Below are 57671 nucleotides of genomic sequence, written 5' to 3'. Positions count from 1 at the left end.
GTTCCAACTCCAGCAGGCGTGCCGCGGCGGCTTCAGGTGGCTGGCCGCTGCGCTCGCACAGCGCATCCAGCGTAACCGGATCGTAGCCGAGGGCGGCCAGCAGGGGGTCGGCGGAATCGGCAAATTCAGACTGGTCCGAAGCCGGCGGCGAAGCCACAGCCTGCGCTGGCGGCTGGCAGAGCACCGGGGCGGTCGGCCCCAGGTTGATTTCCTCGAGCACGTCCTCCGTGCGCTCCACCAGCTTGGCGCCCTGGCGGATCAGCAGGTGGCAACCCTGCGACAGCGGCGCGTGGATCGATCCCGGCACCGCGAACACCTCGCGCCCGAGCTCCGCGGCCAGCCGTGCGGTGATCAGCGAGCCCGAGCGCGCCGCGGCCTCCACCACCAGCACCCCGTGCGCCAGCGCCGCGATGATGCGGTTGCGGCGCGGAAAGTTGGTCGGCAGGCCCTGCATGCCGAGCGGGAATTCGGTAACCACGGCGCCGCGCTGGGCGATCTCATGGGCGAGGGTCAGGTTGTCCGCGGGATAGACGCGGTCGGCGCCTGTCCCTGTGACCGCGATGGTGCCGCCACAGCCAGGCAGGCCGCCGGCATGGGCAGCGGCGTCTATCCCCAGCGCCAGGCCGGAGATTACCGTCAGGCCCGCCTCGGACAGCTCGCGGCCGAACGCCTGCGCATCGCGCTTGCCCTGCTCGGTGGCATTGCGCGCGCCTACGATGGCGACCGCGGGGCGGGCAAGCAGCGCGGGATCGCCTTTGATATATAGCAGCGGCGGCGGATCGTGCAGGTCGAACAGGCGGCGCGGGTAGGCATCGTCGGCCAGCGTCAGCAGGTGGTTGCCGGGCGTGCCGAGCCACGCCAGCGTGCGCTCCACCAGCGCCGGCAGCCCGGCCCCCGGCGTGGCCAGCACCGCGCGCGCCAGCTTGGCCGGGACCACGGCCGACAGCGCCGTCACACTCTGCGCCAACACCTGGCGGGGCAGGCCGAACGCCGCCAGCAGCATGCGCACCGCGACCGGGCCGACGCCGGGGGCACAGGCCAGCTGCAGCCAGGCCTTCAGGTCGTCGGCATCGCGGATCGCGGCTGTCGCGCCGGCGCCCGCATGGCAAGGGAATGCGGCGCCGACAGGCGCCGCCGGAGATGTCACCAAGAACGGCTCAGCGCGGCGAGGTGGCGCGGTCGCCGACCGCGATCACGTTGGAAGCGTCGGTCACCAGCGCATACGAGACGCCGGGAAACACACGGAAGACAAAGGCCAGCCCATAGCGCTCGTCCGGCAGCCGGATGGCGCGGTTGCTGTCGGTCTTGTCGGTCACGGTTTCTCCGGTGCGCGACAGGGCCAGCACGTGGCCCGGTTCCACCCCGGCCTGGCTGCCGAGGTTGAGCACCACGACCTGCCGGGCGCCACCGAACTCGACCCCGCCGTAGACCTTGGCGACGCGGCCGTCGAGCTGCGCATCGGGCGCGTGCGGCACGTAGCGCAAGGCTTCGCGCGCGGGCTGCGGCATCAGCAGCGTGCCGACGCCCATCTCTTGCCTGGCCTGCGTGACCTGCAGGGTCGAGACCGCGTCCGGGCCCTGCGCGCCGCGCGCCAGGCGCACATTGCCTTCATATTCGGCCTCGTAGCCGAGCACGGCCTGGGTCACCGGATCGCGCACCGGGGTGAGCGGGCGGTAGGCCTGCCAATCGCTGCCCTGCGGCGCATCCGCGGGGATGCCCCGCGCATAGCCGGTGTCGTCGCGGCCCAGGATCACGCGCGATTCCGACACCGCCACGATGCGGGCCGAGGTGTCCAGCGTGCCCTGGTCTACCACCAGCGGCCGGATCAGGAAGGGTTCGATATCGGCGGCCGGGATGCTCAGGATGGCGGCGCCGTCGGCGGCGCCGCTGCGCATCTGCGGCGACAGGCGGACGGTGTCGCCGCCGCCCGGCGTTGTCGACAGCCAGGCACGCCCGTCGCGCTGGATCAGATACAGGATCTGGCCCGGATAGATCAGGTGCGGATTGCGGATCTGCTGCCGGTTCATGCCCCACAGCTCGGGCCAGCGCCATGGCTGGCGCAGGAAGCGGCCGGAGATGCCCCACAGCGTGTCGCCGGCGCGCACCGTATATTGCGATGGCGCGTTGGCGGCAAGATCGGCCACCGGAATGCCGTGCCGGGCGGTGCGCTGGGCTTCGGCCTGCTGGGCCGGCGTGACCGTCAGGTCAGCCGCCAGCGCCGGCAGCGCCGCCGCGGCGGTGAAGGCCGCGGCACTCAATAGTGGACAGGCAAGAAATCTGGGGATGAACGCGTGCAGCCTGCGGCCCGACGCCGCCTGGTGTTCTTTGGTAAGATCGCGCATTTTCCTGACCGGCCGGTGGTTCGGCCGGATTGACCCGGGAGAGCGTGCCTGTTGCGGCGCGCCTTGAATTTTTGTACTTGCGCCCCGATTCTGCATGTAAACATCCGCCGCCGCAACGCGGCCCGGTTGCCGGCAGCAGCCGGCGTTGCGCCCCAGCATCATGGCAAAACTCGACATCCTGACCTACCCCGATCCCCGCCTGCACACCGTCGCCAAACCCGTGGCCGCGGTGGACGACCGCATCCGCCAGCTGGTCAAGGACATGGCGGAAACCATGTACGAAGCGCCCGGCATCGGCCTGGCCGCGACCCAGGTCAACGTGCACGAGCAGGTGGTGGTGATCGACGTCTCGGAAACGCGCGACCAGCTCCAGGTCTTCATCAACCCGGAGATCGTCTGGGCCAGCGACAACCGCAAGGTGTGGGAAGAGGGCTGCCTGTCGGTGCCCGAGGTCTACGACCGGGTCGAGCGCCCCGACCGCGTGCGCGTGCGCGCGCTCAACGAGAAGGGCGAGAGCTTCGAGCTCGACGCCGACGACCTGCTGGCGGTCTGCATCCAGCACGAGATCGATCACCTGCGCGGCAAGGTCTTCGTCGAGTACCTGTCGCCGCTGAAGCTCAACCGCATCAAGAGCAAGCTGCAGAAGCGCGAACGCACCCGCATGTAAGCCGCCGATGCGGCAATAAAGATGTAACAGCGCGCCGGAATCCGGCCACCCGCATACGGCACCGGCGCGGGGTCTGTTATCTTTATGACTTCCGAAGAACCACGATACCGGCCGCTATAGCGGCCGGTGCCATTTCAGGCCACGGAAACCTGCCATGTCCCAAGCCAGCCCCTTGCGTGTCGCCTTTGCCGGCACGCCCGAGTTTGCGCGCGTCGCGCTGGAAGCCATCCATGCCGCCGGCTTTCCGGTGGTCGCCGTGCTGACCCAGCCCGATCGGCCCGCCGGCCGCGGCATGCAGATGCAGGCCAGCCCGGTGAAGCAGTTCGCCGTCGCCAATGGCCTGGCGCCGGTGCTGCAGCCGCGTTCGCTGCGCCGCCAGGGCAAGTATCCGGAAGAGGCCGCCGCTGCCATCGAAACGCTCGCCGGCATCGCCCCCGATGTGATGGTGGTGGCTGCCTATGGCCTGATCCTGCCGGCCGAGGTGCTGACGCTGCCGCGGCTGGGCTGCCTGAATATCCATGGCTCGCTGCTGCCGCGCTGGCGCGGCGCGGCGCCGATCCACCGTGCCATCGAGGCGGGCGACGCCGAGACCGGCATCACGCTGATGCAGATGGACGAGGGCCTGGATACCGGCGACATGCTCACGCGCGAGGCGGTGCCTATTGGCGCGGACGACACCACCGGCACGCTGCACGACACGCTGGCCGCGCTCGGCGCGCGCATGATCGTCGACGCGCTGCGGCAACTGGATGCCGGCCGGCCGCTGCCTGCCACGCCGCAACCCGAGCAAGGCGTCACCTACGCCGAGAAGATCGCCAAGGACGAAGCGCCGCTGGATCTGCGCCGCCCGGCCGCCGAACTGGCCAACCAGGTGCGCGCCTTCAACCCGTTCCCGGGCGCCACCGTGCAGGTGGGTGACACCGTGATCAAGTGCTGGCAGGCGTTGCCGCTGGCGGCGGCCAGCAGCCTGCCGCATCCGCCCGGCACGGTGCTGGCGGCCGATGCCGCCGGCATCCTGATCGCATGCGGCGAGGGCAGCGCGCTGCAGGTCACCGAGCTGCAGAAGCCGGGCGGCCGGCGCCAGCCGGCGCAGCAGTTCCTGCAAGCCTTGCCGCTGCCGCCGGGCACGCGCTGCGTGGTGCCCGGCAACGGCGCCGCGGCGGCTTGAGCAGGCTGTCCTTTGCCGCACATGACGCTTGATGTGCCGCGCACGGCGCCCTCCTGCCCGCGGGTGCGCAACATTGCAAAGGCCGTTGGACGGCCGTTGAATTTTCTGCGATCGGCCCCTATCTAACGGGCATCGCGTCAGCTTTTCCGGGACGCGTCACGATTACACGGAGATCACCGCAATGTTCAACTGGGTCAAGACCTTCATGCTGATGGCGGCCATCACGGCGCTGTTCATCGTCATCGGCGGCATGATCGGCGGGCGCAGCGGCATGATGTTCGCGCTGCTGATCGCGCTGGGCATGAACTTCTTCTCCTACTGGTTCTCGGACAAGATGGTCCTGCGCATGTACAACGCGCAGGAAGTCGATGCCGGCAGCGCGCCGCAGTTCTACGGCATGGTGCAGGACCTGGCGCAGCGCGCCGGCCTGCCGATGCCGCGCGTCTACCTGATCAACGAAGACGCGCCCAACGCGTTTGCCACCGGCCGCAATCCGGAGCACGCCGCGGTGGCTGCCACCACCGGCATCCTGCGTGTGCTGTCCGAGCGCGAGCTGCGCGGCGTGATGGCGCACGAACTGGCGCACGTGCGCCACCGCGACATCCTGACCTCGACCATCGCCGCCACCATGGCCGGCGCGATCTCGGCGCTGGCCAATATGGCGATGTTCTTCGGCGGGCGCGACGAGAACGGCAACCGCACCAACCCGATCGCCAGCATCGCCGTGGCGATCCTGGCGCCGCTGGCGGCCTCGCTGATCCAGATGGCGATCTCGCGCGCGCGCGAATTCGAAGCCGACCGCGGCGGCGCAGAGATCAGCGGCGACCCGCAGGCGCTGGCCAGCGCGCTGGACAAGATCCACCGCTACGCGCAGGGCATCCCGTTCCAGGCGGCCGAGGAACATCCGGCCACGGCGCAGATGATGATCATGAACCCGCTGTCCGGCGGCGGTATCGCCAACCTGTTCTCGACCCATCCGGCCACCGAGGAACGCATCGCGCGCCTGATGCAGATGGCCCAGACCGGCACCTACCCCGCCTGAGCCTCGGAAATCCGGGGCGCGGCCCCGTCACAAGGTAAACTGCCCGCTGTTCCGCGTGGACCGGCGGGCTTTTTTTGGCCCGCGCCCCGCACCTTTCCGATTCACCGCCTGACCCGCTGCCTGATCCGCCGCCTGACCGATATGCGCCTGCCTCCCGATTCGCTTGCCTTCCAGATGCTTGGTGCTGCCGCCGCGGTGCGCGCCGTCAGTGAAGGCACGGCCTTGCCCCAGGCGATCGAGGACGCCGCCGCGCAGCTGAAGCTGGACCGCGTGCGCGACGCCGCCACGCGCGGCGCACTGCAGGACATCGCCTACCGCACCATGCGCCAGTTCGGCACCGCGCGCGCGCTGGTGACCAAACTGGTGACGCGGCCGCCCGGCGCGCAGGTCGATTCGCTGCTGGCGGTGGCGCTGGCACTGTTGCTGGAACACGGGCCGGGCCCGCGCGAGCGGCACGACGGCGCCGACCCGGCGCGCCATGATGCCGACGCCGGCCGTCCGGGCTACAGCACCTTCACGGTGGTAGACCAGGCCGTGAGCGCGGCCGCTTCCGAACCCAAGACTGCGCATGCGCGCGGACTGGTCAACGCGGTGCTGCGCCGTTTCCTGCGCGAGCGCAAGGCCTTGCTCGCCGAGGTCAACCGCGACGAGCAGGCGCGCTGGAACCTGCCGCCGTGGTGGCTGCGCATGCTGCGCGAGGCCTACCCCGACCAGTGGATGGCGCTGGCGGCCAGCGCCAACGTGCGCCCGCCGATGACGGTGCGCGTCAACACCGCGCGCGTGTCGGTGCAGCAGTACCGCACCGACCTCGCCAACGCCGGCCTGGCCGGGCACATCGTCGGTCCGCAGGCGGTGCGCCTGGTGCGCGCGGTGCCGGTGAACCAGCTGCCCGGCTTTGCCGAAGGCGCGGTCTCGGTGCAGGACGCCGGCGCGCAACTGGCCGCGCCGTTGCTTGAGGTGGCCGACGGCATGCGCGTACTCGATGCCTGCGCGGCGCCTGGCGGCAAGACCGGACATTTGCTGGAGCTGGCAGATATCGAAGTGACGGCGGTCGAAAGCGACCCGCAACGCGCCACCCGCATCGGCGAGAACCTGGCGCGGCTGGGCAAGTCCGCAAAGATCGTGGTCGGCGATGCCAGCCGGCCCGCCGACTGGTGGGACGGGCAGCCCTTCGACCGCATCCTCGCCGACGTGCCGTGCTCGGCCTCGGGCATCGTGCGGCGCCATCCCGATATCCGCTGGCTGCGCCGCGAAACCGATATCGCCAAGCTCATCACCGAGCAGCGCCGCATCGTCTCGCAGCTGTGGCCGCTGCTGAAGCCGGGCGGCATCCTGGTCTATGTCACCTGTTCTATTTTCCCAACGGAGGGCGAGGAGCAGGCGCGCTGGTTTGGTGAGCAACTGGCAGATGCGATACGATTGCAGGCGCCGGGACAGCTGCTGCCCGGCACCCATGCAACGCTTGCCGCGGTCGCGGACGGTGACAAGGGCACCCTTGACAGCACCGGTCGCACCGACGGTACCAGCCTGCCATCCGATCACGATGGCTTCTTCTACGCCCGCTTCCAGAAACGCGCCTGATCTGATCCGATGCCGAGCACGCCGCGCCTGTCAGGCTTTCGCGTTGAAGTGGACCTCCGCTGCAGACCGCTGGCGCGCTGGGCACTCGCGCTGGTGCTGGCGCTGGCCGCCGCGCTGTGGCTGCCGCGCGCCGCCCAGGCACAGGTCATCGAGGCCACCGAGGCCCGCGTCGAATATCAGGACGGCGGCTTCGAGCTTGCCGCCAGTTTCGACTTCGACCTGCCGCCCGCGCTCGAGGACGCGCTGCACAAGGGCATCTCGCTGTATTTCGCGGTCGACTTCCAGCTGTCGCGCTCGCGCTGGTACTGGTTCGACGACAAGCCGGTCAACACCACCCGCAGCGTGCGCCTGTCGTACCAGCCGCTGACGCGCCAGTACCGCATCTCCACCGGCGGCCTGCAGCTGCCGTTCACGCGCCTGAAAAGCGCGCTGCAGTTTATCCAGCGCGTGCGCGGGTGGCGCGTGTTCGAGCGCAACGCGGTCAAGCCGGGCGAGACCTACAACGCCGAAGTGCGCATGCGGCTGGACCTGTCGCAATTGCCCAAGCCGTTCCAGATCAACGCCGTCAACACGCGCGACTGGAACCTGGCCTCCGACTGGCGGCGCTTCACCTACACTGTGCCGACCGACCTGAGCCCGCCGCCCGCGCCACCGCCGCAGCCGCCGGCACCGCCACCGGCAATGCCTGCATCTCCCGCATCGCCCGCGCTTCCAGCCTCGCCGACCCTGCCCGCGCCCGCACCGTCCCCGGCCTCGCTGCCTGCCGCGGCCAACGAGCGCGGCCTGATGGAAGGGCGCGGTCTGTATGTACAGGCCGCGTCGTACGCGCTGTCGACGGCGATGCTGGCGCAGCCTGCACCGAGCCAGCCATGAGCAATCCGTTGTGGGACAGCCGGTTCCGGCGCGTGCTGTACCGCGTCGTGGCCGGCATCATCGTGTTCCTGGCGCTGGTGCTGGTGGGCCTGCTGGCCGGCGCGTCAGCCAATACCGAATTCTTCGATCGCTATTTCACGCTGCTGTTCAAGGTGAACCTGGTGATCGGCGCGCTGCTGGTGCTGACCGTCGGCGCGCTCGCGGTCACGCTGTGGCTGCGCTATCGCCGCGGCAAGTTCGGCACGCGGCTGATGACCAAGCTCGCAGTGTTCTTCGGCGTGGTGGGCGTGCTGCCCGGCGTGCTGATCTACCTGGTGTCGCTGCAGTTTGTCTCGCGCAGCATCGAGTCCTGGTTCGACGTGCGCGTGGAAACCGCGCTCGAGGCCGGACTGAACCTGGGACGATCCACCATCGACAGCTCGCTGGCCGACCTGCAGGTCAAGGCGCGGCTGATGTCCGAGCAGCTGGCCGGCGCCTCCGGCGTGGCCACTTCGCTGCAGCTGAACCGGCTGCGCGAGCAGTACGGCGTGCAGGAAGCCGCCATCTTCACCGGTAGCGGCCGCGTGCTGGCATCCGCTTCCAGCAACTATGCCTCGCTGGTGCCGGACCTGCCTTCCGGCGTGCTGGCGGAACAGGCGCGGCTGGCCGGTGGCTATGCCGCGGTGGAGGGCGGCACCGATCCGTCGAGCGATATCGGCCAGGCTGCCGAGCGTGTCGACAGCAGCCACCTGTATCGCCTGCGCGTGATCATCCCGCTGGGCGCGGCGCCAGGGCCGGCACAGGATACGGTCAGCGCCGCCAGCGCGCCGCGTGCGCTGTCCCGCTCGCCGCGCTGGGCCGGCTCGGGCCTGTCGGTGGAGCGCAGCCCGGAAGACTCGCCGTCGAGCGGCTTCGGCCTGGTCGGCGAGACCGTGCGCGAAGAGCGCTACCTGCAGGTGCTGCACCCGGTGCCGGCAGTGCTCGCGCGCAATGCCGACGAGGTCCAGCGCGCGTACCAGGAATACCAGGAGAAGGCGCTGGGCCGCACCGGCCTGCGCAAGATGTATATCGGCACGCTGACGCTGACGCTGTTCCTGGCAGTGTTTATCGCGGTGATGCTGGCGCTGCTGCTCGGCGGCCAGCTGGCGCGACCGCTGCTGATGCTGCTGCAGGGAACCAAGGAAGTCGCAGAGGGCGATCTGTCGCCCAAGCGCGAGCTGAAGAGCCGCGACGAGCTGGGCATGCTGACGCAGCAGTTCAACCAGATGACGCGCCAGCTGGCCGAGGCGCGGCTGGCGGTAGAAGAAAACCGCGCCGCGCTGGAGCAGTCGAAGGCCTACCTCGAAAGCGTGCTGCAGAACCTTACCGCAGGGGTGCTGGTGTTCGACCGCCGCTTCGTGCTGATCACCGCCAACCCTGGCGCCGAACGCATCTTCCGCCAGCCCTTCGCCGCAGTGATGGGGCTGCCGATGGAACAGATCCCGGGCATGGGCACGTTCGGCGAGATCGTGCGGCAAGCGTTCTCGGACCAGAACACCAGCGAGGTGCTGGGCGGTGCCGAGCACTGGCAGAAGCAGATCGAGCTGCCGCAGGGCGAGGAGCAGCCGCTGACGCTGCTGGTGCGCGGCGCGCGCCTGCCCGGCGGCGAGCGTGACGAGCCGGGCTATGTGATCGTCTTCGACGATATTTCCGATGTGATTTCCGCTCAACGCTCGGTGGCGTGGGGCGAGGTGGCACGGCGCCTGGCGCATGAGATCAAGAACCCGCTCACGCCGATCCAGCTCTCGGCCGAGCGCCTGCAGATGAAGCTCTCGCCCAAGCTCGAGGGCAGCGATGCCGACGTGCTCAAGCGCGGCGCCGCCACCATCGTCAACCAGGTGGCCGCGATGAAGCGCATGGTCGATGATTTCCGCGACTACGCGCGCACGCCGCCGGCGGTGCTGCAATCGCTGCAGCTCAACAGCCTGGTGGCCGAGGTGCTTCACCTGTACGGCATCGACGATCCGGCGGTGCATGAGCACCCGGTGATCCATCCGACGCTGGGCAGTGCGCTGCCCGATATCAAGGGCGATCCCACGCAGCTGCGCCAGGTCATCCACAACCTGCTGCAGAACGCGCAGGACGCTGCCGCGGAGAACGTCGCGGCCGGTAGGGCGGCGCCCCATATCACTCTGCACACCGAGACTGTAGAATACAAAGATTCTGCCGGCGAGAACCGGCAGGCCGTCAAGCTCACCATTGCGGACAATGGTCCCGGTTTTGCACCACGCATCCTGAGCCGTGCGTTCGAGCCTTATGTGACCACCAAAGCCAAAGGCACGGGTCTCGGGCTCGCGATGGTAAAGAAGATCATTGACGAACACGGCGCGCGCATCGAACTGCGCAATCGCATGGAAGGTGCCGAGATCGTCGGTGCGCAGATCTCGATCCTGTTCGTTAAACTGGCATAGTCAACATTGGCGTCCGGTCCCGGAACGCTGCGGTGGGGTTAAGAGGGGAAGTATGGCAACCATCCTCGTAGTCGATGACGAAATGGGAATCCGGGAGCTGCTCTCGGAGATCCTCAGCGACGAAGGCCATGTGGTCGAACTCGCGGAAAACGCGCAACAGGCGCGCGATTACCGTGCGGCGGGCACGCCCGATCTCGTGCTGCTCGATATCTGGATGCCCGATACCGATGGCGTCACGCTGCTCAAGGAATGGTCCGCGCAGGGACAGCTGACCATGCCCGTGATCATGATGTCGGGCCACGCCACCATCGATACCGCGGTCGAGGCCACCAAGATCGGCGCGCTCAATTTCCTGGAAAAGCCGATCGCGCTGCAGAAACTGCTGTCCGCGGTGGAGCAGGGCCTGGCCCGCGGCATCGAACGCCCGCGCAGCACCGCCACGGCGGCCGCCGCGCCCGCCAGCGCGCCGACGACGGAACCCGGCACGACCGCCGCCACGCCCGAGGCCATCACAGAAGCCGCACCCAACGGCAGCCCGGCGCGCGTGCCCGAAGCCGAGATGCAGTTCTCGTTCGACATGCCGCTGCGCGAAGCGCGCGACCTGTTCGAGCGCGCCTATTTCGAATACCACCTGCTGCGCGAACACGGCAGCATGACCCGCGTGGCCGAGAAGACCGGGCTGGAGCGTACCCACCTGTACCGCAAGCTCAAGCAGCTCGGCGTCGAGCTCGGCCGCAACAAGCCGGAGCCGGCCGAGCACTGAGGCAGTGCCCTACATGACGCTTGACTGGTCCAAAAAGACCCGTTATAGTTTCGCTTCTTTGGCCCGGTAGCTCAGTCGGTAGAGCAGAGGATTGAAAATCCTTGTGTCGGCGGTTCGATTCCGTCCCAGGCCACCAGAACAGGAAAAGCCCGGCTCTTGCAGCCGGGCTTTTTGCATTGGGGCGGCTCACTCTCGTGAGCCGTGCCAGGCCTTCCGCGCCGCCCAGCGACACATCTGCACCCTACCCCACGTCGCATTTCTCCGAACCGCTCGACACGGCTGACCGAGGTCAAGGTTGCCTTGCGCATGCCGGCACATCGTGACGTTCTCGTCAGCAAGAAACCTTTGCGTGCTTCAGCCGACAGGGAATTTTCGTATTGGCAAATATTCCTTGTCCCGCCTATTTAACGTCTATACAATAAATTGATGCCGCTCGTGTTTGATCCGGCCAAGGATCTCGCCAACCAGCTCAAGCACGGGGTACCGCTCGCTATGGCCGAAGCGTTCGAGATGGATGGTGCGCTGATGCGCGAGGACCTGCGGTTTGCATACGGTGAAGGGCGGTTGATCGCGACCGGGCTGATCGGCAACCGTGTGTTTGTGATGGTGTACACCATGCGAGGCGAGACGATGCGCGTCATCAGCCTGCGCAAAGCCAATCGCCGCGAGGTATTGAAGTATGTCAACGAAACGCAGGATCCATATCCCGACTGACGCCGAAGACAAGGCCCTGACACGTGCAGCGCAGTCCGATCGCGACAACCCGCCGCTGACCGATGCCGAGCTGGCGCGCATGCGGCCGGCGCATGAAGTGCTGCCCCGACTGGTCGGAGAAAAGGCAGCGCAAGCGCTGTTGCGGCCCCGCGGACGTCCGGCGCTGCCGGAAGGCCAACGCAAGGTGACGCTGAACATGCGTTGTGACCGCGATGTGGTCGAGGCCTTCAAGGCTACTGGCGATGGCTGGCAGACGCGCATCAACGATGTGCTGCGTGCCTATGCCAAGTCGCACCGCATGCTGCCCAGCCGCTGATGCGGCCGTCGATTTGCCCCCCGCGCAACACCCAATCCAGAAGTAAAAATCTTCTACTTGGCAGCCGATCCATGTCTCTCTAGGATGCCCTGACGCACTGCCAGCAGGCGGGGCGGGCCAGGCCGGCCAAGCCGCATTGCAACGCGCACCCATAACGCGGATACCCCGGCCCCGGGGCCGATACTTTCTTACCGGGGGATGGATGGACACACTGATCGGGACGGACAAGCACTGGCCGCCGCAGACCGCAGCCGGCGAGCGTGGCTTGTGGAAGAGCACCATGGCGGCGGCCAGCCAGGCGCTGGGGGCAGCAGGGCGGATGCAGCAGGCGGTGTCGCAGACGCTGAAGCTGCAGAACAAGATCCGCGCGCTGCGCGATGAGCTGCACCAGATGGAAGCCGAGCGCGATGTCTACCGCGAGCTGCACGCGCGCACGGTGGAAGAGCTGCACCAGGCCATCGACCGCAGCCCCGCCGAGATCAAGCGGCTGCGCGCCGAGTCCGAGTCCATGCAGGTCCGCCATCGCGCCTACAAACTGCTGGTGCAGCACTACATGCGCATCGGCACGCCGATCGATCCCGCCGTCTTTGCCGAACAGCGCAGCCGCGTGCAGCAGCACATCCTGTTCCAGCGCCGCAAGGGCATCCCGGTGGCGAATATCGTGGTCGAGGATATTGCGTTCCTGTTGCGCTGAATGGCGCTGACTTTGCCCTGAACGGCGCGATTCGAAACCCGGCGTCAGCACACAACATCGTCGGCGCACATTGACGCGCCGGGGCCGCGGCGGAACACTGTCGCGACCGCGCGCGCAGCCGCTGCGCCGCGGCGTTGCCCTGCTCAGGGCAACGACCTGCCACCGTTCGAGGCGTCGTCTCAGGCGACGTTGTCCATCTTGTTGCTGCGCGCTGTCCCCACCGTTTCCGCCACCGGTCGTGATACCAGTCCACGGGCGTGCCTTGCTCCCGCCCATGCTTCGCGCCGCTGCGCCGGCGCAGCGCAGCGATGAGTACGCTGGCGCGCCGCCTGGTGGCGGAAGGACTTGGCACCGCGCTGCTGGTGGCGATCGTGGTCGGCTCGGGCATTCGTGCCGAGCGCCTGGCGGCCGGCGATACCGCGCTTGCACTGCTGGCGAACTCGCTCGCTACCGGCGCCGGGCTGGTGGCACTGCTGGTGTCGCTGGGGCCGGTCTCGGGCGGGCATTTCAACCCGGTGGTGAGCCTGTCGGCGCTGGTGCAGGGCGTGCTGGCGCCGCGCGATGCGCTGCGCTATGTGCTGGTGCAGCTGGCGGGCGGCGTCTGCGGCGTGCTCGCGGCGCACGCCATGTTCGGCGAGCCGGCACTGGCGTGGTCGGCGCAGAGCCGCGCCGGCGCGTCGATGTGGTGGAGCGAGTTCGTGGCGACCTTTGGCCTGGTCGGCGTGGGCATCGGCACGCTGCGCAGCCGCCCGCAGCTGGTGCCGTTCGTGGTGGCCGGCTATATCACCGCGGGCTACTGGTTCACGTCGTCGACCTCGTTCGCCAATCCCGCGCTGACGCTGGCCTGCGCGCTGACCGATACCTTCACCGGGATCCGGCCGCAGGACGTGCCGGGCTTTGTGCTGGCGCAGATCGGCGGCGGGCTGGCGGCCACGCTGCTGTTCCACTGGCTGTGCCGCGAACCCGCCGCAGGGACATCGGTCCCGGTCAGTAGCCTGGGTGGCACGACTACCAGCGCAACTACCAGCGCCGATTGAGCTGCACGCCGAAGATCGAGCCGCTCGGCTGCGACGCCCACGCGTCTGCCGGCGCGGTGTAGCCGATGCCATCCACATCGCTGGCGCGGCTGTAGGTGTAGAAGGCGCGCAGGTTGGCATTGCCGGCCGACTTGCCCAGCGTCAGCGTCGGCGCCACCGTCAGCGCGGTGCGCTGGCCGCTGACGCCGAAGCCCGACGAGATCTGGTCGTGCGACACCTCGAAGTTCAGCCGGAACTGGCTGCTGGCCACGTACGCGGGACGCAGGCGCGTGGTGGTCCATTGCAGCGTGCCGACCGGCGAACGGTCGAACTGCAGGCTCTGCTCGACCGCACCGCTCAGCCCCCATCGGCTCTTCCATTCGATCGAGTCGGCCACGCGCGTGCGCGACAGCGACGGTCCCATGCCGGTATAACCAGTCATGGCGTTGCGCGAACCCGAGCCGAACTGCACCCCCAGCCGGTTGGTGCCGAACAGCACGCCTTTCTGCTCGTGCAGCGCGGACGCCCACCATGCCCCGCCCGAGTCCTCCACCAGCGGCTGGGCTTCCACCCGTGTGAAGCCGAGCTGGACCGAACCCTGTTCATTGGTGGGGATCGGCGCGGTGCGCAGCGAGTGGTAGCTGGGCAGGTTCTGGCCGTTCTGGTCGGCGCGCGCGGTGTACTGGTAGCTCAGGCCGATATCGCCGATCAGCCTGGCGTTGTCCACGCCGAAGCGCATCGCGGTCGAATTGGGCGGCAATAGCCCGGACGACATCAGGAACGGCGCGTTGTCGCGCCGGCCGGCCCACATAGTGGCGCCGTCCAGCACCGCCAGCCCGCTCACCGCCGTATAGAACTGCGGCACCAGCGCATAGGGATCGATCGCCGCCGGGCGGCCGTTGACGGTGGTAGCATCCGTGCCGCGCGCCTGCGCGATCAGCATCACCTGGGCGCCGCCGTCGAGATCCAGCACCGACTCGCGGATCCGGACCTCGCCCGTGCTGCGGCAGGCCAGCCCGCTGCCGATGCCGGTGGACAGCGCGCCGCCGGGGCAAGCGCGCATGGTGGAGGGTCGATCCTCGACCGCGGCGCGGCCGCTGTAGCTCAGGCGCCACACGGACTCGCCCGCCGGGTCATCGGCGGGCAGCTGGGAATGCAGCACCGGTGGCGCGTCCGACGGGGTGCCGGCGTCCGCGGCGCCTTGAGCCGGGGCAGGGGGCGCCTCGGCCCGGAACTCGCCAAGCCTGGGCGGGAACAGCACCAGCGGCGGTGGCGGCGGGGCCGGGGGTTCGGGCGGGCCGACGAAGTCGGGATCGACCGGCGGCGGGGTCGCGGCGACGCTGGTGTCCGCCGAAGCGGGTGCGGTGACGCTCGCCGCCGGCGCGGCTTCGCCGGCGATCAGCGCGGCGAGCGGGTCTTCGGTGGTGGCCGGCGCGGGAGATGCCGCCGTTGCGGCGGTCGCCGCTGACGCCGGTGTGCCCGTCGCCGCTGACGCAGTGACCGTTGCCGGCACCGCCGGCCGCGGCGCGATGCGCGGCGGCTGCAAGGCTGCCGTCGATTCGTCAGCGCCCGTCGCCGGAACGCCGGTCTGCGCGCATGCCGCCAGGCCCCAGGCGGCCAGCACGGCAAAGCCGAGGCGACGCAGCGGCACGCGGTGGCCGACGCAAGCGTCAGGCGGCTTCAGGAGGAGTCGACGAGAACAAGCAGGCAATTGGTACGGCAACGGGGCGAATCAGCGGGCAACCACGATATCCGGCAGGCAGGGCTCCGGAGGCGGGACTGTTTTTTATCAGCCGAGACCATTGGACCGCAAGCCGGGTTACAAAATCCATCACACCGTGCGGCGTCTCACAATACGAAAAACAGAGGAAATGTCGCAATCGACTAGCGAAAACCCGCACTTGCGCGGGGCCCCGTGCCGAAAGGGCCACCGCTATAATCGGCTGGCTTGTCTTTCGGGTAAGACAGCCCTCGGCCGTGGGCGCGGTTCCAGCGTCCGGCATGCAGGGCACGCCGCCGTGCCCGTTCGCCACAGGCACTGCGCTGCGCAGGCCGCCGTACCCCGGCGGCCGGTGCGTCACGGTCCGGCGCGCGGCCTCATGCAAGCCGGCGCCCGCATCCGAATCAATATCTATAAGAGGAGAAGTGGAGATGGAACGTCGTTCCTTTCTGTTGAAAGCGTCGGCCGTGGCTGCCACCGGGGCACTGGCCGCGTGCGGCAAGGGTGAAGAGAAGGCAGCGCCTGTCGCCGCCAGCGGCCCGGCCGCGCCGGCCGTAGTGGGCAGCAACCCCGCCGTGGAATGGCGCCTGGCCTCGAGCTTTCCCAAGTCGCTCGACACCATCTACGGCGGTGCCGAGCTGCTGTCGGCCCGTGTCAAGGAACTGACCGACGGCAAGTTCAACATCAAGGTCTTTGCCGCCGGGGAAATCGTGCCGGGCCTGCAAGTGCTGGACGCGGTGCAGAACAACACCGTGCAGATCGGCCACACCGCCGGCTACTACTACTTCGGCAAGAACCCGACGCTGTGCTTTGACACCACCATCCCGTTCGGCCTGACCGCACGCCAGCAGAACGCCTGGATGATGCAGGGCAACGGCATGAAGCTGATGCGCGAGTTCTTCAAGGAATACAACGTCGTCAACTTCCTGGGCGGCAACACCAACGCGCAGATGGGCGGCTGGTTCCGCAAGGAAATCAAGACCGTGGCCGACCTGCAGGGCCTGAAGTACCGCATCGCCGGCTTTGCCGGGGTGGTGCTGTCGCGCCTGGGCGTGGTGCCGCAGCAGATTGCCGGCGGCGACATCTACCCCGCGCTGGAAAAGGGCACCATCGACGCGGCCGAGTGGGTGGGCCCGTACGATGACGAGAAGCTGGGCTTCTACAAGGTGGCCCCGTACTACTATTACCCGGGCTGGTGGGAAGGCAGCGCGCAGCTGTCGTTCTACGCCTCGGCCAGCGAGTTCGAGAAGCTGCCGGCGCTGTACAAGCGCGCGCTGGAAACCGCCACCATCGAGGCGCACACCAACATGATGGCCAAGTACGACACGGTCAACCCGCAGGCGCTGGCTCGCCTGCTGGAAAACGGCGTCAAGCTGCGCCCGTTCTCCAAGGAGATCATGGAGGCCTGCTTCAAGGCGACCCAGGAGTCCTACGCCGACGAAACCGCGAAGAACCCGTCGTTCAAGAAGATCTACGACGACTGGCGCGTGTTCCGCAACAACCAGGCAGCCTGGTTCAACGTGGCCGAGCAGGGCTACGCCCAGTTCAGCTTCGCGCGCAAGCTGTAAGCCGCGTGACGCCCGGGCAACCGGGTCCGCCGCAAACCCCATGGTCCTTCGGGAGCATGGGGTTTTTTGTTGGCGGCGGCCGCGCGCAGGGCGCCCCGGCGGGGATGGCGCGGCCCCGGTAGAATCGCCGGCATCGATCGGAAAACCTTATGCAACTCGGCATTCTCTACGCCCTGCTGGCGTACCTCATCTGGGGCCTGCTCCCGCTCTATATCAAGTCGCTTCCCGGCATCGCCCCGATGGAGATCCTGCTGCACCGGATGGTGTGGTCGCTGGTCTTCCTGGGGCTGATCCTGGCCTGGCGCCGCCAGTGGGCATGGCTGGGCCAGGTGGCCAGGGACCGGCGGCTGTTGCTGTCGTTTGCCGCCAGCGCGGCGCTGCTGTGCGCCAACTGGTTCCTCTATATCTGGGCGGTGTCGGCCAACCGCGTGGTCGACGCAAGCCTGGGGTATTTCATCAATCCGCTGTTCAGCGTGCTGCTCGGCGTGGTGTTCCTGCATGAGCGCCTGCGCCGCGTGCAATGGCTGGCGATCGCGGTGGCGGCGGCCGGCGTGGCCTGGCTGACGGTGGCGGCGGGGCAGCTGCCCTGGATCGCGCTGGGCCTGGCCGCCAGCTTTGGCGGCTACGGGCTGTTGCGCAAGACCGGTGCGCTGGGCGCGCTGGAAGGGCTGTCGCTGGAAACGCTGCTGCTGTTCCCGCTCGCCGCGGCGGCGCTGGGCTGGCTGTTCGCCACCGGCCAGGACAGCTTTACCCACGCAGCACCGGGTACGCAGTGGCTGCTGTTGCTGGCCGGGCCGGTGACGGCGGTGCCGCTGCTGTTCTTTGCCGCGGGCGCACGGCGCATTCCGCTGTCGCTGCTCGGCTTGCTGCAGTACACCGGTCCGACCCTGCAACTGCTGCTGGGCGTGTGGCTGTGGCACGAGCCGTTCCCGGCGCAGAAGCAGGTGGGCTACGCGCTGATCTGGCTGTCGCTGGCCCTGTATGCGGCCGAAGGGCTGTGGATGAATGCGCGGCAGAAGCCCGCCGGCATCCAATCGATCAATGAGACTACGTGAAAATCGACATCCGTCATTCATCACACTGATAATTCGCAGATAGCCGCTCCGCATCCCGGCCCCCATGTCCGCCCCGCCTGACGCCAGTGCCGCGGTCCAGCGCAAGATCATCCATTGCGACTGCGACTGCTTCTACGCCTCGGTCGAAATGCGCGACGACCCGTCGCTGCGCGGCCGGCCGATGGCCGTGGGCGGTGCTGCCGACCGGCGCGGGGTGATCGCCACCTGCAACTACGAGGCGCGCGCCTACGGCGTGCGCTCGGCGATGGCGTCGGCGCAGGCGCTCAAGCGCTGTCCGGACCTGCTGATCGTGCGCCCCGCGATGGACAAGTACCGCGAGGTCTCGCGCCGCATCTTTGCGATCTACCGGGAATACACCGCGCTGGTCGAGCCGCTGTCACTGGACGAGGCTTACCTCGATGTCAGCCTGTGCACGCACCTTGCCGGCAGCGCCACCCGCATCGCCGAAGAGATCCGCCGGCGCGTGCGGGAGGAGGTCGGGGTCACCGTGTCGGCCGGCGTCGGCCCCAGCAAGTTCGTCGCCAAGATCGCCAGCGACTGGAACAAGCCCGACGGGCTGTTCGTGGTCAGGCCGGCCGCGGTGGATGCCTTTGTCGCAGCGCTGCCGGTGGAGCGCATCCATGGCGTGGGCAAGGTCACTGCGGCCAAGCTGCGCCGGCTGGGCGCCGAGACTTGCGGCGACCTGCGGCCGTGGTCGCCGGATCGCCTGCATCGCGAGTTCGGCGTGTTCGGGGCGCGGCTGTACAAGCTGTGCCGCGGCGTCGACGAGCGCGCGGTCACGCCCGAGCGCGAGCGCAAGTCGATCAGCGTGGAAGAGACCTATGCCGACGACCTGCCCAACCTGCAGGCCTGCCTGGCCGAGCTGGAGCCGCTGATCGCCATGCTGGAGGCACGCATTGCGCGCGCCCAGGCGCACGACACCATCGACAAGCTCACGGTAAAGCTGCGCTTCTCCGACTTCCGGCAGACCACGGTGGAATGCCGCGGCCATGCCCCGGACCGCGGCGTCTATGCGCGGCTGCTGGCCGAGGGCCATGCGCGCCGGGGCCTGCCGGTGCGGCTGCTCGGGGTCGGGGTGGGCACGAGCGACCGGGATACCGCGCAGCTGGAGTTGTTCGACTGATCGCGGGATTTATTTACGCGATTTATCAGCACAGAAGAACCGAGCGCCTATTAATAATTCGCATCGATAAACCTGCTTACTGCAGGTCGTTTCGCATCACCAGCAGCCAAGGCATATGCGAGTTGGTGACCCCGTCGAGCCGGCCCGAATCGCCCAGCTCGATCTCTTCCATCGATACCGATTGCTGGACGTTGCCGCCGATGGCGCGCACCACGCGCGCGGCCGAATCCACGGCGATCACGATGTCGCAATGCATCGGCGTGGTGCCGAAACCGATCTCGGCGATGTCCTCGATATAGCGGTCACGGCCGCGGCCGGCGCAGATGATGTCGCCGGGGCGTGGCATCGCCGGCACGGGCTCGATGCGGAACGCCGGTCGCGGCAGGATGCCGTCGCGGGCGTCGACCACGTACATCGAGTGCGACTGGCCCGTCAGGAACTGGCGCTCGTCCAGTCCGGCCTTGCGCAGCACCCATGACACAAAGACCGCCGACCAGGCCCAGGCGCCCTGCGTGACCTGCCTGCAGCTGGGCGTTTCGCCGACGATGCCCCAGTAGCGGCGCGCCAGCGTGCAGCCCAGCGGCGTGGCCTCCATGCCGGTGCCGTCCGGGAAAGACAGGCAGCTGGCTGCCGGCGGCGGGTTGCCGTTGGTCTTGGACTCGGTATCGGTGGTGGCCACGGCAGGCGCCGCGGTGTCGGTCGGGGACGCCAGCGGTAGCTCGGGGGGTAGCTCAGAGGGCAATTCCGGCGCCGGCACCGGACTGTAGGTCACGCAAGAGGTGTCGTCGCGGCCCAGCCGCACCACCTGTCCGCCCCAGCGGGCCCATTCCTGGATGGCGATCTCGACGATGCGCTCGCGCGGCGTGGCGCCCGGGCTCGTCACCGGCCGCTCGCTGTCCGGCAGCGCACGCGCTTGCGGCCGGGCCGGTTCGATGACGGTGGTGCAGGCGCTCAGCAGCGCCAGCAGCGCGGCCGCGCACGCGGTGCGCAGCGGCGCACACGCCTGTGGAGAACGCTGTGGAATCGGCTGTGGAAAGCGCTGTGCATAACGCTGTGGAGATCTGCGGCGCTGCGGACGGGCAAACATGTTGGCCCCACATGGCACGGCGCCCGGCCTGGCGAGTACTGGCCAGGGCTGGACGCCTGTTGGAAGACTTGGCGCGCCATCGCCCAGGCGCGGTGCGGGCGATGCGGCGGATACTGCAGGATATTCAGATCACGACTGTGGATAACGTCCCCCGCCTGGCGCGCGCCTGCGCCCTCGGGCACCGGGGCGGCGGCATGGCGGGGTCAGGCAATGCCGGGCTCTGCAGTGCAGCCCGTCAGGATCACTGGTTGACAGCGTCCTTGAACTTCTGGCCAGCCTTGAACTTCACGGTCTTGGCGGCTTCGACCTTGATTTCTTCACCGGTACGCGGGTTGCGCGCCATGCGCTCGCCACGCTCGCCCTTGCTGAACGTGCCAAAGCCGATGAGGCTCAGCGTGTCACCCTTGGCCACTGCGTCCATGATGGCCGACAGGGTCACGTTCAGTGCCTGTTCCGCCTTGGCCTTGGTCAGACCGTCCACCCCGGCTGCGATAGCGTCGATCAGTTCGGTTTTCGTCATGCTTCACTCCGTATCGAGTTGATAAAACACAGGCGTCCACGGCCGGGCGGCCAGGCTGGCACCGCTCCGGCAAAGACGCCGCGGGCCACATGATACCGTGTCGGACAAGGCGCACCGGGAACAGATTGTTACCTGGCAGTTTCCGCGAGGCCGCGCCAGCACGGGGCTGGAGGCAAATCGCGCTTGCTGGAAGGGGACCCGCCGTCGGCGGAATGCGGCGCAAATGGCAAATGCGCGGCAAATGCCGTACGTCAGGCGAGGTGGCTGCCGCGATCGGTGTAGCACGGCATACCTGCTGCCAGCCGCCTCAGAAGGCCGCTGACAGCCCCGAGATCGGTTCCGAGGGTCTGGGCACCCTGGGGCTTCTGAACGGGCTGGAGGCGCTGTACGGGCTGCAACGCACCAAACTGCACTATCGTGCATCCCCGAGCCGAGCTACCACCAGCCTTGCCCTGCGTTATTCGGGGCATGCATGGGGCCCTCAGCCACCGCCGTGAACCGTGATCCGCCGACATCCACGTATACCGCAGCGATAACGGCCTCGCTGCCCGGTATACGTCGCGGGGTATACGTCACCGGTATACGCACCGCCCGAACGGGCAAACAAAAAGTCTCTCGCAAACCCGCCGTTTACGCCTGTCGCCTTTCGGATGATGCCGCGGGCCTGGGATCGTTCTTTCGGTTTACCTTTTTCTTTCATGTATACAGATAGTAGTAGTAGGTAAACACCCGCAGCCGCTGTGGAAAACCCCGTAAACATCTTTGCCTTCAAGGGTTTACGTAAACGAGAAGTGGTCGCATCGAATGTTGGCCGAAGTGGAAGACTCCGCCCAATGGATGAGATGCGAGCCGAACCCCTCCGACTTATGCCCGAGGCATCCCCATGCCAGCCCCAGGCAGCCCACACCCAATCCGCGTGCTTGTCCACAGATCGGGGCGGGGTTATCCACATGCGGGGTGGTAAACGGGCGCGGAGGATACCGGGTGCGGCGACACGGCGGGGAGGGGATGTATACGTCGTTCGTGCCGGCTGCAGCCACGAACGGCAGCGTTGCCACGTATACGTGTCGCGGTCGCCCCGGTATCATCCCCGATCGCGCCGGGCGGCCGGCACCGGCCACCACCCAGGCACAACAGGCGAAAGCACGGAAAGGCAAATGGCGGACAAGGCAAAGCGCAAGGCAGCGGGCGAGGGCAGCAAGAAAACGGCGAGCGACCGGATCGAGGTGCGCCAGTCAGGCGTGCACGGCAAGGGCGTCTATGCCATCGCCCCGATTGCCGAGGGCGAGCGCGTGATCGAATACAAGGGCGAGCACATCTCGTGGAAGAAGGCGCTGGAGCGCCATCCGCACGATCCCAGCGATCCCAACCACACCTTCTACTTCAGCCTGGACGACGGCAGCGTCATCGACGCCAAGTACGGCGGCAACCGCGCGCGCTGGATCAACCATGCCTGCGAGCCCAACTGCGAGGCGCGCGAAAAGAAGGGCCGCGTCTTTATCCACGCCCTGCGCGACATTGCCCAGGGCGAGGAGCTGTTCTATGACTACGGCCTGGTGATCGACGCGCGCTATACCGCCAAGCTGAAGAAGGAATTCGAGTGCCGCTGCGGCAGCCCGCAATGCCGCGGCACCATGCTGGCGCCGAAGGAAAAGAAAAAGAAGGCCAAATAAGGCCGCCGCCCACGCAGCAGCGGGTTCAGGCCACCGACCCTGCCGGTTCGCAGGGGATCCGGATCACGAAGCGCATCACCGCACGCCGCTCGGGCGTGGGGTCCGTGACGGAAGGTTGAGTCGCCGCGCCTGGCGCTGGCGGCACGTCCTCGATGCGGATGGTGCCGTGGTGCAGGGTCACGATCTCATGCACGATGGCCAGCCCCAGGCCGGCTCCGCCCGCCTGGTCGGCGCGGCCGCCGCCGGGCTCGGGGGCGCGGTCGCCGCGGAAGAAGCGCTTGAACACTTCCTCGCGCCGCTGCGGCGGGATGCCGGGGCCGTTGTCTTCCACCATCACCACCGCCATGCCGCGGTGGCCCATGGCCTCGCCGCCGGCGCGCACCGTGATGCGCCCGCCCGACGGCACGTATTTCACCGCATTGTCGATCAGGTTGGAGAGCGCCTCGCGCATCAGCAGCCGGTTGCCGCGCACCACTGCCGGCGCGCCGCCGGTGAAGGTGGGGCCGGGCAGGACCTCGAAGCCCAGGTCGATGCGGCGGGCCAGCGCCTGCGGCACCCACTCGGCGCCGATCTCGAAGGCCAGCTCGGCCAGGTCGAAGTGTTCCACCGGCCCCAGCCGTTCCAGCGACAGCCCGGGCTCGGCCCGCGCCAGCGACAGCAACTGGTTGGACAGCCGCACCGCGCGGTCGGCCGCGGTCTGCACCTCGCGCAGCGCATGGCGGGCCACTTCGAGCGAATCGGCGCTCTGCGCGCGGTCGGCATGCAGCTTGACCGCGGTGAGCGGCGTGCGCAGCTGGTGGGCGGCATCGGCAATGAACTTGCGCTGCGCGTCGAGCGCGTCGCGCAGCCGCGCCAGCAGCGCGTTCAGGCCGCGGATCAGCGGCGCCACCTCGGCCGGCACCTGGGTTTCGTCCAGCGCCGCCAGCGAGCGCGCGGTCTGGCGGTTGAGCTTGTCGGCCAGGATCTGCAGCGGCACCAGCTCTTCCTTGAGCACGTGCGACAGGATCAGGCTGCCGACCAGCAGCAGCAGGATCAGCGGCACCGACACCGACAGCAGGATCTCGTTGGCGGCGGTCTCGCGCCGGTCCAGCAGCTCCGCCACTTCCACCACGATGGGCCCGCGCGCGGGCTTGCCGGCCTCGCTGGTGCCAAGCTCATCGACCGCGGCGCTGGGCAGCATCACCGGCAGCCGCACCGCGCGCACCTGGCGTCCGCTGAACCAGGCGTAGAACAGCCGCGCATCGTGCAGCGTGGTCTGGCCGGTGCCGTAGCCCAGCCAGGTATCCATGCCGCCGATCAACCCGTCGGGGCCGTGGATGCGCCAGTAGATGCGGTCGGTGCCCTCGGCCTCGACCAGCGTCTGGGCGATCATCGGGATGTCCTGCTCCAGCCGCGGGCCGGCGATGCGGATCTGCTGTGCGATGTTGTTGGCCACGCCGTACAGCGCGCGGTCGAACACCTGCGTGGTGTAGTGCGCCGCCAGCCAGTAAGACAGCGAGCCGCTGGTCAGCACCAGCGCGAACAGCGGCGTGGCCAGCGCGCGCAGCAGGTGCACGCGCAGGCTGATGTTGGAGCCGGGGCGGGCGGCCTGGCGCGTCGATGCGGGCGCGGCGCCGCCGGGGTCAGCCGCGGCCGAAGCGGGAGGCACGTTGCGCGTTGCAATGCGCGAGGCGGTGCGCCATGAGACGCGGGACGAGGTGCGGGAGGACGTGCGGGAACGGGGCCACATTGCCGGTTGGGCCTGGGACAGCGCCGGGGATCAGGACCGTGCGCCGGGCGGCGCAAGCGGCAGGAGCGCTTTCATTGTCCGGCGCGGATCTGCAGCAGGTAGCCGAAGCCGCGCACAGTGACAATCTCCACGTCGCTGTCCTCGAGCTTCTTGCGCACGCGGTGCACGTAGACCTCGATCGCGGTGTCGCCGACAGTATCGCCGCCTTCGCCGGCGGGGTGTGCGAAGGTGGCCAGGTGGTCCTGCAACTGGGCCTTGCTGACCACGCGGCCCTGGCGCTGCAGCAGCAGCTCCAGCACCGCGAACTCGCGCGGAGACAGCTCCAGCGGGCGGGCGTCGATAAACATGCGGCGATCGTTGCCGGACAGCCGCAGCCGGCCCAGGCGCACGTCGCGCTCGGGCGCGGCCTCGCCATGCTGGCTGCGGCGCAGCAGCACACGCACGCGCGCTTCCAGCTCGGGCAGGGCGAAGGGTTTGATCAGGTAGTCGTCGGCGCCCGCGTTCAGTCCGGATAGCTTGTCTTCGAGCTCGTCGCGCGCGGTCAGGATGATCACGGGGGTGGTGCGGTTGCGGGCACGGTAGCGCGCCAGCAGCGTCATGCCGTCGATGCCGGGCAGGCCCAGGTCGAGGATGACCAGGTCGTGCTGCTCGCGCAGCAGATGTTCGGTGGCATAGACGCCGTCGTGGACGACGCGTACCTGGTGGCCGGCGCGGGACAAGCCGGCTTCGACGCCGCTGGCAATCTGGCGGTCGTCCTCGATCAGCAGGATACGCATGGCGGCAGCTCGGGAAGGACGTTGGGCATGGCAGGCAGAGGAAAGGCCCCACGGCGCACACGGCGGTGCGGGCCTGCCGCAGATTGTACTCGGCGCCGCCCCGCGCTTCCTTACGGTTAGCCTACAGCCGCCGCCGCGGCCCGCCGGGTCAGTTGGTCACCGCGTCGGCGGCGCGCTCGATGAAGTGGGCCAGGTCGATGTCGCGCTGGGTCAGGCCGTTGGCGTCGTGCGTCGACAACGTGATGTCGACCCGGTTGTAGACATTGAACCACTCCGGGTGGTGGTCGGCCTTCTCGGCCTGGATCGCCACGCGCGTCATGAAGCCGAAGGCGGCGTTGAAGTCGTGGAAGGTAAAGCGCTTGAAGATCGCATCGCGCTCGGCGACGGTGGTCCAGCCGGGCAGTTCGGCGAGCAGCGTGGCACGGGCTTGCGGGGACAGAGGGGTCATGGTGGGCTCGATCTGGTTCCTGGAAAAAACGAAGGTCGCGCAGTGCGGAGGACCGCACCATGCGGACAGCCGGCCCGCCCGCGCCGGGGCGGCGGGCATGCCGGCATTGTTTCACAAAGCGGGGAATGGAGCAGGGCGGAGCAGCGATGTGGCAGGCCGCCCGGGGTTTGCGCGCGGGGGCCGGATCAGATGTCTTCGGTATCGGACCAGCCTTCGCGGGTGCCGGCATTGAGCACCTGGTCGCCCTCGGCAATGTCGCCCGCGCCCAGCGTCGGCTGCGCGCGCAGCGCTTCATACAGCGGCGCGAAATCCGGGCGGGTGGCGTCGAACAATTGCTCGAAGCTGTCGATCACGAAGTAGGTCTTCTGGAAGGTGTCGATGCGGTAGCGCGTGCGCATGATGCGGCGCACGTCGAAGCCGATCCGGTTGGGGCTGGCCGAGTCCAGGCTGTAGATCGACTCGCCCTGGCTCGACACGATGCCGGCGCCATAGATGCGCAGCCCTTGCGGCGTGCGGATCAGGCCGAATTCGACGGTGTACCAGTACAGTCGCGACAGCATCTCCAGCGCGCCCAGCCCCGCCGCTTTCAGGCCGCCCTTGCCGTAGGCTTCCATATAGTCGGCAAAGACCGGGTTGATCAGCAGCGGCACATGCCCGAACACATCGTGGAAGCAGTCCGGCTCCTGCAGGTAGTCGAGCTGCTCGGGCTTGCGCATCCACCAGCTGGCCGGGAAGCGGCGGTTGGCCAGGTGTTCGAAGAAGACCTCGTCGGGCACCAGCCCGGGCACGGCGACGACCTGCCAGCCGGTGGCGCGCATCAGGGTTTCGTTGAGCTCGTCGAAATCCGGCACGCGGTCCTTTTCCATGCCGAGCGTGGCCAGGCCCTGCAGGAATTCGTCGCTGACGCGGCCGCGCAGCATCTCGGCCTGGCGCTCGTACAGCTTGCGCCAGATGGCATGGTCGATGCTGGTGTAGCGGTGCACCGGCTGGGCGATGGTGAAGTCCGGGCGCAGTTCCTGGCCGGACAGCAGGCCGGCGTCGAACTGTTCCTTGAGTTTGTCGGTCAGGGTGCCCTGGAAGGCGCCGGGGGCTTCGGTGGCCGTGGCGATGGACATATTGCGGTGTCTCCTGGAATGCGCGCTGGCTGCGTCGGCGCCAGCATGGATGCGGATTTACTGCGTAGTTTAGGCGCGGGAAGCTGCAATCTGTCCGCATAGTCCGCTTGATTTGGACGGATCATGCATATAATGCGCATTGGTTGATTCAGAAATGCGGGATTTGTGTATGGCTGCCCAGAGTGTTTCCCTTGACGCGTATGACCTGGCCCTGCTGAGCGCCCTGCAGGCTGACGGACGCACCACGCACCAGCAGCTGGCCGAGCGCGTGCACCTGTCGCCCAGCCAGGTCGGGCGCCGGCTGGCGCGGCTGGAAGCCGACGGGGTCATCACCGGCTACCGCGTCAGCCTGTCGTCGCAGGCGCTGGGGCTGGGGGTGGTGGTCTTTGTCAGCGTCAAGCTGGCGCATCACGGCGATACCATCATCGAGCGCTTCCGCGAAGAGATCCTGCTGCTGGAAGAAGTACAGGAGTGCTATTCCGTCGCCGGCGAGGCCGACTACCTGATCCGGGTGGTGGTGCCCGACCTGCCCACGCTGGCCGAATTCACCATGAAGCGGCTGATGCGCGTGCCGGGCGTGGAGAGTGTGCGTTCCAACATCGTGCTGACCGCGATCAAATGCGAGGGACCGCTGCCGCTGTCGCACCTGCGCTGAAAACTTTTCCGAAGCAGGTCGCGCGTTTGCGTGCCGGTCTTGCGCTCCTGTGGCGTGCGTGTCACCCTCGCCGGGTGCCGCAAACGTGGCGGGAACGGAGGATGGCAGGATGAAGGGGATCGTCGCCCGAGCCGATCGGGGTCTTGGCAGTTCGCGACAGCAATCTCGCCTGGCGCGGGTTTGCGCGGCCGTGTCGGTGGCGGCAGCGCTGGCTTCTGTCGCCGGTGGCGCGCTGGCCGCGCAGGTGAGCCGTTTCTCGCCGGAAGGCACGGTGGGTCAGGTGCGCCAGGTGGCGATCCGCTTCGACGAAGCCATGGTGCCGATGGGCGATGTCCAGGCCACGGCGCCCGCGGCGGTTTCCTGCACCGGCGCCAGCACCAGCGGCCAGGCCCGCTGGATCGACGCCAAAAACTGGGTTTACGACTTCGCCAGCGACCTGCCGCCCGGGGTGCGCTGCACTGTGCGCATGCGTGCCGGCTTGCGCAGCGAGGCGGGCAATGCCTATGCCGGCAAGGCCGAATACCGCTTCGAGACCGGTGGCCCGACCGTGGTCTCGAGCCGGCCTTCGGGTGGCGAGATCGAGGAAGACCAGGTCTTCGCGCTGCGCTTCAACGGCGCCGCCACCGCGGCCTCCGTGCGCGAGCACGCCTGGTGCCAGGCGCAGGGGCTGGGCGAGCGCATCCCGGTGCGGCTGCTGGCCGGCAAGGAGCGCGAGGCCGTGCTCGAGGCGATCCGCTGGGACCGCCTCGCCAAACCGATGCCCGATGCGGTGCACCTGCTTGCCTGCCAGCAGCGGCTGCCGGCCGCGGCGCGCGTGCAGCTGGTGCTGGGCGCGGGCATTGCCACGCCGTCCGGCGTCGCCACGCGCGAGGAACGCCGCTTCGACTACACTGTGCGCGAACCGTTTACCGCCAGTTTCAGCTGCGAGCGCGAACACGCGCAGTCGCCCTGCACGCCGCTGCGGCCGATGTCGGTGACCTTCTCGGCGCCGGTGCCGCGCAAGCTGGCCGAAAGCGTGGTGCTGAAGACCCCGTCGGGCCCGCGCGCGCCGCAGTTCGACCCCGACCTGGCGCCCGATGCCAGCGTCAGCGCGCTCACCTTTGCCGCGCCGTTTGCCGAGAAGGCGCAGTTCACCATCGAAGTGCCGCGCAAGCTGCAGGACGACAGCGGCCGCGCGCTGGCCAATGCCGACCTGTTCCCGCTCAAGGTGGCCACGGCCGCGATGCCGCCGCTGGCCAAGTTTGCCGCGGCGCCGTTCGGCGTGGTCGAGCGCTTCGGCGAGCTGCCGCGCGGCAAGTCCGCGCAGGACTACCCGCCCCTGCTGCCGGTGACGCTGCGCAATGTCGAAGCCGACCTTGTCGTGCGCGGCGTGCAGGCCCGGGCCGGCACCGTGATGAAGCTGCGCGTCGACGACGATGCCGCCGTGATGCAGTGGCTGGGCCTGGTGCGCCGCCTGCACGAGGCCAGTTATACGCGCGGCGAGCTCGACGCCGTGCTGGCGGGCCGCTCGCCGTACCGCGTCAACAATCCGCGCAACGCGGTGTCGATCGAAACCCGCTCGGTGTCGCTGCTCGAGCGCACCCCGGGCGTGCAGAAGCTGGCGGTGCCCAAGCCTTCGGGCGATGCGCCGCGGCCGTTCGAGGTGGTCGGCATCCCGTTGCCGGAGCCGGGCTTCCATGTGGTCGAGATCGCCTCGCCGATGCTGGGCGAGGCGCTGCTCGGCAAGCGCGCGCCGATGTACGTGCGCACTGCGGCGCTGGTCACCAACCTGGGCGTGCATTTCAAGCTCGGCCGCAGCACCGGCAACGAAGACGACGGCAGCCGCAGCGGGGTGGCCTGGGTCACCGCGCTGGACGACGGCAAGCCGGTGCGCGACGCCGCGGTGGCCGTGCGCGACTGCAGCGGGCGCCTGCTGGGCGAAGGCCGTACCGATGCCAGCGGCGTGGCACGCTTTGCCAAACTGGCCGCGGCACCGGAGAGTGCCTGCGACCAGAACGGGCTGTCGGGCTATTTCGTTTCCGCCCGCATCGCCGCCACGCACCCGCAGGCGCGCGGCAAGGCCGACATGGCCTTCGTGATGTCGGACTGGAACCGCGGCATCGAGAGCTGGCGCTTCAATGTGCCGACCGACACCAGCGCCACGCCCACCGTGCGCGCCCACACCATCTTCGACCGCACCCTGTTGCGCGCCGGCGAAACCGTGTCGATGAAGCACCTGATCCGCGCCGAGACCGCGCAGGGCTTTGCCTTGCCGCCGGCGACCCGTCCGCTGCCCACGCGCGTGACCATCCGCCATGAAGGCAGCGGCCAGAGCTACGAGCTGCCGCTGCAATGGCGCCAGACCGCAACCGGCGGGCGCAGCGCGGAAAGCACCTTCCAGGTGCCCGCGGCGGCCAAGCTCGGCGTCTACACCGTCGAGCTGGAGACGCAGAAGGGCGATGGCGCGCAAGACGACGGCGGCGCGCGCAGCTATTCCAGCGGCAGCTTCCGGGTCGAGGCGTTCCGCCTGCCGGTGCTGGCCGGTACGCTGCAGGTGGCTGGCAAGGCCGGGCCGGTGGTGGCGCCGGCCGAGGTGCCGGTCGGCGTCGAAATCCACTACCTGTCCGGCGGCGGCGCTGCCGGGCTGCCGGTGCGCGTGTCCGCGCTGATGCGCGACAAATACGTGAGCTTCCCCGGCTATGACGAATTCTCGTTCAACCCGCCGCGCGCGCAGCGCGAAAGCGGCGGCGACGAGGAGATGGACGAGGACCAGCAGGGCGATGCCAGCGCCGATGGCCAGCAGCTGGTCGCCGACAAGCTGCCGCTGACACTGGACAAGAACGGCAACGGCAGCGTGACGCTGCGCAAGCTGCCCAAGACCGACGCGCCGCGCGACCTGGTGCTCGAGGCCGGTTTTGCCGATCCCAACGGCGAGATCCAGACGCTGCGCCAGACTGTGCCGGTCTGGCCGGCGGCGGTAGTGGCCGGCATCCGCACCGAGGACTGGGTCTCGGTCAGGCAGAAGCTGGCGGTGCATGGCGTGGTGCTCGACGTCAACGGCAAGCCGGTGGCGGACGCGCCGGTCAAGGTCAATGCGCGCGCGCGCCTCACCACCTCGGCGCGCAAGCGCGTGGTGGGCGGGTTCTACCGCTACGACAACCGCACCGAGACGCGCGACCTCGGCACCGTGTGCGAAACCCGCACCGATGCGCAGGGCCGCGCGCGCTGCGAGGTGGCGCTGGAGCAGGCCGGCCAGATCGAACTGGTGGCGAGCGCGCGCGACAAGGACGGCCGCACCGCGCAGGCCGCCACGACGGTGTGGGTCACGCGCCAGGGCGAGCTGTGGTTCGGCGGCGAGAACCATGACCGCATCGACCTGCTGCCGGAGAAGAAGTCCTACGCGCCGGGCGACACCGCGGTGTTCCAGGTGCGCATGCCTTTCCGCCACGCCACCGCGCTGGTGGCGGTGGAGCGGGAAGGCATCTACCAGACCCAGGTGGTGGAGCTGCACGGCAGCGATCCGACCGTGCGCGTGCAGGTGAAGCCGGAGTGGGGGCCCAATGTCTATGTGTCAGTGCTGGCCCTGCGCGGGCGCCTGCACGAGGTGCCGTGGTATTCGTTCTTTACGTGGGGCTGGCGCCAGCCGGGCGAATGGTGGCGCGCGTTCCGCAGCGAAGGGCGCGAGTATGCGGCGCCAACCGCGCTGGTCGACCTGTCCAAGCCGGCCTTCCGGCTCGGGCTGGCGGAGATCCGCGTCGGTAACGCCGGCCACAGGCTCGACGTTGCCGTGACCCCGGACAAGACCAGCTACCCGGTGCGCGGCAAGGCGCGCGTGGCGATCCAGGTCAGGCTGCCCGACGGCAAGCCGGCCGCCAACGGCGAAGTGGCGCTGGCCGCGGTAGACCAGGCGCTGCTGGAGCTGATGCCCAACACCAGCTGGGACCTGCTCGACGCGATGCTGCAGCGGCGCGGCTACGGCGTCGAAACCTCGACCGCGCAGATGGAAATCATCGGGCGCCGCCACTACGGGCGCAAGGCGGTGCCGGCGGGCGGCGGCGGCGGCAAGAGCCCGACGCGCGAACTGTTCGACACGCTGCTGCTGTGGAACCCGCGCGTGCAGCTCGACGCCGAGGGCCGGGCCAGCGTCGAGGTGCCGCTCAACGATTCGCTGACCAGCTTCCGCATCGTCGCGGTGGCGGACCTGGGCGTGGGCCGCTTCGGTACCGGCAGCGCCACCATCGCCGCCACGCAGGACCTGCAGGTGATTTCCGGCCTGCCGCTGCTGGTGCGCGAGGACGACCGCTACCGCGCCATGTTCACGCTGCGCAATACCACCAAACGTGCGATGACGGTGCAGGCCAGCGCGCGTGGCACGCTGCTCGGCAATGAGGCCGGCCTGCCGGCGCAGACCGTGCAGATTCCTGCGGGCGAGGCGCGCGAGATCGGCTGGGACGTGACTGCGCCTGCGCTGCTGGCCTACGCGCGCACCGGCACGGTGATGTGGGAAGTGCAGGCGAGTGAGCAGGGCACGGGTAGCGCTTCCGACCGCATCAAGGTGTCGCAGCAGATCGTGCCGGCGGTGCCGGTCACAGTGCAGCAGGCCACGCTGGCGCAGGTGGCGCCGTCGCTGTCGATCCCGGTCAAGGCGCCGCCGGGCGCGCTGGCCGATCCGGCCGGCAAGGTGCGCGGCGGGGTGCAGGTCAACTTCCAGTCGTCGCTGGCGGGGGGCATGCCGGGCGTGCGCGAGTGGTTCCGCAACTATCCGTTCACGTGCCTGGAGCAGCGCGCCTCGAAAGCCATCGGCCTTAACGACAGCGCCGCCTGGGACGCGCTGATGGCGCAGCTGCCGTCCTACCTCGATGCCAACGGCCTGGCCTCGTACTTCCCGCTGAACAGCGACAGCGACCAAGGCAGCGAAGTGCTGACCGCCTACCTGCTGGCGGTGACCGACGAGGCCGCGCGGGCCGGGCAGGCGCTGCGCATTCCCGAGGCGCAACGCGCACAGATGGAGCGCGGCCTGGCCGACTTTGTCGAAGGCCGCATCCGCCGTGACAGCTGGTCGCCGGTGGGCGGCACGCAGTATCTGGAGGTGCGCAAGCTGGCCGCGCTCGAGGCGCTGTCGCGCACCGGCCACGCGCAGGCGCGCATGCTCGGATCGATCCAGATCCTGCCGGCGCAATGGCCGACCTCCGCGCTGCTGGACTGGACCCTGCTGCTGACGCGCGTGCAGGACATCCCGCAGCGCGAGCAGCGCCTGGCCGAGGCGCAGCAGCTGCTGCGCTCGCGCCTGACCGTGCAGGGCACGCGCCTGGCGTTCTCCACCGAGCGCAACGACAACTGGTGGTGGATGATGGCCGGCGGCGACGTCAATGCCGCGCGCCTGCTGACGCTGGCATCGGAACTGCCGGGCTGGAAGGAAGATGCGCCGCAACTGGCCACCGGGCTGCTGGGGCGCCAGGTGCATGGCGCCTGGGGCACCACCACCGCCAATGCCTGGGGCATGCTGGCGGTGACGCGCTTTGCGCAAGCGTTCGAGACGACGCCGGTGGCCGGCACCACGCGCGCCAGCATCAGTCATGCCGCCGACGCCGCGCGCAGTTTCCGCAGTTTCGATTGGGCGCGCGCGCAGCGCAGCGACGGCGTGGCGCAGGGCAGCGTCGACCTGCCGTGGCCGATCGGTGCCGAGGGCGGCACGCTGCAGCTGGAACAGGCCGGCGCGGGCCAGCCCTGGGCCACGGTGCGTGCCATGGCGGCGGTGCCGGTGACCGCGCCGCTGGCGGCGGGCTACCGCATCCAGCGCACCATGACGCCGCAGGAGCAGGCGGTGCCGGGCAAGTGGTCGCGCGGCGACGTCTATCGCGTCAAGCTGGAGATCGACGCGCAGGCCGACATGACCTGGGTGGTGGTCAGCGATCCGGTACCCGCGGGCGCCACCATCCTCGGCAGCGGCCTGGGCCGCGACTCGGCCATCGCCACGCGCGGCGAGCGGCGCCAGGGCGCGGCGTGGCCAGCCTATGTCGAGCGCACGCCGCAGGCCTACCGCGAGTACTTCGGCTACCTGCCCAAGGGCAAGGTCTCGGTCGAATACACGGTGCGGCTGAACAACGCCGGTGACTTCGCGCTGCCGCCCACGCGGGTCGAAGCGATGTACGCGCCCGACGTGTTCGGCGTGGCGCCCAATGCGCGGCTGGCGGTCGGGGCGCGCCCATGAGCTGGCTTTCCGCGATGATGCCGGCGCGCGTGCGCGAGTGGTGGCTCGCGGGTGCGATGGCCGGCCTCATCTACGGCGCGCTGCTGGTGCAGGCGGCGCTGGACCTTCCCGACGGCGCGCCGCTGACCGGGCATATCGCGATGCAGCCGGCATGGAAGACGGCGATGGCGGTGCTGCTGGCGCGCGCCGCGTGGTTCCATCGCGTGCCCGGCGAGCGCCGCTGGCTGGTGACGGCGCTGCTGTGCTCGGCGGTGGGAGATTTCCTGCTGGCGCTGCCGACGCTGTCGTTTTCATTCGTCGGCGGGCTCGGCGCCTTCCTGCTGGCGCACCTGGCCTACCTGCGCCTGCTGGTGCCGCTGGCGGGCGACACCCGCCCGCACCGGCTGATCGCCTGCGGCGCCATGCTCGGCGTGGCGGGCACCATGCTGGGCCGCTTCTGGCCCAACCTCGGCACGCTGGCCGTGCCGGTGACGCTGTACGTGGGCGTGCTCGCCGCCATGGTGTGCAGCGCGCTGGTGGCGCGCCTGCCCACGCCGCTGGCGGCGCTGGGCGCGCTGTGCTTTGCCGCGTCGGACCTGATGATCGGCATCGCGCGTTTCCTGGTGCCGTTCGAATCGTTCCAGCTGGGCATCTGGTGGACCTACGCCGCGGCGCAGGTGCTGCTGGTGGCCGGGCTGGTATCGGGACGCACGCAGCCATGATTCTGCGCCTGGCCCTGGTTGCGATGGCGGCAGCGCTGGCCTGGTCAGCGCCGGCTGCGGCCTTGCCCACCTTCGCGCAGGTGCGCGCCGACTGGCGCAGCGCCGACGTGGTGGTGCTGGACCGCGACGGCGAGCCGGTCGGCCGCGTGCGCGACGACTTCCGCGCGCGCCGCGGCGACTGGGTGGCGCTGGCCGAGACCTCGCCCGCGCTGCGCACGGCCATCGTGCTGTCGGAGGACCGGCGCTTCTATGCGCATAGCGGTGTCGACTGGCAGGGCGTGGCCGCGGCGGCCTGGGCCAACCTGTGGAACACGCGCACGCGCGGGGCTTCCACGCTGACGATGCAGCTGGCCGGTCTGCTTGATGAAGACCTGCGCCGCCCGGGCTCGCCGGGGCAGGGGCGCAGCCTGACGCAGAAGCTGGGGCAGGCCGCCGGTGCCGCGGTGCTGGAGCGGAGCTGGAGCAAGGACCAGATCCTGGAGGCCTACCTGAACCTGGTGCCGTTTCGCGGCGAACTGGTGGGCCTGTCGGCGATGTCGCAGGTGCTGTTCGGCAAATTCCCCGAGGGCCTCGATGCGCGCGAAGCGGCGCTGGCGGTGGCGCTGGTGCGCGCGCCCAATGCGCGCGCCGCACAGGTGGCCAGCCGCGCCTGCGGCATCCTGCGCGAGATGCGGCTGCCGCGCGAGTGCGACGGCCTCGAAGGCTTTACGCAACTGGTGCTGCTGCGCACCGGCCCGGTGGCGCAGCGCGCCGCGGCGGCCGCGCCGTCGGCGGGGTTCAGACAGCTGGCGCCGCACCTGTCGCGATACCTGGTCAGCGAGACGCGCGCGCAGCTGCCGGCCGGCGCCGCCATGCCGGCGCGCATCGCGTCGACGCTCGACGCCCGCCTGCAACGCGCTGCCGTGGCCAGCCTGGACCGCCACCTGCGCGAACTGGCCGGCCGCAATGTCGAGGACGGCGCGGTGGTGGTGATCGACAACGCCAGCGGCGACGTGCTGGCCTACGTGGGCTCTTCCGGCGCGCTGTCCGGTGCCGCGCAGGTCGACCACGCGGCGGCGCTGCGGCAGGCGGGATCGACACTCAAGCCGTTCCTGTACGAGCAGGCGCTCGAAGAGAAGCGGTTGACCGCGGCCTCGCTGCTCGATGACCGCCCGGTGAACCTGCCAGTCGGCGGCGGGCTCTATGTGCCGCAGAACTACGACCACCGCTATGCCGGCTGGGTCAGCCTGCGCGCGTCGCTGGCCGCATCGCTGAACGTGCCGGCGGTGCGCACGCTGGTGATGGTGACCCCGCACCGCTTCCACAAGCGCCTGGTGGCGCTGGGGCTGCCGCTGACCGAGGCGGGCGACTACTACGGCTACAGCCTGGCGCTGGGCAGCGCGGATGTGTCGCTGCTGGCGCTGACCAATGCCTACCGCGCGCTCGCCAATGGCGGCAGCTACACGCCGCCCCGGTTGCGGCAAGGGGCGCCGGCCGTGCCGGCAAAGGCCGTGATGCTGCCCGGCGCCAGCTACGTGATCGCCGACATCTTGTCCGACCGCCACGCCCGCGCCCGCACCTTCGGCCTCGACAGCCCGCTTACCACGCGCTTCTGGACCGCGGTGAAGACCGGCACCAGCAAGGATATGCGCGACAACTGGTGCATCGGCTGGTCGCAGCACTACACCGTGGGCGTGTGGGTCGGCAACGCCAGCGGCGCCAGCATGCGCGACGTGTCCGGCGTGTCGGGCGCGGCCCCGGTGTGGCACGACGTGATGGAAGTCCTGCACCGCGCGCGTCCCAGCCAGGCGCCGGCCATGCCCGCCGGCGTGGAGCGCGTGGCGCTGCGCTTCGACGACGGGCTTGAGCCCGCGCGGGATGAAGTGTTCCTGGCGGGCACCGCGGTCCGGCACGTCAGCGTGGCGGCGCCCGCCACGCGCCCAGGGGCGCCCATGATCGCCACGCCGGCCGATGGCACCGTGTTTGCGCTCGATCCCGACATGCCGCCGGCCGCGCAGCGGGTGTGGTTCCACGCGCAGGGCGTGGCCGGCCAGTCGGCGCGCGCGGTCAGCTGGCGCATGGACGGCAAGCCGCTCGGGCGTGGCGGCGAGGTGGCGTGGCTGCCGTGGCCGGGCCGGCACCAGGTGGAGCTGCTCGATGCCGCCGGCAAAGTGGTGGACCGCATCGGCATCGAAGTGCGCGGCGCTTCGGTGCGCGCGCCCGTACCTCCGGCCCGGCGCTGAGGACCGTATCGAAGAGTTCGGACCGCGCCACGGCCAGCGCCGCTGGCCGTGGGCAATAATGGCGCTTCGTCATATCCCGCAGGAGCCCGCGCATGTCCCTCGTTGCCCTCGATGCCGCCGCCACCGCGGCGCGCCTGCCGTATCCCGAACTGGCGCAAGCCATCGCCGACATGCTGGCCGAGCTGCGCGACGGCACCGCCATGGCGCCGCCGCGCATCGCGCTGCCGGTCGGCGATGCGCAGCTGGGCGCGGGCACGCTGCTAGTGATGCCCGCGCGCAACCGCGAACTGGTGATGACCAAGAACATCACCGTGCATCCCGGCAACCCGCCGCGCGGCCTGCCCAGCATCCTCGGCGAAGTGGTGGTGGCCGACGCGCATACCGGTGCGCGCATCGCCATGCTCGACGGTCCCACCGTGACGGGGCGACGCACCGCGGCGGTGTCGCTGCTGGCGGCGCAGCGCTTTGCCGCGCGCCCTGACGGTGAGCTGCTGATCGTCGGCGCAGGGGTGCAGGCGCTGACGCACCTGGAGGCCTTCGTCGCCGGGCTGGGCGTGCGCCGGCTGTGGCTGCATTCGCGCACGCCCGACAAGGCCGAGGCGCTGGCTGCGCATGCGCGCACGCTGGGGGTGGAAGCGCAGGTGGCCGAGTCGGTCGCGGCGGTATTGCCGCGCGTGTCGATGGTGGTCACGGTGACGTCGAGCCGCAGCCCGGTGCTGCCGGACCTGGACAGCGGCCTCTGGCGCGACCATCACTTCATTGCCGCGGTCGGCGCGTTCCGGCCCGACATGTGCGAGCTGCCGCCGGCGCTGTGCCATGCCGCCGCCGACCACGGCCGCCTGCTGGCCGATACCCTGTTCGGCATCGAGGAGGAGGCCGGCGACCTGCTGCAGGCCGGCATCGACTGGGCCCAGGTGCAGCCGTTCGAGAGCGCGATCCTGCAGGCCGACGCGATCCGCGCGCGCACCGGCAGCCCGCTGGTGTTCAAGAGCGTGGGCTATGCGCTGTGGGACCTGGCCGCGTGCGTGCTTGCCAGCCGCGCATGATCAGCGCCTCTCGGTCGCGACCGCTGTTGCGCGCCCGGCCTATAAAACCGTTTCCACGTGAGGGTTTTTTACGGTGCCCGGCATAAACCGTTGCGTGGATGCCGCGGACGGCGCCGTGGGGAGCCGCGTCCGCCCCTTTTTTTCATGGTTAACCCTCCCTTTAGGGGGCGGCCTCTACGAATCCGTGTCATTGATGAAACAACCCCGCACGGGCTCGCCGGATAATGCACGCGGCAGTTACCGAAAGAGGAGTAAGAGGATTATGAAATCGACCTATAAGAAGATGCTGGCCGCGGGCGCCGTGATGGCGCTGACCGGAGCCGCACACGCGCAGTCCGCGGGCAGCAATATCGTCAGCATGGGCTGGTTCCGCGTGATGCCGAACAGCTCCGCCGATCCGCTGACCGTCGACAGCATTGGCGGCCGCCCGGTTGGCATGACCCGGCCGAATACCGGCGCGGAAATCGAGTCCGCCGACACGCTCGGCCTGGCCTTCACCCACTTCTTTACCGACAACATTTCCGGCGAGATCGTTGCGGGCATTCCGCCCAAGCATGACGTCAAGGGCACCGGCAACTACGCCCAGTACGGCAAGCTCGGCTCGGTCAAGCAGTGGAGTCCGGCGCTGGTGGTCAAGTACCACTTCTTCGATGCCAAGACCAAGTTTCGTCCCTATGTCGGCATCGGCGTGAACTACACCTGGTTCACCGACGAGACCATCACCAACCAGAACTTCGTCAATCGCGAGTTCGCGCCGGGCGCGCGCATGACTGCCAGCGCCAAGCCGTCGTGGAACCCGGTGTTCAATATCGGTGCCAGCTACGCCATCAACGACAACTGGTTCGTCGGGCTGTCGGTGTCCTACGTGCCGATTTCAACCCGGGCATCGTTCACCACCCAGGCGGGTCCGGTGACGATCCAGTCGCACACCAAGATCAAGATCGATCCGGTGGTGACGTACCTGAACGTGGGCTACCGCTTCTGAGCGCGGCACACGGAAGGCTGAACAAAAGGGCGCCCGGGGGCGCCCTTTTTGCTTGGGAGGCGATGGCTCAGGCCACCGACCTGACCGGATAGCCGGCTTCCTCGATGGCCTCGCGCAACGCCTGCGTGTCGGCGCCGCTGTCGACGCGCACGGACTGGGCCGGCACATCCGCGCTGACGCGCGCGGCGGGGTCGACGGCGAGCACGGCACGCGTGATGGCGCCGACGCAGTGGTTGCACGTCATGCCTTCTACCTGGAACTGGATCATGCTGGAACGCTCCTGAACGGGATGGAAACGCGGCATCGGGCCGCGACAGTTTCAGTGTGAACCTTGCCACGATGGGAAGCGCAAGGAGAAATTTCTGGTGTCGACGTGATCTTGGTGGCATCTGTCGCGGGCCTTGACCTTCCAATGATGGTAAGGTCCATGATGCTGACATCGACACTGTGGATGACTCAGAACCATGCCAGATTCCAGCGCTGTGCTCGCTTCCCAACCGGTCCGCACCGATCGTAACCCGCTCGCCGATGCGATGCCCGAGTGGCGGCTGCCGGTCGAAGGCATGACCTGCGCCTCCTGCGTGGGACGCGTCGAAAAAGCCCTGGCCAAGGTGCCGGGCGTGCGCGACGTGGCCGTCAACCTGGCCACCGAGGCCGCCACGCTGCGCGCGGCGTCCGCCGCGGTGCTGCCCGCCGCCGCGCGCGCCGTGGCCGACGCCGGCTACAGCGTGCCCCACGACACCCTCGAACTGGATATCGCCGACATGACCTGCGCCTCCTGCGTGGCGCGGGTCGAAAAGGCGCTGCGCGCCGTGCCCGGCGTGGTCGAAGCCACCGTCAACCTGGCCACCGAGCGCGCCAGCGTGACGCTGCTGCGCGGCGCCACCGATGCCGCGGCGCTGGCGGGCGCGGTCGTGCGCGCCGGCTATGGCGCGACGCCGGCGGCGGATGCAGCGGCTGCGGCAGGCGCCGCGGCCCAGCCTGGCCAGCCGGGGCAGGCCACGCGCCCGGCCTTCTGGGACGGCCCGTGGCCGGTGGCGATCTCGGCGGCGCTGTCGCTGCCGCTGGTGGCGCCGATGGTGCTGGAATGGTTCGGCGTGCACTGGATGCTGCCGGCGTGGGTGCAGTGGCTGCTGGCCACGCCGGTGCAATTCGTGTTCGGCTGGCGCTTCTACAAGGCCGGCTGGAAGGCGGTGCGCGCCGGCGCGGGCAATATGGACCTGCTGGTGGCGCTCGGCACCACGGCCGCCTACGGGCTGTCGCTGTGGCTGATGTGGGGCACGCCGGCCGATGCCATGCCGCACCTGTATTTCGAGAGCGCGGCGGTGGTGATCACGCTGGTGCGCCTGGGCAAATGGCTGGAGACGCGCGCCAAGCGCCAGACCGCCGATGCCATCCGCGCGCTGGCGGCGTTGCGTCCCGATACCGCGCGGGTGCGGCGCGGCGGCGTCGAGCAGAGCGTGCCGCTGTCCGCCGTGACCGTCGGCGATGAAATCGTGGTGCGCCCCGGCGAGCGCATTCCGGTGGACGCGGAGGTGGTCGAAGGCACCAGCCATGCCGATGAATCGATGCTGACCGGCGAAAGCCTGCCCGTGCCCAAGCAGCCCGGCGACCGCATCACCGGCGGCGCCATCAATTTCGAAGGCCTGCTGGTGGCGCGCACCGTGGCGGTGGGCGCCGAGACCGTGCTCGCACGCATCATCCGCATGGTCGAGCACGCGCAGGCGGCCAAGGCGCCGATCCAGCGCCTGGTCGACCGCGTCAGCGCGGTGTTCGTGCCGGTGGTGCTGGTCATCGCGCTGGCGACGGTGCTGGGCTGGGGCCTCTTTGCCGGCGACTGGGAGGCGGCGCTGCTCAATGCCGTGGCGGTGCTGGTGATCGCCTGCCCGTGCGCGCTGGGGCTGGCCACGCCCACCGCGATCATGGCCGGCACCGGCGCCGGCGCGCGCGCCGGCATCCTGATCAAGGACGCCGAGGCGCTGGAAGTGGCGCATCGGGTCGGGGTGGTGGCGTTCGACAAGACCGGCACGCTGACCGTGGGCAAGCCCGAAGTGGTGGCGCTGCACGCGGCCGATCCTGCCGACGCCGATGGCAGCGCGTTGCTGGCGCAGCTGGCCGCGCTGCAGGCCGGCAGCGAGCATCCGCTGGCGAGGGCCGTGCTGGCCGCGGCGCAGGCGCGCGGCATCGCCGTGCCGCAGGCCAGCGGCGTGCAGGCCCTGCCGGGCCGCGGCATTGCCGGCGTGGTCGACGACAAGGCGCTGCAACTGGGCAGCGAGCGCCTGCGCGAGTCGCTGGGCGCGCCGGCCGGCGCGTTGGTCGCGGTGGCGCAGCAACTGCAGGCGGAAGGCCGCACCGTGTCATGGCTGGTGCAGACCACGCCGCCGCGCGTGGCCGGGCTGGTCGCGTTCGGCGATGCCATCAAGCCGGGCGCGTCGGCGGCGATCGCCAGGCTGCGCGCCGCCGGCGTGCGCACCGTGATGCTGACCGGCGACAACGCCGGCGCCGCGGCGCGCGTGGCGCAGGCGCTGGGGCTGGATGACGTGCAGGCCGAAGTGCTGCCCGAAGACAAGGCCGCGCGCGTGCAGGCGCTGGGCCGCGACGGCGCGGTGGTGGCGATGGTGGGCGACGGCATCAACGATGCGCCGGCGCTGGCCGCGGCCGACGTGGGCATTGCCATGTCGACCGGCACCGACGTCGCCATGCACGCCGCCGGCATCACGCTGATGCGCGGCGACCCGGCGCTGGTGGCCGATGCGCTGACGGTCTCGCACCGCACCGTGCGCAAGATCCGCCAGAACCTGTTCTGGGCATTTTTCTATAACGTGGTGGGGATTCCGCTGGCCGCGGCCGGCATGCTCAATCCCGTGGTGGCGGGCGCGGCGATGGCGTTCTCCAGCGTCAGCGTGGTCGGCAATGCGCTGCTGCTGCGCCGCTGGCGCGCCCAGGCCGGCACCGCGTCGGCCGCTTCCACCGCGGCGCAAGGAGGCGAGTGATGAATATCGGCGAAGCAGCACAGGCCTCGGGCGTATCGGCCAAGATGATCCGCCACTATGAATCGATCGGGCTGGTGGCGACGCCGCCGCGCACCGAAGGCGGCTACCGCCGCTATGACGAACGCGCGGTGCATACCTTGCGCTTCGTGCGGCGTGCCCGTAATCTGGGATTTTCGCTCGACGAGATCCGCAACCTGCTGTCGCTGTGGCACGACCGCGACCGCGCCAGCGCCGACGTCAAGGCGCTGACGCTGCGGCACGTGGCCGACCTGGAGCAGCGCATCGCCGAACTGGCGGCGATGCGCGACACGCTGCGCGAACTGGCGCAGCACTGCAGTGGCGACGACCGGCCGGACTGCCCGATCCTGGCCGACATGGCGCAGCCGGAGGCGTCGGCCTGCCACGGCTAGGCGATGGCCAGGCGAGGGTTTAGGCCCCGGTTGTAGCCATGGCAGGGCCGGCGCACGCCGGCACAGCGGACTCCATAACAACAACGATAGCCGGCGCCGCGCCTGGCCCGCGCGCCGGCAGGAGACCTTGCAAATGGAACAGCCGATGACGGACGACCCGGCCCTGGCCGGCGTTGCCAGCACCCCCGCCGCGAGCCCGGCGGGGACCCATGCGCCGGTGCAAAGCCGCCAGCGCATGCGCGACGGCACCGAACTCTTGCTCCGTACCTGGCAACCCGACCCGGCACGCTTTGCCGAACCGCTCGGCTCGGTGCTGCTGGTGCACGGGCTTGCCGAACACGCCGGGCGCTACCAGCATGTCGCCGATCTGCTGTGCGGACTGGGGCTGCGCGTGCGCGCCTTCGACCTGCGCGGCCACGGCGCCAGCGGCGGCGCGCGCATGGTCGCCGACCACCCGGACGCCTACCTGAACGACCTTGCCGAGATCTATGATGCCGCGGTGCCGGGCTGGCACGAGTTGCCGATCCTGCTCGGCCACAGCATGGGCGGGCTGATCGCGGCGCGCTTTGCCACCGCGCGGGTGCGGCCGGTGCGCGCGCTGGTGCTGTCGTCGCCGGCGCTGGCGCTGCGCCTGTCCCGGCCGGCGCTGGCGCTGCACCGCGTGCTGCTGACGCTGGCGCCGCGGCTGCGAGTGCCCAATCCGATCGATGCGCGGCACTTGTCGCATGACCCGGCAGTGGTCGCCGCCTATCGCGCCGATCCGCTGGTGCAGACCACCATCACCGCCGGCGTGCTCGAAGGATTTATCCGCGGCATGGCGCAGGCGCAGGCCGATGCGGCGCTGCTGGAGGCGCCCACGCTGATGCTGGTCGGCGGCGCCGACCGCATCGTGGACCCCGCCGGCAGCCGCACCTTCTTCGACAATGCGCCGCCCGACCTGCGCGAACAGGTCTGGTTCGACCACGGCTACCACGAGATCTTCAATGAAGCGCAGCCGCTGCGCGGCGAAGTGTTCGCGGCGCTGACCGGCTGGCTGCAGCGCCGGCTGGGCAGCCCGCAGCGCTAGGTACGGAACACGGACTCGGCGACACCGAACGCCGCGGCGACGACCGGGTCGTCGCGGCGCGTGGCCAGGCAGACCAAAGTCAGCTCGGTCTGCACCGAGACCCCTTCGACGATCACCAGGCCGTGCGCATGCGACTCGCGCAGCGCAATCGCGTCGCGCACCAGCGACAACCCCACGCCAGAGCGTACCAGGTCGCGCATCGACGCTTCCTGGTCGACATGCGCCACCTTGGGCACGGTGGCCGGATCCACGCCCGCTTGCGCGAAGTGCGCCGACAGCAGCCGGTTGTGCGCCGATTCGGGCGGCGTCCAGATCCATGGCAGCGTCGCCAGCTGCGCCCACGAGCGCAGCGCGGTGCGCTCCTTCCAGCCCTTGGGCGCGACCACGTAATACGAGAACGGTGTCAGCGTCAGCGCATGGAAGCCGGCCTCGGACGGCTGCCCCAGGTAGAAGCCCACATCGAGCGCGCCGCTGCGTACCTGCTGCAGCACCCAGCCCGACATGCCGTGGCGCAGCTCCGTGCCGATCTGCGGATGGCGCTCGACCAGCGTGCGCAGCATCGGGCCCAGCCGCGTGAATTCCGGATCGAGAATGGTGCCGATCGCCAGCCGCCCGCGCACGGTGTGATGCATGGCGTTAACGGTGTGCTGCAGGTCGCCCACACCATCGAGGATGCGTTCGGCCAGCGGCAGCAGCGCGGCGCCATCGGCGGTCAGCGTCAGGCCTGCCGCGGTGCGCTCGAACAGCCGGATGCGCCAGGCCGCCTGCAGCGCCTTCAGCTGCAGGCTGACCGCGGGCTGGGTCAGGTGCAGGCGCTGCGCGGCGCGGGTCAGGTTGCCTTCGCGCGCGACGGCAACAAAGGCGCGCAGGTGGTGGAGGTCCAAGGGAGCGGCGGAACGGTGAGGTGTGGTGCGGCGCAATATTTTGCGCGGCTTATATTGCGATTGACGATAAATCATTGGACGGGGCCGCGCAACTGCACCAAGCTTGCGCTCAACCATGGCCCGAAGTCTTGTGCCGCACGCCATACGTGCCACGGCGTGCTGTGGCCGGTGCGCGGCGCAGCGTGGCAGCGTCTTCACCAGACGCAAAGATCGACGGGACTGACCTTGGCGGCAGATTCGCCCCAGGGATCCAGCATTCAGGAGCGGAAGTGGAAGACATCCTTGCAGAGGCCAGCGCAGTGCAGGCCACCATCGGCCATAGCATCGCGGGCCGGCAGACACGCGGCGCCTCGCAGCGCCTGGCCGACGTATTCAACCCCGCCACCGGCGAAGTCGCCGCACGCGTCGCGCTGGGCACCGCGCAGGATGTCGCCGATGCCGTCGCCGCCGCCCAAGCCGCGTTCCCGGCCTGGGCCGACACCCCGCCACTGCGCCGCGCGCGCATCCTGTTCAAGTTCAAGGAACTGCTGGACCAGCACCACGACGACCTCGCCGCGCTGATCACGCGCGAACACGGCAAGGTGTTCTCGGATGCCAAGGGCGAAGTCACGCGCGGCATCGAGGTGGTGGAGTTCGCCTGCGGCATCCCCAACTTGCTCAAGACCGATTTCACCGACAACATCGGCGGCGGCATCGACAACTGGAACCTGCGCCAGCCGCTGGGCGTGGTGGCCGGCATCACGCCGTTCAACTTTCCGGTGATGGTGCCGATGTGGATGTTCCCGGTGGCGCTGGCGTGCGGCAATACCTTCGTGCTCAAGCCGTCCGAGCGCGATCCGTCGCCGAGCCTGCTGATCGCCGATCTGCTGCGCCAGGCCGGCCTGCCCGACGGCGTGTTCAACGTGGTGCAGGGCGACAAGGAAGCGGTCGACGCGCTGCTCGCGCATCCGGACGTGCAGGCGCTGTCGTTCGTCGGCTCGACCCCGATTGCCGAATACATCTATACCGAAGGGACGAAGCACGGCAAGCGCGTGCAGGCGCTGGGCGGCGCCAAGAACCACCTGGTGGTGATGCCCGATGCGGACCTGGACCAGGCCGTCGACGCGCTGATCGGCGCGGCCTACGGTTCGGCCGGCGAGCGCTGCATGGCGATCTCGGTGGCCGTGGCGGTCGGCGACGTGGCCGACAAGCTGGTGCCGCGCCTGGCCGAACGCGCCCGCGCGCTGAAGATCCGCAACGGCATGGAGGCCGATGCCGAGATGGGCCCGCTGGTGACCGGCGCGCACAAGGCCAAGGTCGAAGGCTATATCGCCAAGGGCGTGGCCGAGGGCGCGACGCTGGTGGCCGATGGCCGCGGCCACCAGGTCGATGGCCACGAGAACGGCTTCTATGTCGGCGGCACGCTGTTCGACCATGTGACGCCGGAGATGACGATCTACAAGGAAGAGATCTTCGGCCCGGTGCTCTCGGTGGTGCGCGTGCACGACTTTGCCGGGGCGGTGGCGCTGATCAACGCGCACGAGTACGGCAACGGCGTGTCGTGCTACACCAGCGACGGCGGCATCGCGCGCGCGTTTGCGCGGCAGATCCAGGTGGGCATGGTCGGCATCAACGTGCCGATCCCGGTGCCGATGGCATGGCATTCGTTCGGCGGCTGGAAGCGCTCGCTGTTCGGCGACCACCATGCCTATGGCGAAGAGGGCGTGCGCTTCTACACGCGCTACAAGAGCGTGATGCAGCGCTGGCCGGACTCGATCGCCAAGGGCGCCGAGTTCACCATGCCGGTGGCGAAATAAACCCCGACCATTACTACAACAGGGCGCCATGGAGACATTCGACTACATCATCGTGGGGGCCGGTTCGGCCGGCTGTGTCCTGGCGAACCGGCTGACGCAGGACCCGGACGTCAACGTGCTGCTGCTGGAAGCCGGCGGCAAGGACGATTACCACTGGATCCACATCCCGGTGGGCTACCTCTACTGTATCGGCAACCCGCGCACCGACTGGCTCTATCGCACCGAAGCCGAAGCGGGGCTGAACGGGCGCTCGCTGGGCTATCCGCGCGGGCGCGTGCTGGGCGGCTGCTCGTCGATCAACGGCATGATCTATATGCGCGGCCAGCGCGAGGACTATGACGAATGGGCGCGGCTGACCGGCGATGACGGCTGGCGCTGGGACAACGTGCTGCCGCTATTCAAGCGCAGCGAAGACCATCACCGCGGCCCGAGCGAATTCCACGGCGCCGGCGGTGAATGGCGGGTGGAAGGGCAGCGGCTGCGCTGGGACATCCTCGAGCGCTTTGCCGACGCCGCCGAGCAGGCGGGCATTCCGCGCACCGACGACTTCAACCGCGGCGACAATTTCGGCGTCGGCTACTTCGAAGTGAACCAGCGCCGCGGCATCCGCTGGAATACCGCCAAGGCATTCCTGCGGCGTGCCTCGGAGCGGCCCAACCTGACCATCGTCACCGGCGCGCAAGTGAGCGGGCTGAGCTTCGACGGGCGCCGCTGCACCGGCGTCAACTATCTTGGCGGCGGCCGCGCGCATACGGCCGGCGCCACGCTCGAGGTGATCCTGGCCGCCGGCGCGGTCAACACGCCGCAATTGCTCGAGCTGTCCGGCATCGGGCAGGCCGAACGGCTGCAGGCGCTGGGCATTCCGGTGCGCCACGCGCTGCCTGGCGTGGGCGAAAACCTGCAGGACCACCTGCAGCTGCGCAGCGTGGTCAAGGTCAACGGCGTGCGCACGCTGAACACGCGCGCGGCCAGCCTGTGGGGCAAGTTCTGCATCGGCGTGCAGTATGCCTTCAACCAGAGCGGGCCGATGAGCATGGCGCCATCGCAGCTGGGCGCGTTCGCGCGCTCGGATCCGTCGCAGGCGCGGCCGAACATCGAGTACCACGTGCAGCCGCTGTCGCTGGACAAGTTCGGCGATCCGCTCCATGCCTTCAACGCCTTTACCGCCAGCGCCTGCAACCTGCGCCCGACCTCGCGCGGCAGCGTGCATGCCGGCAGCGCGGATTTCCGCCAGGCGCCGGTGATCGCGCCCAACTACCTGTCGACCGACGAGGACCGCAAGGTTGCCGCCGATTCGATCCGGCTTACGCGCCGCATCGTCGCATCGCCGGCGCTGGCGCCGTACCGGCCCGAGGAATGGCTGCCGGGGCCGGCCTTCCAGAGCGACGAGGAACTGGCCGAGGCCGCCGGCAATATCGGCACCACGATCTTCCATCCGGTCGGCACCTGCAAGATGGGCCGCGCCGACGATCCCATGGCGGTGGTCGACCATCGGCTACGCGTGCTGGGGGTGCAGGGGTTGCGGGTGGTCGATGCCTCGGTGATGCCGCTGATCACGTCGGGCAATACCAACTCGCCGACCATCATGATCGCCGAGCGCGCCAGCGACATGATCCGCGAAGACCGCAGGCAGCACGCCCTGGCGACCGAAGTGGCCAATCCCGAAGAGGCGCCGGAGCAGGCGCCGGCCGAAGCCAGACCCGTGCCGGTGACAGCGGCCACAAGCGCTTGAAGCGCCACGCCACATGACCACCGGCGGGGCGGTGATCGTGTGGCCTTTGCGACGCTTGTGCGGTCGCAAAAAAACTGACACTTGGTTCATGTTTCATAGTGCAAACCCCGATGTTTTGCGATGCAACAGGCGCACACAATAGACGCCTCACAGGGTGCTTCGGCCGCACATACCATGCCGCCGTAGTGACCCCCGCGGGAGCCGCCCCGCACAGATAAAAATCGCAGGCGTGGCCGGCAACCACGGCGAGCCTGACGGAACAAGCGGCAGTAAGGGCCTACAAGGCCGGTTCGGACCATTGTCAGTGCCGGGCATCACCCCGGCAGTTCAGCAAGAGGGCGGGCAGGAGACATGAACCAGCAGGAAACCATCCTGGAAACGCGGAACCTCACCAAGGAGTTCAAGGGGTTCACGGCGGTGAGCGACGTCAACCTGCGGGTGCGCCGCGGCTCGATCCATGCTTTGATCGGCCCCAACGGCGCGGGCAAGACCACTTGCTTCAACCTGCTCACCAAGTTCCTGGAGCCGACCACCGGCACCATCCATTTCAACGGCATCGACATCACGCGGGAAAAGCCGGCGCAGATCGCGCGGCGCGGCGTGATCCGCTCGTTCCAGATCTCGGCGGTGTTCCCGCACCTGACGGTGATGGAGAACGTGCGCATCGGGCTGCAGCGGCAACTGGGTACCGCGTACCAGTTCTGGCGCAGCGAGCGCTCGCTCGATGTGCTCAACGACCGCGCCATGGAACTGCTCGAGCAGGTCGGCCTGACCGAGTTCGCGCACACGCTCACGGTGAACCTGCCGTACGGGCGCAAGCGCGCGCTGGAAATCGCCACCACGCTGGCGATGGAGCCCGAGCTGATGCTGCTCGACGAACCCACGCAGGGCATGGGCCACGAGGACGTGGACCGCGTCACGCAGCTGATCAAGCAGGTCTCGGCGGGGCGCACCATCCTGATGGTGGAGCACAACATGAGCGTGGTCTCGTCGATCGCCGACAAGATCACGGTGCTGCAGCGTGGCGCGGTGCTGGCCGAAGGCCCGTATGCGGAAGTGTCGAAGGACCCGCGCGTGATGGAAGCCTACATGGGCACCGCCGACGCGGAACTGCAGGGCGCGCACTAAGCGCCGGGATGACGACACATGAGCACAGCCAATACTCCCGCCCTGGACATCAAGGGCCTGCACGCCTGGTACGGCGAATCGCACATCCTGCACGGCGTCGACCTGACCGTGAACCGCGGCGAAGTTGTCACGCTGCTGGGCCGCAACGGCGCCGGGCGCACCACCACGCTGCGCGCGATCATGGGCCTGACCGGCGCGCGCAAGGGTTCGATCAAGGTTGACGGCCACGAGACCATCGGCCTGCCCACGCACAAGATCGCGCACTACGGCATCGGCTATTGCCCGGAAGAGCGCGCCATCTTTTCCAGCCTCTCATGCGAAGAGAACCTGATGCTGCCGCCGCAGCTGAAGGGCAAGGATTCGGGCATGAGCGAGGCCGACATCTACGAGATGTTTCCGAACCTGAAGGAGCGCCGCCAGAGCCAGGGCACGCGCCTGTCGGGCGGCGAGCAGCAGATGCTGGCGGTCGGGCGCATCCTGCGCACCGGCGCCAACCTGCTGCTGCTCGACGAGATCTCGGAAGGGTTGGCACCGGTGATCGTGCAGGCGCTCGCGCGCATGATCCGGATGCTCAAGCAGAAGGGGTACACGGTGGTGATGGTGGAGCAGAACTTCCGCTTCGCCGCGCCGCTGGCGGACCGCTTCTACGTGATGGAGCACGGCACCATCGTCGAACGCTTCGCGGCCAGCGAGCTGCAGGCCAAGATGCCGGTGTTGCATGAATTGCTCGGGGTCTGATCCGCGCAATGCGGGTCGATGGTTGCTTGTTGGCAGGAACGGGTGGCGCGCACGCCGCCGCAAATCAGGAGACAGGGAAATGAAAAAGACTCGGCTCGCGGCCGCGATGGCGGCCATTGCCATGGGTGCGGTGTCGTTCGGCGCTGCCGCACAGGTATCGGGCGACACCGTCAAGATCGGCTATATCACCGACATGTCGGGCCTGTATGCCGATATCGACGGCCCCGGCGGCCTCGAGGCCATCAAGATGGCGATCGAGGATCGCGGCGGCAAGGTGCTGGGCAAGCCCATCGAGATCGTCTCGGCGGACCACCAGAACAAGGCTGACATCGCCGCCTCGAAGGCGCGCGAATGGATGGACCAGCAGGGCCTGGACATGCTGCTGGGCGGCACCAACTCCGGCACCGCGCTGGCGATGAACAAGGTGGCTTCGGAGAAGAAGCGCGTCTATATCAACATCGGCGCCGGCACCGCGCGCCTGACCAACGAAGAGTGCTCGCCTTACACGGTGCACTACGCCTATGACACGGTGGCGCTGGCCAAGGGCACCGGCAGCGCGGTGGTGAAGCAGGGCGGCAAGTCGTGGTTCTTCCTGACCGCCGACTACGCCTTCGGCCACTCGCTCGAAAGCGACACCGCAGCGGTGGTCAAGGCCAACGGCGGCACGGTGGCGGGGCAGGTGCGCCATCCGCTGTCGGCGTCTGACTTTTCGTCGTTCCTGCTGCAGGCGCAAGCGTCCAAGGCGCAGATCCTGGGCCTGGCCAACGCCGGCGGCGACACCATCAATTCGATCAAGGCGGCCAAGGAATTCGGCATCACCAAGTCGATGAAGATCGCCGGCCTGCTGATGTTCATCAACGATGTGCACAGCCTGGGGCTGAAGAACACCGAAGGCCTGCTGATGACCGACAGCTGGTACTGGGACATGAACGACGACACCCGCAAGTTCGCCAACCGCTTCTTCGGCAAGATGAAGAAGATGCCGAGCAGCCTGCAGGCCGCGGACTACTCGGCCGCCAGCACCTACCTGAAGGCCGTCGAAGCCGCCAAGACCGACGATCCGGACAAGGTCATGGCCGAGCTGAAGAAGATGAAGATCAACGACTTCTACACCAAGGGCTATATCCGCCAGGACGGCCGTGGCATCCACGACATGTACCTGATGCAGGTAAAGACCGCGGCCGAGTCGAAGAAGCCGTGGGATTACCTGAAGGTGGTCGCGACCATCCCCGGCGAGCAGGCCTTCACCACGGTGGCCGAGTCGAAGTGCGCCATGTTGAAGAAGTAAGAGCCGTCGGCACTGCGACGGTTTGCTCCCCTCTCCCGCTTGCGGGAGAGGGGCAGGGGGAGAGGGCAGGTGTTGGCAGGAGCGCGGCACAACCGGACTTCTGGCAGCGGACCTGAGACCCGCATGCGCGGGTTTTAAAGCCGGCAGCCTCTTGCGCGCCGGCCCTTTCCCCCAACCCCTGTCCCGCTCGCGGGAGAGGGGAGACATCATCCGCAATTGACGCTCATGGACATCTTCGGAATCCCCCTGCCGGCCATGCTTTCCCAGCTCTTGCTGGGCCTGGTCAACGGCGCCTTCTATGCGATGCTGAGCCTGGGCCTGGCGGTGATCTTCGGCCTGCTCAACGTCATCAACTTCGCGCACGGCGCGCTCTTCATGCTGGGCGCGGTGCTGGCCTGGATGGGCATGGAGTACGCCGGGCTGAACTACTGGCTCATGCTGCTGCTGTCGCCGCTGGTCGTTGCCGTGCTGGGCGTGGTGATCGAGAAGACCATGCTGCGCTGGATCTACAAGCTCGATCATATCTACGGCCTGCTGCTGACGCTGGGCATCACGCTGGTGATCGAGGGGATCTTCCGCTCGGTCTACGGCGTCTCGGGCCTGCCTTACCAGACTCCGGACGCGCTGCAGGGCGCGACTGACCTGGGCTTCATGATCCTGCCGAACTACCGCGCCTGGGTCGTGGTGGCGTCGCTGGTAGTGTGCTTTGCCACCTGGTACGTGATCGAGAAGACCAAACTCGGCGCCTACCTGCGCGCCGGCACCGAGAACCCCAAGATGGTCGAGGCCTTCGGCGTCAACGTGCCGCTGATGGTGACGCTGACCTACGGCTTCGGCGTGGCGCTGGCCGCGTTTGCCGGCGTGCTGGCCGCGCCGGTGATCCAGATTTCGCCGCTGATGGGGCAGAACCTGATCATCGTCGTGTTCGCGGTGGTGGTGATCGGCGGCATGGGTTCGATCATGGGCTCGATCCTGACCGGCCTCGGGCTGGGCGTGATCGAAGGCATGACCAAAGTGTTCTATCCGGAAGCATCGGCGACCGTGGTGTTCTTCATCATGGTGATCGTGCTGCTGCTGCGTCCGGCCGGGCTGTTCGGCAAGGAGAAGTGATGAGCGCACCGTCCACATCATCGACGCCAGCCACCGTGGCGGCCAATGCAGGCAAGGCAGGAAAGGGACAAGGCGTGCAGAAGACACTGTTGTACGGATTGCTGCTGCTGGCACTGCTGGTGGCGCCGCTGGCCGGGGCGTATCCGGTGTTCGTGCTCAAGGTGCTGTGCTTCGCGCTGTTTGCGTGCGCCTTTAACCTGCTGATCGGCTATACCGGGCTGCTGTCGTTCGGCCATGCGGCCTTTTTCGGCGGCGCCGGCTACGCCGCCGGCCACGCGATGAAAGTCTGGGGCGTGACGCCGGAGATTGGCCTGATCCTGGGCACCGGCACGGGCGCGCTGATCGGCTACGTGGTGGGCTCGCTGGCGATCCGGCGCCAGGGCATCTATTTCTCGATGATCACGCTGGCGCTGGCGCAGATGCTGTTCTTCATCTGCCTGCAGGCGCCGTTCACCGGCGGCGAGGACGGGCTGCAGGGCATTCCGCGCGGCAAGCTGTTCGGCGTGCTGTCGTTGTCGGATGACCTGACGCTGTACTACGTGGCGCTGGTGATCATCGTCGCGGCGTTCGCGCTGATCGTGCGCACGGTGCATTCGCCGTTCGGCCAGATCCTGAAGGCGATCAAGGAGAACGAGCCGCGCGCGGTGTCGCTGGGCTATGACGTCGACCGCTTCAAGCTGACCGCGTTCGTGCTGTCGGCGGCGCTGTCGGGGCTGGCCGGTTCGATCAAGGCGCTGGTGCTGGGCTTCGAGACCCTGACCGACGTGCACTGGTCGATGTCGGGCTCGGTGATCCTGATGACGCTGGTCGGTGGCCTGGGCACGCTGTCGGGCCCGATCGTTGGCGCCTTCGTGATCGTCGCGCTGGAGAACAAGCTGGGCGACATCGGCAACTTCCTGGCGTCGGTGACCGGCATCTCGTGGTTCGGCACGCTGGGCGAGTCGGTGACGATGGTGACCGGGGTGATCTTCGTGATCTGCGTGCTGACCTTCCGCCGTGGCATCATGGGCGAATTGCTGGCGCGCTTCGGCGGCCACGCCGGGCGCAAGGAGTGACCGCGGGTCGACATGCCCGATTCTGGGGCTAGGGTTTTTTCTAGCTTGTCCTCGATGCACCGCTTCGTTACATTCCATATACGGTTTTCGCAGGTTAAATGGAGGCGGAAGCGAGGAGACGACAGGCGCGCACCCGGTGTCGGGTAGCAGCGTTATAAATAAAGGGCGTTGCCGGGTGATCCTCGGCAACGCTTTTTTCATTGGGCCTTCCACCCGCTTCGTGATGCTTTCGCCCCATTTTGGGGCGCTCATGCCGCATCGGCATCACCTCGGCACCTCACGCATGCGACAATGCGGGCGCTCCTTGCTGCCCGCTCATGTCCGCTACCGTTCCCCCTGATCCATCCCAAACTGTCCCGCATGTGGGCGGCCGTGGCGCGCCGCAGGTCTGGGTACGCCTGGGGCAGGGCGCCGACGCCGCCCTGGTGTCGGACTGGCTGGACCGGATCCAGCCCTTGCCCGTGCCCGACGCGCGCGCGCGGCAGTTGATGCTGGGTGAACTGCTGGCCCAGTCCGGGCGCGGCATCTGCATGCTGGCCAGCGACGCGCCGGACGGCGGCTTGCTTGCCTGCCTCCCCGTGGCCCTTCTGCCCAGCCTCGAGCTGGCAGGCCTTGCGGCCTGCGCCAGCGAATGGTGGGTACGGCCGGAGCTCGACGCGGCCACCCGCCGCGCCTGCCTGGAAGCCTGCTGCGCCACGCTGGCCGAGTGGGGCCGCGCCCACGGCATCCGCCATGCGCTGCTGGCGCCGGGACTGGTGGCCGGCCACGGCGGCGCGCCGCCCGGCTTCGGCCTGCACGGCAACGGCATGTGGCACCGCAGCCTGGTGCCGGCGGCCAAGGTACTGGGCTGACCTGAACTGCCGGCTGCGCGCCGGCACCCCGGACTGTCCTGCTTTTTCTCTCACCTCGTTCCCTTTTCGCTTTTCTGCAATGACGGAATTCGCATTCCTGGCGGCTGCCGCCTTTCTTGCCGGCCTGATCGACGCGGTCGCCGGCGGCGGCGGGCTGGTCCAGATCCCGGCGCTGTTCTCGGCCTATCCCAACCTGGCCCCGGCGACGCTGCTCGGCACCAACAAGGTCGGTTCGATCGCCGGCACCGCCAGCGCGGCGCTGCGCTACGGCCGCAGCGTGCGCATCTACTGGGGCGCGACCGCGCCGGCGGTGGTGGCGGCCTTTGCATGCTCGATGGCCGGTGCCTGGGCGCTGACCATGATCCCGGCCGAGCCGCTGCGCAAGGCGCTGCCGTTCGTGCTGGTGGCGCTGCTGGTCTACACCGTCGCCAAGAAAGATCTGGGCGCCGAGCACGCGCCCACGCTGAGCGGCTGGGGCGAACGCGGCGCGGCGCTGCTGGCCGGCGCTGTGCTGGGCTTTTATGACGGCGTGTTCGGGCCGGGCACCGGCAGCTTCCTGATGATCGTGTTCGTGCGGGTGTTCGGCTATGACTTCCTGCACGCCGCGGCGTCGACCAAGCTGGTCAACCTGGCCACCAACCTGGCGGCACTGCTACTGCTCGCCAGCAAGGGCCATATCTGGTGGCAACTGGGCCTGGTGATGGCGGTGGCGAACGTCGCCGGCAGCCAGGTCGGCAGCAAGCTGGCCCTGCGCCATGGCAGCGCCTTCGTGCGCAAGGTGTTTATCGTGGTGGTCAGCGCGCTGATCCTGAAAACCGCCTGGGACGCCTTCGTGCGCTGACGGCAAAGCCAGGCTGGGCGCGCGTGCGGGTTAATCCTCGCTGTTCGCGCCAGGGCCCTGTGATAGACTCGATCCGCATTCCCGACCGCACGGTCGGCGAATCACCGAAGCGCCTTTCCGGGGGAGTGGCGTGGACGGGAAATGGGGAGCGGCCTGGTGTCGTTCCTGGTTGTAGCGCAGGTGCCGGCGCTGTGCCTGCGTTGACCCGAGGGGTCGTCCAAAAAAATGGGGCATCCGCCGGCGGACGCCGGACGGATGCCTTTCCGTTTCAGGAACCGAAGGAGACAAGATGGATTTCAAGCGCGCCAGCCTGCTGGCAATCGCTGCGGCCAGCCTGGTTGCCGGGGCCGCCCAGGCGCAGGTCAAGGTCGGGGTGACGGTGTCGGCCACCGGTCCGGCGGCATCGCTGGGCATTCCGGAAAAGAACACCTTCACGCTGATGCCCAAGGAGATCGCGGGCAAGAAGATCGAGTACATCGTGCTGGACGATGCCTCGGACACGACCACGGCGGTCAAGAACACGCGCAAGCTGATCAGCGAAGACAAGGTCGACGTGATGGTCGGCTCGACCGTCACGCCCAACTCGCTGGCGATGGTCGACGTGGTGGCCGAGAACGAGACCCCGATGATCACCATGGCCGCCTCGGCCCGCATCATCGAGCCGATGGACGCCAAGCGCGCCTGGGTCTTCAAGACTCCGCAGAACGACTCGCACATGGCCACCGCCATTGCCGAGCACATGAGCAACAACAACGTGAAGTCGGTGGCGTTCATCGGCTTCGCGGATGCCTATGGCGATAGCTGGGCGCAGGAATTCGCCAAGGTGGCAGAGCTGCGCAAGATCAAGGTGGTCGCAAACGAGCGCTTTGCGCGCACCGATACCTCGGTCACCGGGCAGGTGCTGAAGATGATGGGCGCCAACGCCGACGCCGTGCTGATCGCCGGCTCGGGCACGCCCGCGGCGCTGCCGGCCAAGACGCTCAAGGAGCGGGGCTACAAGGGCAAGGTCTACCAGACCCATGGCGTTGCCAATGCCGACTTCCTGCGCGTGTGCGGCAAGGACTGCGAAGGCACCTTCCTGCCCGCCGGCCCGCTGCTGGTGGCCGAGCAGCTGCCCGACAGCAATCCGGTGAAGAAGCCGGCGCTGACCTACAAGACCGCCTACGAGAAGGCCTTCGGCGGACAGGTCTCGACCTTCGGCGGTCACGCCTGGGATGCGGGCCTGATCCTGCAGCACGCCATCCCCGAAGCGCTGAAGAAGGGCCAGCCGGGCACCAAGGAGTTCCGCAAGGCCCTGCGCGACGCCATGGAGCAGACCAAAAACCTGCCGGTGTCTCACGGCATCATGAACATGAGCGCCACCGACCATCTCGGCTTCGACCAGCGCGCGCGCGTGATGGTGCAGATCGTCGACGGCAAGTGGAAGCTGCTGAAATAAGCGGCTGACCCAAGCGTCTGGAGCGGCAGGCAAGGCATGCCGGATTCGTAGTGAAGCAGGGCGCATGGCTGACCATGCGCCCTTTTTTCTGGCGCGCCGGCTGGGCGAAGGCCGCGCCAACCTAGGGTTGCTCTGTATTTCCGCAATGCGCAACCCGTTTACTATTTCGTAACCCAAAGCGCGCACCACCCTGTCGGCCCGTCGGCGCCCCGCTGACCCCGTTCGATGCAGGCAGGTTTTCCAACAAGACGGGGAGACAATGGACCTATCTATCGCCGCCATCCTGGCGCAGGACGGCATCACCTCGGGCGCGATCTACGCGTTGCTGGCACTGGCGCTGGTGCTGGTGTTCTCGGTGACCCGCGTCATCTTCATTCCGCAGGGCGAGTTCGTTGCCTATGGCGCGCTGACGTTGGCGGCGATGCAGGCAGGCCACGCACCGCAGACCAGCTGGCTGCTGCTGGCGATGGGCGTGCTGACGTTCCTCTACGAGACCGTCACCGTGCTGCGCAGCGCCGAGCTGCGGCGCACGCTGGGCCAGCGGCTGGCGGTGCTGGCCGGCAAGTACCTGGTGTTCCCGCTGGCGGTGCACTGGGTGGTGCAGCAGTATGGCGCGCAGCCGCTGCCGATGCTGGCGCAGGTCGCGCTGACGCTGCTGGTCATCATCCCGCTGGGGCCGATGCTGTACCGGCTGGCCTACCAGCCGCTGGCCGAGGCCAGCACGCTGGTGCTGCTGATCGTCTCGGTCGGCGTGCACTTCGCGCTGGTGGGGCTGGGACTGGTGATGTTCGGCGCCGAGGGCTCGCGCACCAATCCGTTCTCGGATGCGCGCTTCGAGGTCGGTGCGCTCAGCATCTCGGGGCAGAGCCTGTGGGTGGTGGCGGTGTCGGCGCTGCTGATCGGTGCGCTCTATTTCTATTTCGAACGCACGCTGCAGGGCAAGGCGCTGCGCGCGACCGCGGTGAACCGGCTCGGCGCGCGCCTGGTCGGCATCGGCACCACGCAGGCAGGGCGCCTGTCGTTCACGCTGGCGGCGGCGATGGGGGCGCTGTGCGGCATCCTGATCGCGCCGCTGACCACGGTGTACTACGAGTCGGGTTTCCTGGTGGGCCTGAAGGGCTTTGTCGGCGCCATCGTCGGCGGGCTGGTGAGCTATCCGGTGGCGGCCCTGGGCGCACTGCTGGTGGGCCTGCTGGAATCGTATTCGTCCTTCTGGGCCAGCGCGTTCAAGGAGGTCATCGTCTTCACACTGATCATTCCGGTGCTGCTGTGGCGCTCGCTGACGAGCAAGCATGTCGAGGAGGAGGAATAAGCCATGACCATGCTGACCGACAAGCAGGCCGGCGTGGCCGGCGCCGAGGCCGGCAGCCGCGCGCGGCTGAACCGCAACCGGATGCTGGTGCTGGCGCTGATCGTGGTGCTGGCGCTGCTGCCGGTGCTGCCGACGCCGGAGTTCTGGATCACGCTGGGCAACTACATCGGGCTCTACAGCATCGTCGCGATCGGGCTGGTGCTGCTCACCGGCGTGGGGGGCATGACCTCGTTCGGGCAGGCGGCGTTCGTGGGCCTGGGCGCGTACAGCACCGCGTACCTGACCACGCAGTTCGGGCTGTCGCCGTGGTTCGGGTTGCTGGTGGGGCTGGTGATCACGATGGCGTCGGCCTATGTGATCGGCTTGATCACGATGCGCATGTCCGGGCACTACCTGCCGCTGGCAACCATCGCCTGGGGCCTGTCGCTGTTCTTCGTGTTCGGCAATCTGGAGTTCCTGGGCAAGTACGACGGCATCAGCGGCATCCCGGTGTTGTCGCTGTTCGGCATCGAGCTGCAGTCCGGCCGCGCGATGTTCTACCTGATCTGGGCGGTGGTCCTGCTGGCGGTGCTGGCGATGCAGAACCTGCTGAACTCGCGCCCGGGGCGTGCCATCCGCGCGCTCAAGGGCGGCGGCGTGATGGCCGAGGCCATGGGCGTGAACACCGCCTGGATGAAGGTGGTGATCTTCGTGGTTGCGGCGATCCTGGCGTGCGTGTCGGGCTTCCTGTACGCACACCTGCAGCGCGCGGTGAACCCGACGCCGTTCGGTTTGAACTACGGCATCGAAT

The 57671-nt window shown here is 68.7% G+C and carries 47 protein-coding genes and 1 tRNA gene (2 of these 48 only partly in view); 37 read left to right on the top strand and 11 right to left on the bottom strand.

Annotated elements, in window-relative coordinates:
* A protein-coding gene (gene dprA, locus ACEI37_RS27190; RefSeq protein ID WP_373378865.1) for a DNA-processing protein DprA crosses the window boundary here: on the bottom strand, positions 1–1150 show its 5' portion. The gene continues 53 nt to the left of window position 1, outside the view; the window shows 1150 of its 1203 coding nt (coding positions 1–1150); the start codon lies at positions 1148–1150; its stop codon lies off the left edge, out of view.
* 7 nt (positions 1151–1157) lie between these two features.
* Positions 1158–2342 (bottom strand): LysM peptidoglycan-binding domain-containing protein, encoded by a 1185-nt coding sequence (locus ACEI37_RS27185; RefSeq protein WP_373378864.1) that lies wholly within the window; start codon positions 2340–2342, stop codon positions 1158–1160.
* A 160-nt stretch (positions 2343–2502) separates the two neighbouring features.
* On the opposite strand from ACEI37_RS27185, the gene def reads away from it, so the two are divergent.
* From def to ACEI37_RS27125, 12 genes are all read left to right on the top strand, one after another.
* Positions 2503–3009 carry a peptide deformylase gene (gene def / locus ACEI37_RS27180; protein ID WP_018005004.1) on the top strand — a complete coding sequence of 169 codons (507 nt, stop codon included), beginning with the start codon at positions 2503–2505 and terminating at the stop codon, positions 3007–3009.
* 154 nt (positions 3010–3163) lie between these two features.
* Positions 3164–4177, top strand: coding sequence for a methionyl-tRNA formyltransferase (gene fmt, locus ACEI37_RS27175; protein WP_373378863.1), 1014 nt, complete (start codon positions 3164–3166; stop codon positions 4175–4177).
* A 181-nt stretch (positions 4178–4358) separates the two neighbouring features.
* Positions 4359–5219, top strand: a complete 861-nt coding sequence (gene htpX / locus ACEI37_RS27170) for a zinc metalloprotease HtpX (RefSeq protein ID WP_115702727.1) — start codon at positions 4359–4361, stop codon at positions 5217–5219.
* Positions 5220–5360: 141 nt separating this feature from the next.
* Entirely contained in the window at positions 5361–6800 is a 1440-nt protein-coding gene (gene rsmB / locus ACEI37_RS27165) for a 16S rRNA (cytosine(967)-C(5))-methyltransferase RsmB (RefSeq protein WP_373378862.1), read from the top strand.
* A gap of 9 nt (positions 6801–6809) precedes the next feature.
* Complete coding sequence (locus tag ACEI37_RS27160) at positions 6810–7673, top strand: DUF4390 domain-containing protein (RefSeq protein WP_373378861.1); 864 nt, start codon at positions 6810–6812, stop codon at positions 7671–7673.
* On the top strand, positions 7670–10102 hold the full coding sequence (locus ACEI37_RS27155; protein WP_373378860.1) for a PAS domain-containing sensor histidine kinase: 2433 nt from the start codon (positions 7670–7672) through the stop codon (positions 10100–10102). Before ACEI37_RS27160 ends, ACEI37_RS27155 begins: the two co-directional genes overlap by 4 nt.
* A gap of 52 nt (positions 10103–10154) precedes the next feature.
* Positions 10155–10865, top strand: coding sequence for a response regulator (locus ACEI37_RS27150; protein WP_373378859.1), 711 nt, complete (start codon positions 10155–10157; stop codon positions 10863–10865).
* 60 nt (positions 10866–10925) lie between these two features.
* Positions 10926–11001 (top strand) — tRNA-Phe (locus ACEI37_RS27145).
* A 290-nt stretch (positions 11002–11291) separates the two neighbouring features.
* Entirely contained in the window at positions 11292–11579 is a 288-nt protein-coding gene (locus tag ACEI37_RS27140) for a BrnT family toxin (RefSeq protein WP_373378858.1), read from the top strand.
* Positions 11545–11895 carry a BrnA antitoxin family protein gene (locus ACEI37_RS27135; protein WP_373378857.1) on the top strand — a complete coding sequence of 117 codons (351 nt, stop codon included), beginning with the start codon at positions 11545–11547 and terminating at the stop codon, positions 11893–11895. The genes ACEI37_RS27140 and ACEI37_RS27135 overlap by 35 nt, the downstream gene beginning before the upstream one ends.
* A 202-nt stretch (positions 11896–12097) precedes the next feature.
* A complete protein-coding gene (locus ACEI37_RS27130; RefSeq protein WP_373378856.1) occupies positions 12098–12589 on the top strand; it encodes a hypothetical protein in 492 nt (163 codons plus the stop codon).
* Positions 12590–12897: 308 nt separating this feature from the next.
* The gene (locus ACEI37_RS27125) at positions 12898–13626 is read left to right on the top strand and encodes an aquaporin (protein WP_373378855.1); all 729 of its coding nucleotides are present in this window, start codon (positions 12898–12900) and stop codon (positions 13624–13626) included.
* Here ACEI37_RS27125 and ACEI37_RS27120 read toward each other — a convergent pair.
* Complete coding sequence (locus tag ACEI37_RS27120; protein ID WP_373378854.1) at positions 13610–15256, bottom strand: carbohydrate porin; 1647 nt, start codon at positions 15254–15256, stop codon at positions 13610–13612. The two genes, ACEI37_RS27125 and ACEI37_RS27120, sit on opposite strands and share 17 nt — an antisense overlap.
* A 500-nt stretch (positions 15257–15756) precedes the next feature.
* Here ACEI37_RS27120 and ACEI37_RS27115 point away from each other — a divergent pair, with 500 nt between their 5' ends.
* The 3 genes from ACEI37_RS27115 (at position 15757) to dinB (ending at position 19092) form a co-directional block, all read left to right on the top strand.
* The gene (locus tag ACEI37_RS27115; RefSeq protein ID WP_373378853.1) at positions 15757–16893 is read left to right on the top strand and encodes a TRAP transporter substrate-binding protein; all 1137 of its coding nucleotides are present in this window, start codon (positions 15757–15759) and stop codon (positions 16891–16893) included.
* Between the two features lie 149 nt (positions 16894–17042).
* Positions 17043–17948, top strand: coding sequence for an EamA family transporter RarD (gene rarD, locus ACEI37_RS27110; protein WP_373378852.1), 906 nt, complete (start codon positions 17043–17045; stop codon positions 17946–17948).
* Positions 17949–18012: 64 nt separating this feature from the next.
* The gene (gene dinB / locus ACEI37_RS27105) at positions 18013–19092 is read left to right on the top strand and encodes a DNA polymerase IV (protein ID WP_373378851.1); all 1080 of its coding nucleotides are present in this window, start codon (positions 18013–18015) and stop codon (positions 19090–19092) included.
* A gap of 76 nt (positions 19093–19168) precedes the next feature.
* Here the strand turns inward: dinB and ACEI37_RS27100 are convergent, their stop codons facing one another.
* Together ACEI37_RS27100 and ACEI37_RS27095 are read right to left on the bottom strand one after the other, a co-directional pair.
* On the bottom strand, positions 19169–20179 hold the full coding sequence (locus ACEI37_RS27100) for a DUF2272 domain-containing protein (RefSeq protein ID WP_373378850.1): 1011 nt from the start codon (positions 20177–20179) through the stop codon (positions 19169–19171).
* Positions 20180–20420: 241 nt separating this feature from the next.
* Positions 20421–20699: an HU family DNA-binding protein gene (locus ACEI37_RS27095; protein ID WP_012354324.1), complete on the bottom strand. Its 279-nt coding sequence runs from the start codon at positions 20697–20699 to the stop codon at positions 20421–20423.
* A 1157-nt stretch (positions 20700–21856) separates the two neighbouring features.
* On the opposite strand from ACEI37_RS27095, the gene ACEI37_RS27090 reads away from it, so the two are divergent.
* Positions 21857–22372 (top strand): SET domain-containing protein, encoded by a 516-nt coding sequence (locus tag ACEI37_RS27090; protein ID WP_012354323.1) that lies wholly within the window; start codon positions 21857–21859, stop codon positions 22370–22372.
* A 25-nt stretch (positions 22373–22397) separates the two neighbouring features.
* On the opposite strand, the gene ACEI37_RS27085 is transcribed toward ACEI37_RS27090, so the two are convergent.
* The 4 genes from ACEI37_RS27085 to phhA form a co-directional block, all read right to left on the bottom strand.
* Positions 22398–24020, bottom strand: coding sequence for a sensor histidine kinase N-terminal domain-containing protein (locus ACEI37_RS27085; protein WP_373378849.1), 1623 nt, complete (start codon positions 24018–24020; stop codon positions 22398–22400).
* Between the two features lie 152 nt (positions 24021–24172).
* On the bottom strand, positions 24173–24877 hold the full coding sequence (locus ACEI37_RS27080) for a response regulator transcription factor (protein WP_012354320.1): 705 nt from the start codon (positions 24875–24877) through the stop codon (positions 24173–24175).
* A gap of 148 nt (positions 24878–25025) precedes the next feature.
* The gene (locus ACEI37_RS27075; protein WP_373378848.1) at positions 25026–25424 is read right to left on the bottom strand and encodes a 4a-hydroxytetrahydrobiopterin dehydratase; all 399 of its coding nucleotides are present in this window, start codon (positions 25422–25424) and stop codon (positions 25026–25028) included.
* A gap of 86 nt (positions 25425–25510) precedes the next feature.
* Entirely contained in the window at positions 25511–26440 is a 930-nt protein-coding gene (gene phhA / locus ACEI37_RS27070) for a phenylalanine 4-monooxygenase (RefSeq protein ID WP_373378847.1), read from the bottom strand.
* A gap of 169 nt (positions 26441–26609) precedes the next feature.
* Between phhA and ACEI37_RS27065 the strand changes: the two genes are divergently transcribed.
* The 6 genes from ACEI37_RS27065 (at position 26610) to ACEI37_RS27040 (ending at position 38239) form a co-directional block, all read left to right on the top strand.
* Entirely contained in the window at positions 26610–27095 is a 486-nt protein-coding gene (locus ACEI37_RS27065; RefSeq protein ID WP_373378846.1) for an Lrp/AsnC family transcriptional regulator, read from the top strand.
* Positions 27096–27204: 109 nt separating this feature from the next.
* On the top strand, positions 27205–33285 hold the full coding sequence (locus ACEI37_RS27060) for an MG2 domain-containing protein (RefSeq protein ID WP_373378845.1): 6081 nt from the start codon (positions 27205–27207) through the stop codon (positions 33283–33285).
* On the top strand, positions 33282–33986 hold the full coding sequence (locus ACEI37_RS27055) for a lysoplasmalogenase (RefSeq protein ID WP_373378844.1): 705 nt from the start codon (positions 33282–33284) through the stop codon (positions 33984–33986). Before ACEI37_RS27060 ends, ACEI37_RS27055 begins: the two co-directional genes overlap by 4 nt.
* On the top strand, positions 33983–36208 hold the full coding sequence (gene pbpC / locus ACEI37_RS27050) for a penicillin-binding protein 1C (RefSeq protein ID WP_373378843.1): 2226 nt from the start codon (positions 33983–33985) through the stop codon (positions 36206–36208). The genes ACEI37_RS27055 and pbpC overlap by 4 nt, the downstream gene beginning before the upstream one ends.
* 92 nt (positions 36209–36300) lie before the next feature.
* Complete coding sequence (locus ACEI37_RS27045) at positions 36301–37254, top strand: delta(1)-pyrroline-2-carboxylate reductase family protein (protein WP_373378842.1); 954 nt, start codon at positions 36301–36303, stop codon at positions 37252–37254.
* 262 nt (positions 37255–37516) lie between these two features.
* On the top strand, positions 37517–38239 hold the full coding sequence (locus tag ACEI37_RS27040) for an OmpW family protein (RefSeq protein ID WP_373378841.1): 723 nt from the start codon (positions 37517–37519) through the stop codon (positions 38237–38239).
* Positions 38240–38306: 67 nt separating this feature from the next.
* Here ACEI37_RS27040 and ACEI37_RS27035 read toward each other — a convergent pair whose 3' ends face one another.
* A complete protein-coding gene (locus ACEI37_RS27035) occupies positions 38307–38507 on the bottom strand; it encodes a heavy-metal-associated domain-containing protein (protein WP_112775950.1) in 201 nt (66 codons plus the stop codon).
* 196 nt (positions 38508–38703) lie between these two features.
* Here ACEI37_RS27035 and ACEI37_RS27030 point away from each other — a divergent pair, with 196 nt between their 5' ends.
* From ACEI37_RS27030 to ACEI37_RS27020, 3 genes are all read left to right on the top strand, one after another.
* Positions 38704–41232: a heavy metal translocating P-type ATPase gene (locus ACEI37_RS27030; protein WP_373378840.1), complete on the top strand. Its 2529-nt coding sequence runs from the start codon at positions 38704–38706 to the stop codon at positions 41230–41232.
* The gene (gene cueR, locus ACEI37_RS27025; protein ID WP_240073112.1) at positions 41232–41642 is read left to right on the top strand and encodes a Cu(I)-responsive transcriptional regulator; all 411 of its coding nucleotides are present in this window, start codon (positions 41232–41234) and stop codon (positions 41640–41642) included. The genes ACEI37_RS27030 and cueR overlap by 1 nt, the downstream gene beginning before the upstream one ends.
* Before the next feature lie 133 nt (positions 41643–41775).
* Entirely contained in the window at positions 41776–42708 is a 933-nt protein-coding gene (locus ACEI37_RS27020) for a lysophospholipase (RefSeq protein WP_373378839.1), read from the top strand.
* Here the strand turns inward: ACEI37_RS27020 and ACEI37_RS27015 are convergent.
* On the bottom strand, positions 42705–43592 hold the full coding sequence (locus ACEI37_RS27015; protein ID WP_373378838.1) for a LysR family transcriptional regulator: 888 nt from the start codon (positions 43590–43592) through the stop codon (positions 42705–42707). The genes ACEI37_RS27020 and ACEI37_RS27015 overlap by 4 nt on opposite strands.
* A 299-nt stretch (positions 43593–43891) precedes the next feature.
* On the opposite strand from ACEI37_RS27015, the gene ACEI37_RS27010 reads away from it, so the two are divergent.
* The 12 genes from ACEI37_RS27010 to ACEI37_RS26955 all read left to right on the top strand — a co-directional run.
* The gene (locus tag ACEI37_RS27010) at positions 43892–45388 is read left to right on the top strand and encodes a CoA-acylating methylmalonate-semialdehyde dehydrogenase (RefSeq protein ID WP_373380324.1); all 1497 of its coding nucleotides are present in this window, start codon (positions 43892–43894) and stop codon (positions 45386–45388) included.
* 28 nt (positions 45389–45416) lie between these two features.
* A complete protein-coding gene (locus ACEI37_RS27005; protein ID WP_373378837.1) occupies positions 45417–47120 on the top strand; it encodes a GMC family oxidoreductase in 1704 nt (567 codons plus the stop codon).
* Between the two features lie 351 nt (positions 47121–47471).
* A complete protein-coding gene (locus ACEI37_RS27000; RefSeq protein WP_373378836.1) occupies positions 47472–48248 on the top strand; it encodes an ABC transporter ATP-binding protein in 777 nt (258 codons plus the stop codon).
* 18 nt (positions 48249–48266) lie between these two features.
* Positions 48267–48986, top strand: a complete 720-nt coding sequence (locus ACEI37_RS26995; RefSeq protein ID WP_373378835.1) for an ABC transporter ATP-binding protein — start codon at positions 48267–48269, stop codon at positions 48984–48986.
* Between the two features lie 79 nt (positions 48987–49065).
* The gene (locus ACEI37_RS26990; RefSeq protein WP_062795875.1) at positions 49066–50274 is read left to right on the top strand and encodes an ABC transporter substrate-binding protein; all 1209 of its coding nucleotides are present in this window, start codon (positions 49066–49068) and stop codon (positions 50272–50274) included.
* Between the two features lie 225 nt (positions 50275–50499).
* Entirely contained in the window at positions 50500–51384 is an 885-nt protein-coding gene (locus tag ACEI37_RS26985; RefSeq protein ID WP_373378834.1) for a branched-chain amino acid ABC transporter permease, read from the top strand.
* Entirely contained in the window at positions 51384–52439 is a 1056-nt protein-coding gene (locus ACEI37_RS26980) for a branched-chain amino acid ABC transporter permease (RefSeq protein ID WP_373378833.1), read from the top strand. Before ACEI37_RS26985 ends, ACEI37_RS26980 begins: the two co-directional genes overlap by 1 nt.
* A 317-nt stretch (positions 52440–52756) precedes the next feature.
* The gene (locus ACEI37_RS26975; RefSeq protein ID WP_373378832.1) at positions 52757–53290 is read left to right on the top strand and encodes a hypothetical protein; all 534 of its coding nucleotides are present in this window, start codon (positions 52757–52759) and stop codon (positions 53288–53290) included.
* Between the two features lie 79 nt (positions 53291–53369).
* Complete coding sequence (locus ACEI37_RS26970; protein WP_373378831.1) at positions 53370–54131, top strand: sulfite exporter TauE/SafE family protein; 762 nt, start codon at positions 53370–53372, stop codon at positions 54129–54131.
* A gap of 289 nt (positions 54132–54420) precedes the next feature.
* Complete coding sequence (locus tag ACEI37_RS26965; RefSeq protein WP_373378830.1) at positions 54421–55569, top strand: ABC transporter substrate-binding protein; 1149 nt, start codon at positions 54421–54423, stop codon at positions 55567–55569.
* Positions 55570–55828: 259 nt separating this feature from the next.
* Positions 55829–56881: a branched-chain amino acid ABC transporter permease gene (locus tag ACEI37_RS26960; protein ID WP_252681810.1), complete on the top strand. Its 1053-nt coding sequence runs from the start codon at positions 55829–55831 to the stop codon at positions 56879–56881.
* A gap of 3 nt (positions 56882–56884) precedes the next feature.
* Positions 56885–57671, top strand: the beginning of a protein-coding gene (locus tag ACEI37_RS26955; RefSeq protein ID WP_373378829.1) for an ATP-binding cassette domain-containing protein. It continues 1055 nt past the right edge of the window; the window shows 787 of its 1842 coding nt (coding positions 1–787); its start codon is at positions 56885–56887; the stop codon falls past the right edge of the window.

Source organism: Cupriavidus nantongensis (genome assembly GCF_041726985.1).
GTDB lineage: Bacteria > Pseudomonadota > Gammaproteobacteria > Burkholderiales > Burkholderiaceae > Cupriavidus > Cupriavidus nantongensis_A.
Note: the sequence above shows the minus strand (reverse complement) of the source record. Positions and strands in the feature narration are given on the sequence as shown.

Coding starts and splice junctions, on each gene's coding strand:
- ACEI37_RS27100 (WP_373378850.1), bottom strand. CDS start 20,179: ATGTTTGCCCGTCCGCAGCGCCGCAGATCTCCACAGCGTTATGCACAG.
- ACEI37_RS27125 (WP_373378855.1), top strand. CDS start 12,898: ATGAGTACGCTGGCGCGCCGCCTGGTGGCGGAAGGACTTGGCACCGCG.
- ACEI37_RS27030 (WP_373378840.1), top strand. CDS start 38,704: ATGCCAGATTCCAGCGCTGTGCTCGCTTCCCAACCGGTCCGCACCGAT.
- ACEI37_RS27055 (WP_373378844.1), top strand. CDS start 33,282: ATGAGCTGGCTTTCCGCGATGATGCCGGCGCGCGTGCGCGAGTGGTGG.
- ACEI37_RS27035 (WP_112775950.1), bottom strand. CDS start 38,507: ATGATCCAGTTCCAGGTAGAAGGCATGACGTGCAACCACTGCGTCGGC.
- ACEI37_RS27185 (WP_373378864.1), bottom strand. CDS start 2,342: ATGCGCGATCTTACCAAAGAACACCAGGCGGCGTCGGGCCGCAGGCTG.
- ACEI37_RS27095 (WP_012354324.1), bottom strand. CDS start 20,699: ATGACGAAAACCGAACTGATCGACGCTATCGCAGCCGGGGTGGACGGT.
- ACEI37_RS27040 (WP_373378841.1), top strand. CDS start 37,517: ATGAAATCGACCTATAAGAAGATGCTGGCCGCGGGCGCCGTGATGGCG.
- cueR (WP_240073112.1), top strand. CDS start 41,232: ATGAATATCGGCGAAGCAGCACAGGCCTCGGGCGTATCGGCCAAGATG.
- ACEI37_RS27060 (WP_373378845.1), top strand. CDS start 27,205: ATGAAGGGGATCGTCGCCCGAGCCGATCGGGGTCTTGGCAGTTCGCGA.
- fmt (WP_373378863.1), top strand. CDS start 3,164: ATGTCCCAAGCCAGCCCCTTGCGTGTCGCCTTTGCCGGCACGCCCGAG.
- ACEI37_RS26985 (WP_373378834.1), top strand. CDS start 50,500: ATGGACATCTTCGGAATCCCCCTGCCGGCCATGCTTTCCCAGCTCTTG.
- ACEI37_RS27155 (WP_373378860.1), top strand. CDS start 7,670: ATGAGCAATCCGTTGTGGGACAGCCGGTTCCGGCGCGTGCTGTACCGC.
- htpX (WP_115702727.1), top strand. CDS start 4,359: ATGTTCAACTGGGTCAAGACCTTCATGCTGATGGCGGCCATCACGGCG.
- ACEI37_RS26980 (WP_373378833.1), top strand. CDS start 51,384: ATGAGCGCACCGTCCACATCATCGACGCCAGCCACCGTGGCGGCCAAT.
- ACEI37_RS26990 (WP_062795875.1), top strand. CDS start 49,066: ATGAAAAAGACTCGGCTCGCGGCCGCGATGGCGGCCATTGCCATGGGT.
- ACEI37_RS26965 (WP_373378830.1), top strand. CDS start 54,421: ATGGATTTCAAGCGCGCCAGCCTGCTGGCAATCGCTGCGGCCAGCCTG.
- ACEI37_RS27130 (WP_373378856.1), top strand. CDS start 12,098: ATGGACACACTGATCGGGACGGACAAGCACTGGCCGCCGCAGACCGCA.
- ACEI37_RS27150 (WP_373378859.1), top strand. CDS start 10,155: ATGGCAACCATCCTCGTAGTCGATGACGAAATGGGAATCCGGGAGCTG.
- ACEI37_RS27115 (WP_373378853.1), top strand. CDS start 15,757: ATGGAACGTCGTTCCTTTCTGTTGAAAGCGTCGGCCGTGGCTGCCACC.
- phhA (WP_373378847.1), bottom strand. CDS start 26,440: ATGTCCATCGCCACGGCCACCGAAGCCCCCGGCGCCTTCCAGGGCACC.
- ACEI37_RS26960 (WP_252681810.1), top strand. CDS start 55,829: ATGGACCTATCTATCGCCGCCATCCTGGCGCAGGACGGCATCACCTCG.
- ACEI37_RS27080 (WP_012354320.1), bottom strand. CDS start 24,877: ATGCGTATCCTGCTGATCGAGGACGACCGCCAGATTGCCAGCGGCGTC.
- ACEI37_RS26995 (WP_373378835.1), top strand. CDS start 48,267: ATGAGCACAGCCAATACTCCCGCCCTGGACATCAAGGGCCTGCACGCC.
- ACEI37_RS27000 (WP_373378836.1), top strand. CDS start 47,472: ATGAACCAGCAGGAAACCATCCTGGAAACGCGGAACCTCACCAAGGAG.
- ACEI37_RS27075 (WP_373378848.1), bottom strand. CDS start 25,424: ATGCCCGCCGCCCCGGCGCGGGCGGGCCGGCTGTCCGCATGGTGCGGT.
- ACEI37_RS27065 (WP_373378846.1), top strand. CDS start 26,610: ATGGCTGCCCAGAGTGTTTCCCTTGACGCGTATGACCTGGCCCTGCTG.
- ACEI37_RS27045 (WP_373378842.1), top strand. CDS start 36,301: ATGTCCCTCGTTGCCCTCGATGCCGCCGCCACCGCGGCGCGCCTGCCG.
- ACEI37_RS27160 (WP_373378861.1), top strand. CDS start 6,810: ATGCCGAGCACGCCGCGCCTGTCAGGCTTTCGCGTTGAAGTGGACCTC.
- dinB (WP_373378851.1), top strand. CDS start 18,013: ATGTCCGCCCCGCCTGACGCCAGTGCCGCGGTCCAGCGCAAGATCATC.
- ACEI37_RS27005 (WP_373378837.1), top strand. CDS start 45,417: ATGGAGACATTCGACTACATCATCGTGGGGGCCGGTTCGGCCGGCTGT.
- pbpC (WP_373378843.1), top strand. CDS start 33,983: ATGATTCTGCGCCTGGCCCTGGTTGCGATGGCGGCAGCGCTGGCCTGG.
- rsmB (WP_373378862.1), top strand. CDS start 5,361: ATGCGCCTGCCTCCCGATTCGCTTGCCTTCCAGATGCTTGGTGCTGCC.
- ACEI37_RS26975 (WP_373378832.1), top strand. CDS start 52,757: ATGTCCGCTACCGTTCCCCCTGATCCATCCCAAACTGTCCCGCATGTG.
- ACEI37_RS27090 (WP_012354323.1), top strand. CDS start 21,857: ATGGCGGACAAGGCAAAGCGCAAGGCAGCGGGCGAGGGCAGCAAGAAA.
- ACEI37_RS26970 (WP_373378831.1), top strand. CDS start 53,370: ATGACGGAATTCGCATTCCTGGCGGCTGCCGCCTTTCTTGCCGGCCTG.
- ACEI37_RS27140 (WP_373378858.1), top strand. CDS start 11,292: ATGCCGCTCGTGTTTGATCCGGCCAAGGATCTCGCCAACCAGCTCAAG.
- ACEI37_RS27020 (WP_373378839.1), top strand. CDS start 41,776: ATGGAACAGCCGATGACGGACGACCCGGCCCTGGCCGGCGTTGCCAGC.
- ACEI37_RS27135 (WP_373378857.1), top strand. CDS start 11,545: ATGTCAACGAAACGCAGGATCCATATCCCGACTGACGCCGAAGACAAG.
- rarD (WP_373378852.1), top strand. CDS start 17,043: ATGCAACTCGGCATTCTCTACGCCCTGCTGGCGTACCTCATCTGGGGC.
- def (WP_018005004.1), top strand. CDS start 2,503: ATGGCAAAACTCGACATCCTGACCTACCCCGATCCCCGCCTGCACACC.